The 57,671-nt window shown below is 60.6% G+C and carries 43 protein-coding genes, 3 tRNA genes, 2 pseudogenes and 1 CRISPR repeat array; of the genes and pseudogenes, 8 read left to right on the top strand and 40 right to left on the bottom strand.

Translation table 11 applies throughout. The features are described from left to right. Positions 1 to 17: 17 nt before the first annotated feature. From H3U89_RS05155 to H3U89_RS05100, 12 genes are all read right to left on the bottom strand, one after another. Positions 18 to 91, bottom strand: a tRNA-Met gene (locus H3U89_RS05155). 4 nt (positions 92 to 95) lie between these two features. Continuing rightward, positions 96 to 167: transfer RNA gene (locus H3U89_RS05150), tRNA-Thr, on the bottom strand. A gap of 1 nt (position 168) precedes the next feature. Further along, positions 169 to 250, bottom strand: a tRNA-Tyr gene (locus H3U89_RS05145). 116 nt (positions 251 to 366) lie between these two features. Then, positions 367 to 1,362 (bottom strand): class 1b ribonucleoside-diphosphate reductase subunit beta, encoded by a 996-nt coding sequence (gene nrdF, locus H3U89_RS05140; RefSeq protein WP_029678084.1) that lies wholly within the window; start codon positions 1,360 to 1,362, stop codon positions 367 to 369. Between the two features lie 170 nt (positions 1,363 to 1,532). Further along, entirely contained in the window at positions 1,533 to 3,728 is a 2,196-nt protein-coding gene (gene nrdE / locus H3U89_RS05135) for a class 1b ribonucleoside-diphosphate reductase subunit alpha (RefSeq protein WP_198180472.1), read from the bottom strand. 51 nt (positions 3,729 to 3,779) lie between these two features. Next, the gene (gene nrdI, locus H3U89_RS05130) at positions 3,780 to 4,277 is read right to left on the bottom strand and encodes a class Ib ribonucleoside-diphosphate reductase assembly flavoprotein NrdI (RefSeq protein ID WP_015022389.1); all 498 of its coding nucleotides are present in this window, start codon (positions 4,275 to 4,277) and stop codon (positions 3,780 to 3,782) included. Between the two features lie 175 nt (positions 4,278 to 4,452). Next, a complete protein-coding gene (gene nrdF / locus H3U89_RS05125; RefSeq protein ID WP_232342589.1) occupies positions 4,453 to 5,448 on the bottom strand; it encodes a class 1b ribonucleoside-diphosphate reductase subunit beta in 996 nt (331 codons plus the stop codon). A gap of 65 nt (positions 5,449 to 5,513) precedes the next feature. Beyond that, positions 5,514 to 6,002: a class Ib ribonucleoside-diphosphate reductase assembly flavoprotein NrdI gene (nrdI, locus tag H3U89_RS05120; protein ID WP_198180474.1), complete on the bottom strand. Its 489-nt coding sequence runs from the start codon at positions 6,000 to 6,002 to the stop codon at positions 5,514 to 5,516. Positions 6,003 to 6,179: 177 nt separating this feature from the next. Next, the gene (locus H3U89_RS05115; RefSeq protein WP_198180475.1) at positions 6,180 to 7,280 is read right to left on the bottom strand and encodes a histidinol-phosphate transaminase; all 1,101 of its coding nucleotides are present in this window, start codon (positions 7,278 to 7,280) and stop codon (positions 6,180 to 6,182) included. Positions 7,281 to 7,399: 119 nt separating this feature from the next. Then, positions 7,400 to 7,693, bottom strand: a complete 294-nt coding sequence (gene groES, locus H3U89_RS05110; RefSeq protein WP_015022393.1) for a co-chaperone GroES — start codon at positions 7,691 to 7,693, stop codon at positions 7,400 to 7,402. Positions 7,694 to 7,871: 178 nt separating this feature from the next. Continuing rightward, the gene (locus tag H3U89_RS05105; RefSeq protein WP_198202414.1) at positions 7,872 to 9,275 is read right to left on the bottom strand and encodes a hypothetical protein; all 1,404 of its coding nucleotides are present in this window, start codon (positions 9,273 to 9,275) and stop codon (positions 7,872 to 7,874) included. A gap of 76 nt (positions 9,276 to 9,351) precedes the next feature. After that, positions 9,352 to 10,005, bottom strand: coding sequence for a GNAT family N-acetyltransferase (locus tag H3U89_RS05100; RefSeq protein WP_198180479.1), 654 nt, complete (start codon positions 10,003 to 10,005; stop codon positions 9,352 to 9,354). A gap of 79 nt (positions 10,006 to 10,084) precedes the next feature. Between H3U89_RS05100 and H3U89_RS05095 the strand changes: the two genes are divergently transcribed. The 4 genes and pseudogenes from H3U89_RS05095 to H3U89_RS05080 all read left to right on the top strand — a co-directional run bounded on the left by H3U89_RS05095 (position 10,085) and on the right by H3U89_RS05080 (position 12,607). Beyond that, entirely contained in the window at positions 10,085 to 10,762 is a 678-nt protein-coding gene (locus H3U89_RS05095) for a 5-formyltetrahydrofolate cyclo-ligase (RefSeq protein WP_198180481.1), read from the top strand. A 101-nt stretch (positions 10,763 to 10,863) separates the two neighbouring features. Next, on the top strand, positions 10,864 to 11,073 hold the full coding sequence (locus H3U89_RS05090) for an FmdB family zinc ribbon protein (protein WP_198180483.1): 210 nt from the start codon (positions 10,864 to 10,866) through the stop codon (positions 11,071 to 11,073). Positions 11,074 to 11,145: 72 nt separating this feature from the next. Continuing rightward, positions 11,146 to 11,481: pseudogene (locus tag H3U89_RS08545) on the top strand (SAF domain-containing protein); the annotation flags it as partial. Positions 11,482 to 12,196: 715 nt separating this feature from the next. Continuing rightward, positions 12,197 to 12,607 carry an MscL family protein gene (locus tag H3U89_RS05080; protein WP_373564684.1) on the top strand — a complete coding sequence of 137 codons (411 nt, stop codon included), beginning with the start codon at positions 12,197 to 12,199 and terminating at the stop codon, positions 12,605 to 12,607. 9 nt (positions 12,608 to 12,616) lie between these two features. On the opposite strand, the gene H3U89_RS05075 is transcribed toward H3U89_RS05080, so the two are convergent. The 12 genes from H3U89_RS05075 to H3U89_RS05020 form a co-directional block, all read right to left on the bottom strand. Next, the gene (locus H3U89_RS05075; RefSeq protein ID WP_198180485.1) at positions 12,617 to 12,850 is read right to left on the bottom strand and encodes a hypothetical protein; all 234 of its coding nucleotides are present in this window, start codon (positions 12,848 to 12,850) and stop codon (positions 12,617 to 12,619) included. Beyond that, positions 12,850 to 16,560 (bottom strand): helicase, encoded by a 3,711-nt coding sequence (locus H3U89_RS05070; protein ID WP_232345543.1) that lies wholly within the window; start codon positions 16,558 to 16,560, stop codon positions 12,850 to 12,852. The genes H3U89_RS05075 and H3U89_RS05070 overlap by 1 nt, the downstream gene beginning before the upstream one ends. An 8-nt stretch (positions 16,561 to 16,568) precedes the next feature. Then, positions 16,569 to 18,158: a variant leucine-rich repeat-containing protein gene (locus H3U89_RS05065; RefSeq protein ID WP_332460549.1), complete on the bottom strand. Its 1,590-nt coding sequence runs from the start codon at positions 18,156 to 18,158 to the stop codon at positions 16,569 to 16,571. A gap of 259 nt (positions 18,159 to 18,417) precedes the next feature. Continuing rightward, positions 18,418 to 19,953, bottom strand: coding sequence for a glycoside hydrolase family 30 protein (locus tag H3U89_RS05060; RefSeq protein WP_198180487.1), 1,536 nt, complete (start codon positions 19,951 to 19,953; stop codon positions 18,418 to 18,420). A 52-nt stretch (positions 19,954 to 20,005) separates the two neighbouring features. Beyond that, positions 20,006 to 21,577, bottom strand: a complete 1,572-nt coding sequence (locus tag H3U89_RS05055; protein ID WP_232345541.1) for a glycoside hydrolase family 30 protein — start codon at positions 21,575 to 21,577, stop codon at positions 20,006 to 20,008. A 249-nt stretch (positions 21,578 to 21,826) separates the two neighbouring features. Further along, positions 21,827 to 22,207 carry a 50S ribosomal protein L7/L12 gene (rplL, locus tag H3U89_RS05050; RefSeq protein ID WP_045924837.1) on the bottom strand — a complete coding sequence of 127 codons (381 nt, stop codon included), beginning with the start codon at positions 22,205 to 22,207 and terminating at the stop codon, positions 21,827 to 21,829. 100 nt (positions 22,208 to 22,307) lie between these two features. Further along, a complete protein-coding gene (gene rplJ / locus H3U89_RS05045) occupies positions 22,308 to 22,829 on the bottom strand; it encodes a 50S ribosomal protein L10 (RefSeq protein ID WP_015022404.1) in 522 nt (173 codons plus the stop codon). 225 nt (positions 22,830 to 23,054) lie between these two features. Continuing rightward, on the bottom strand, positions 23,055 to 25,529 hold the full coding sequence (locus H3U89_RS05040; RefSeq protein WP_198180489.1) for an alpha-L-rhamnosidase-related protein: 2,475 nt from the start codon (positions 25,527 to 25,529) through the stop codon (positions 23,055 to 23,057). A 284-nt stretch (positions 25,530 to 25,813) separates the two neighbouring features. Continuing rightward, entirely contained in the window at positions 25,814 to 26,707 is an 894-nt protein-coding gene (locus H3U89_RS05035; protein ID WP_198180491.1) for a hypothetical protein, read from the bottom strand. 3 nt (positions 26,708 to 26,710) lie between these two features. Next, positions 26,711 to 27,586 carry a carbohydrate ABC transporter permease gene (locus tag H3U89_RS05030; protein WP_198180493.1) on the bottom strand — a complete coding sequence of 292 codons (876 nt, stop codon included), beginning with the start codon at positions 27,584 to 27,586 and terminating at the stop codon, positions 26,711 to 26,713. Between the two features lie 4 nt (positions 27,587 to 27,590). Then, on the bottom strand, positions 27,591 to 28,580 hold the full coding sequence (locus H3U89_RS05025; RefSeq protein WP_198180495.1) for a carbohydrate ABC transporter permease: 990 nt from the start codon (positions 28,578 to 28,580) through the stop codon (positions 27,591 to 27,593). A 130-nt stretch (positions 28,581 to 28,710) separates the two neighbouring features. After that, positions 28,711 to 30,063: an ABC transporter substrate-binding protein gene (locus H3U89_RS05020; RefSeq protein WP_198180502.1), complete on the bottom strand. Its 1,353-nt coding sequence runs from the start codon at positions 30,061 to 30,063 to the stop codon at positions 28,711 to 28,713. Between the two features lie 220 nt (positions 30,064 to 30,283). On the opposite strand from H3U89_RS05020, the pseudogene H3U89_RS08540 reads away from it, so the two are divergent. Next, positions 30,284 to 30,613, top strand: a pseudogene (locus tag H3U89_RS08540) (DeoR family transcriptional regulator); the annotation flags it as partial. A 330-nt stretch (positions 30,614 to 30,943) separates the two neighbouring features. Next, positions 30,944 to 31,699 (top strand): substrate-binding domain-containing protein, encoded by a 756-nt coding sequence (locus H3U89_RS08380; RefSeq protein ID WP_232345540.1) that lies wholly within the window; start codon positions 30,944 to 30,946, stop codon positions 31,697 to 31,699. A 198-nt stretch (positions 31,700 to 31,897) separates the two neighbouring features. Here the strand turns inward: H3U89_RS08380 and mtnN are convergent, their stop codons facing one another. From mtnN to rpsO, 14 genes are all read right to left on the bottom strand, one after another. Continuing rightward, positions 31,898 to 32,632, bottom strand: a complete 735-nt coding sequence (gene mtnN, locus H3U89_RS05010) for a 5'-methylthioadenosine/S-adenosylhomocysteine nucleosidase (RefSeq protein ID WP_198180506.1) — start codon at positions 32,630 to 32,632, stop codon at positions 31,898 to 31,900. A gap of 65 nt (positions 32,633 to 32,697) precedes the next feature. Then, complete coding sequence (locus tag H3U89_RS05005) at positions 32,698 to 33,837, bottom strand: 3-deoxy-7-phosphoheptulonate synthase (protein WP_415873568.1); 1,140 nt, start codon at positions 33,835 to 33,837, stop codon at positions 32,698 to 32,700. Positions 33,838 to 33,914: 77 nt separating this feature from the next. Further along, on the bottom strand, positions 33,915 to 35,060 hold the full coding sequence (locus H3U89_RS05000) for a 3-deoxy-7-phosphoheptulonate synthase (RefSeq protein ID WP_198180508.1): 1,146 nt from the start codon (positions 35,058 to 35,060) through the stop codon (positions 33,915 to 33,917). Positions 35,061 to 35,193: 133 nt separating this feature from the next. Continuing rightward, entirely contained in the window at positions 35,194 to 36,558 is a 1,365-nt protein-coding gene (locus H3U89_RS04995) for a C1 family peptidase (protein ID WP_198180509.1), read from the bottom strand. Positions 36,559 to 36,671: 113 nt separating this feature from the next. Next, on the bottom strand, positions 36,672 to 37,688 hold the full coding sequence (locus H3U89_RS04990; RefSeq protein WP_198180510.1) for a CPBP family intramembrane glutamic endopeptidase: 1,017 nt from the start codon (positions 37,686 to 37,688) through the stop codon (positions 36,672 to 36,674). Positions 37,689 to 37,880: 192 nt separating this feature from the next. Further along, complete coding sequence (locus H3U89_RS04985) at positions 37,881 to 39,605, bottom strand: cell division protein (RefSeq protein ID WP_198180511.1); 1,725 nt, start codon at positions 39,603 to 39,605, stop codon at positions 37,881 to 37,883. A gap of 144 nt (positions 39,606 to 39,749) precedes the next feature. Further along, the gene (locus tag H3U89_RS04980) at positions 39,750 to 40,469 is read right to left on the bottom strand and encodes a pyroglutamyl-peptidase I (protein ID WP_198180512.1); all 720 of its coding nucleotides are present in this window, start codon (positions 40,467 to 40,469) and stop codon (positions 39,750 to 39,752) included. 22 nt (positions 40,470 to 40,491) lie between these two features. Beyond that, entirely contained in the window at positions 40,492 to 41,283 is a 792-nt protein-coding gene (locus H3U89_RS04975; RefSeq protein WP_198180514.1) for an IspD/TarI family cytidylyltransferase, read from the bottom strand. Between the two features lie 119 nt (positions 41,284 to 41,402). After that, complete coding sequence (locus tag H3U89_RS04970; protein ID WP_198180516.1) at positions 41,403 to 42,383, bottom strand: polyphenol oxidase family protein; 981 nt, start codon at positions 42,381 to 42,383, stop codon at positions 41,403 to 41,405. Further along, positions 42,380 to 43,261: an aldo/keto reductase gene (locus H3U89_RS04965; protein WP_198180517.1), complete on the bottom strand. Its 882-nt coding sequence runs from the start codon at positions 43,259 to 43,261 to the stop codon at positions 42,380 to 42,382. The genes H3U89_RS04970 and H3U89_RS04965 overlap by 4 nt, the downstream gene beginning before the upstream one ends. A gap of 78 nt (positions 43,262 to 43,339) precedes the next feature. Beyond that, complete coding sequence (locus tag H3U89_RS04960) at positions 43,340 to 45,607, bottom strand: DUF2207 family protein (RefSeq protein WP_198180519.1); 2,268 nt, start codon at positions 45,605 to 45,607, stop codon at positions 43,340 to 43,342. Further along, a complete protein-coding gene (locus H3U89_RS04955) occupies positions 45,604 to 46,188 on the bottom strand; it encodes a LemA family protein (RefSeq protein ID WP_198180521.1) in 585 nt (194 codons plus the stop codon). The genes H3U89_RS04960 and H3U89_RS04955 overlap by 4 nt, the downstream gene beginning before the upstream one ends. A gap of 109 nt (positions 46,189 to 46,297) precedes the next feature. Then, positions 46,298 to 49,078 carry a polyribonucleotide nucleotidyltransferase gene (locus tag H3U89_RS04950; protein WP_198180523.1) on the bottom strand — a complete coding sequence of 927 codons (2,781 nt, stop codon included), beginning with the start codon at positions 49,076 to 49,078 and terminating at the stop codon, positions 46,298 to 46,300. A 250-nt stretch (positions 49,079 to 49,328) separates the two neighbouring features. Further along, the gene (rpsO, locus tag H3U89_RS04945; protein ID WP_024626835.1) at positions 49,329 to 49,598 is read right to left on the bottom strand and encodes a 30S ribosomal protein S15; all 270 of its coding nucleotides are present in this window, start codon (positions 49,596 to 49,598) and stop codon (positions 49,329 to 49,331) included. Positions 49,599 to 49,874: 276 nt separating this feature from the next. Between rpsO and H3U89_RS04940 the strand changes: the two genes are divergently transcribed. Further along, positions 49,875 to 50,222: a DUF4176 domain-containing protein gene (locus H3U89_RS04940; RefSeq protein WP_198180525.1), complete on the top strand. Its 348-nt coding sequence runs from the start codon at positions 49,875 to 49,877 to the stop codon at positions 50,220 to 50,222. 605 nt (positions 50,223 to 50,827) lie between these two features. Continuing rightward, a complete protein-coding gene (locus tag H3U89_RS04935) occupies positions 50,828 to 52,054 on the top strand; it encodes a hypothetical protein (RefSeq protein WP_198180527.1) in 1,227 nt (408 codons plus the stop codon). A 185-nt stretch (positions 52,055 to 52,239) separates the two neighbouring features. Here H3U89_RS04935 and H3U89_RS04930 read toward each other — a convergent pair whose 3' ends face one another. Together H3U89_RS04930 and H3U89_RS04925 are read right to left on the bottom strand one after the other, a co-directional pair. Continuing rightward, positions 52,240 to 52,956 carry a hypothetical protein gene (locus tag H3U89_RS04930; RefSeq protein ID WP_198180529.1) on the bottom strand — a complete coding sequence of 239 codons (717 nt, stop codon included), beginning with the start codon at positions 52,954 to 52,956 and terminating at the stop codon, positions 52,240 to 52,242. A 351-nt stretch (positions 52,957 to 53,307) separates the two neighbouring features. Then, complete coding sequence (locus H3U89_RS04925) at positions 53,308 to 53,586, bottom strand: hypothetical protein (RefSeq protein WP_198180531.1); 279 nt, start codon at positions 53,584 to 53,586, stop codon at positions 53,308 to 53,310. A gap of 405 nt (positions 53,587 to 53,991) precedes the next feature. After that, positions 53,992 to 57,533: a CRISPR direct-repeat array (repeat unit 32 nt; unit sequence ATTTCAATCCACGCTCCCGTAAAGGGAGCGAC). Between the last annotated feature and the right edge of the window lie 138 nt (positions 57,534 to 57,671).

The raw sequence follows: 57,671 nt of genomic DNA, 5'->3' as shown, positions 1-57,671 counted from the left end.
ACGTATGTCGGCCACAGTAGCGAGGAAGAGACTCGAACTCTTGACCTTACGATTATGAGTCGTACGCTCTAGCCAGCTGAGCTACCCCGCCAGAGAGCCTCGGGTGAGAATCGGACTCACGACCTCTTCCTTACCAAGGAAGTGCTCTGCCACTGAGCTACCGAGGCGTGGCGGATAGAGGATTCGAACCTCTGAAGCATTACGCGGCTGATTTACAGTCAGCTCCCTTTGACCGCTTGGGAAATCCGCCATGCCGCACTAGAACCGGAGCTCCGTACGGCAACTTGCCTATAATGACATGTTTTTCCGTTTTCCGCAAGTCCCGCTCCAACGTCGTGTCTTCCGTGTCAGAGCGGGACAGACAGGTCAGAAATCCCAGTCGTCGTCGTCCGTCTCCACAGCCTTGCCCATGACATAGGAGGAGCCCGAGCCGGAGAAGAAGTCGTGATTTTCGTCAGCATTGGGGCTCAGCGAGGCGATGATGGCAGGATTCACATCGGTGGTGTCCGATGGGAAGAGGGCGGGATAGCCCAGGTTCATCAGGGCCTTGTTGCCGTTGTAGCGCAGGAACTTGGTGACGTCCTCCACCAGGCCCACCCCGGAGTACAGGCTCTCGGTGTATTCCACCTCGTTGTCGTACAGGTCTCCCAGGAGCTCATAGGTGTAATCGCTCATGGCCTGACGCTCGGAGTCGGAAACCTTGGCCAGCCCCTTCTGGTACTTGTAGCCGATGTAGTAGCCGTGCACGGCCTCGTCCCGGATGATCAGGCGGATCAGGTCGGCCGTGTTGGTCAGCTTGGCATGGCTGGAGAAGTACATGGGCAGGTAGAAGCCCGAGTAGAAGAGGAAGGATTCCAGCAGGGTGGAGGCCACTTTGCGCTTCAGGGGGTTGTCGCCCTCGTAGTAGTCCAGGACGATCTGGGCCTTGCGCTGGAGGAACTCGTTGTGCTCGCTCCATTCGAAGGCGGCGTCGATCTGCGGCGTGGAGGCCAGGGTGGAGAAGATGGAGGAGTAGGACTTGGCATGGACCGACTCCATGAAGGCGATGTTGGTGTAGACCGCCTCCTCATGGGGGGTCAGCGCATCCGGGATCAGGCTGACGGCGCCCACGGTCCCCTGGATGGTGTCCAGAAGGGTCAGACCGGTGAAGACACGCATGGTCAGGGTGTGCTCCTCCTCGCTCATGGCCTGCCAGGAGGGCAGATCATTGCTGACGGGAACCTTCTCGGGCAGCCAGAAGTTGCCGGTCAGACGGTCCCAGACCTCCAGGTCCTTCTCGTCCTCCAGACGGTTCCAGTTGATGGCGGAGACCCGGTCGATCAGCTTCAGCGGCTGCCGGGGAATGGAAATGGGTGGGACCATGGTTGATTGCTCCTTGTTGGATAGGTGTTCGACAGTGCGAAGCGGATCATGACAGGACCGTCAGTCTACCGCATGGACGGGCCCGACCTGTGGATGTGGATACCAAAGGGCCGGCACCGCCCTCAAAGACGGCACCGACCAGTGATTGCACATGCCTTGGGACAGGTGCCTTAGAGCATGCAGCTGACGCAGCCCTCGACCTCGGTACCCTCCAGGGCCTGCTGGCGAATCCTGATGTAGTAGAGGGTCTTGATCCCCTTGCGCCAGGCGTAGATCTGGGCCTTGTTCAGGTCGCGGGTGGTGGCCGTGTCGGGGAAGAAGAGGGTCAGGGAGAGCCCCTGATCCACATGCTGGGTGGCCTCGGCGTAGGTATCCACGATCTTCTTCCAGCCGATCTCGTAGGCGTCCTCGAAGTAGTCCAGATTCTCGTTGGTCATGTAGGGGGCCGGGTAGTAGACGCGCCCGATCTTGCCCTCCTTGCGGATCTCAATCTTGGAAGCGATCGGGTGGATGGAGCTGGTGGAGTGGTTGATGTAGGAGATGGACCCGGTCGGCGGGACGGCCTGGAGGTTCTGGTTGTAGATGCCGTCCTTGAGGATGGCCGCCTGGAGTTGCTTCCAGTCATCCACCGTGGGGATGTGGACCTGGTACTGGTCGAAGAGGTCCTTGATCCGCTGGGTCCTGGGCTCCAGGGAACGGCTGCCCTCGGTGTACTTGTCGAAGTAGTTCCCCTGCCCTGCCGGCTTGGCGTAGTCGGACTTGGCGAAGGAGGCGAAGGCCTTCCCCCGCTCCACGGCCAGGGCATGGGAGGCCCTGTAGGCGTGGTAGGCCACGGTCATGAAGTACATGTCCGTGAAGTCCAGCCCCTCCTCGGACCCATAGTGGATGCCCTCGCGGGCCAGGAAGCCATGGAGGTTCATCTGGCCCAGGCCGATGGCATGGCCCTCGTCGTTGCCCCGCTTGATTGAGGGGACGGCCTCGATGTTGGTGTGGTCGGAGACGGAGGTCAGGGCCCGCACCGAGGTCTCGACCGTGTCGGCCAGGCCGCCGTCCATGGCCTTGGCGATGTTCAGAGACCCCAGGTTGCATGAGATGTCGCGGCCGATATGCTCGTAGTTCAGGTTCTCGGAGTAGGTGCTGGGCTCCTGGACCTGCAGGATCTCCGAGCAGAGGTTGGACATGGTGATCCGGCCGTCGATGGGGTTGGCCTTGTTGACCGTGTCCTCGAAGAGGATGTAGGGGTAGCCGGACTCGAACTGGATCTCGGCCAGGGTCATGAAGAAGTCACGGGCATCGATGTACTTCTTGTGGATTCGCTTGTCCTTGACCATCTCCTCATAGTGCTCGGTGATGGAGATGTCGGCGAAGGGCTTGCCATAGACCCGCTCCACGTCGTAGGGCGAGAAGAGGGCCATGGGCTCCTTGCGCTTGGCCAGCTCGAAGGTGATGTCGGGGATGACCACGCCCAGGGCCAGGGACTTGATGCGGATCTTCTCGTCCGCATTCTCCCGCTTGGTGTCCAGGAAGCGCATGATATCGGGGTGGTGGGCCGACAGGTAGACGGCGCCGGCACCCTGGCGGGCACCCAACTGGTTGGCGTAGGAGAAGGAATCCTCCAGGAGCTTCATGACCGGGACCACGCCGCTGGACTGGTTCTCGATGTGTTTGATGGGTGCGCCCATCTCGCGCAGGTTGCTGAGCAGCAGGGCCACGCCGCCGCCCCTCTTGGACAGCTGCAGGGCGGCGTTGACGCCGCGGGAGATGGACTCCATGTTGTCCTCGATGCGCACCAGGAAGCAGGAGACCGGCTCGCCGCGCTGGGCCTTGCCCAGGTTCAGGAAGGTCGGGGTGGCGGGCTGGAAGCGGCCGGAGATGATCTCATCCGTGTACTTCATAGCTGCCTGCTCATCCCCGTCGGCCAGCTCCAGGGCCACGGCCACGCAGCGCTGGGGGAAGTCCTCCAGGTAGCGCTTGCCGTCGAAGGTCTTCAGCGCGTAGGAGGTGTAGAACTTGAAGGCGCCCAGGAAGGTCTCGAATTCGAAGCCGCTCTCGGCTGCATGCCTGTAGATCCCGTCCAGGAACTCAGGGGTATAGCGCTCGAAGACCTTCCGGTCGTAGTACTCGTGGTCCACCAGGTAGGCGATCCGCTCGGCCGTGGAGGGGAAGGTCATGGTGTTGGGCCCCACGTGCCGGTCCATGTACTGGCGCTCGGCCTCGTGGTCCTTGTCGAACTGGATCCTGCCGTCCTTGTCGTACAGGTTCAGCATGGCGTTCAGGGCATGGTAGTCGTGAGCCGGGTCGAAGGTCTCCTCATCCTCGGATGCGGTCCTGTCCAGGGCCAGGGACGTGTCCTCGTTTGCTCCCATCGGGTGTCCTTTCATGAATATGGCAGTGATGATACGTGTAATGAAATCGGCTCAGGACTCGGGGTGGTTGCGGAAGAAATCCACCACCCCGCGGCGGACCTTCTCCTGGTCCTCCTTGGTGCCCATGAGCTCGAAATAGTAGAGGAAGGGCACATTGCACTTGCGGGAGATGATGTCCCCCGCCATGCAGAAGGCCTCCCCGAAGTTGGTGTTGCCCGAGGCGATGACCCCGCGGATGCCGGCCCGGTTGGCCGGGTCGTTCAGAAAGCGCTTGATCTGCGGCATGACCGCCTTCTTGGCCGATCCTCCCCCATAGGTGGGGACGATCAGGATGTAGGGCTGCCGAATGTTGAGCGGCGGATCCTTGGGCCTCAGAGGGATGCGGAAGACGTCAATCCCCTCGTCGTCCAAATGGCAGTTGGCGATGAACCGGGCGGTGTTGCGCGAGGCCGACGAGAAGTAGACCACGGCCCCCAGGCGCTGGCCCTGGGCGGCGAACTCGGGAGCGCTGAGCTCCGAATCAGTCCCGGCGGTCTGCTGTTGCTCCATGCTTCCTCCTGATCAGGCCATCCAGAGCCTGTCTTGACGGTGATGCCCGCCCTGAGGACGGACCGATCAGAACCCGCCCAGCGCGAGCCTGAACTACTATATGTGCTGTCGATATCAAAAACGGTGAGCATATATAGGGTTTTCTGTGCCCAATATCACACCGGTTCCAACTGGCCTAGAAGTCCCAGTCGTCATCGTCCGTGGACTCGGAGTGCCCCATGACGTAGGAGGAGCCCGAACCCGAGAAGAAATCATGGTTCTCGTTGGCCGATGGCGACAGGGCCGCCAGGATCTCCGAGCTGACATCGGTCTGGTCGGCTGCGAACCGGGCCGGGTAGCCCAGGTTCATCAGCGCCTTGTTGGCATTGTAGCGAACGAAGGCGAAGACATCCTCGACGAAGGGGAAGCCCTCATAGATCTGCCCGGAGTAGACCATCTCCAGATCGTAGAGCTTGTCCAGCAAATCATTGGTGAACTTCTCCAGCATGGCCTGGTCGGCCTGGGTCCTCTCCTCAAGACCCCGCTGATACTTGTAGCCCGAGTAGTAGCCGTGGATGGCCTTGTCGCGCAGGATCAGCCGAATCATGTCAGCCGTGTTCATCAGCTTGGCATGGCTGGAAAAGTAGAGGGGCAGGTAGAAGCCGGCATAGAGCATGAGGGAGGAGAGCATGGTGGAGGCCACCTTGCGCTTCAGGGGATCCTCGCTGACATACTCGTGCAGGACCGTGTGGACGCGCTCCTGGAGGACGTCGTTGGCCACAGCCCAGCGGTAGGCCTTGTCGATCTCCTCGCTGGAGCAGAGGGTGGAGAAGACCGAGGAGTAGGAGCGGGCGTGGACCGACTGCATGAAGGCGATATTGGTATAGATGGCCTGCTCCTGCTCGGTCCGGGCGTGATCGATCTGTACCAGCTCGCCGATGGTGGCCTGGGTGGTGTCCAGCATGGTCAGTCCGGTGAAGACGCGGACCGTGGTCTGGCGCTCGTGATCGGTCAGGGTGTTCCAGGAGGGTATGTCGTTGGACAGGGGCACCTTCTCGGGCAGCCAGAAGTTGGAGACCAGGCGGTTCCAGACCTCCAGATCCTTCTCGTCGGTGATCTTGTTCCAGTTGACCGGGCGGATCCTGGCATCAGGGGTGACTCGGTACTGGGGCGGGGTGATGGATTGGCGCATCATCTCGTCGTCGGCATAGACGCCGGCCTCTGACTTGGCGCTCTCTTTGGTGCTTTCCTGCTGGCTCATGACAAAACCGCCTTTCGTGAATCAGTCGACTGCTGCTGGAGCTGCACTCCCATTCCGGCCAGGATGGCCCTGACCGCTTGAACATCCTCCGAGGTGCCCAGCAGCTCGAAGCGATAGAGCTCAGGAACCCCGCACCGGCGGGCTATCAACGGGCCTGCTGCGCAATAGGCGCTGCCGAAGTTTCGGTTGCCCGAGGTGATGACCCCGCGAATCAGCCCGCGGTTGACCGGATTGTTCAGGAAGTGGATGACCTGCTTGGGCACGGCTCCCTTGGCTGACCCGCCGCCATAGGTGGGCACCAGCAGAAGGTAGGGCGTATCCATAACGGGCATGGGCTGGCGCCGCTCATACAGGGGGATACGGATGGGCCCCTCCACGCCCAGCCGCTGTACAAAGCGGTGGGTGTTGTTGGAGACGCTGGAGAAATACACCAGCCTGGAGGCGCCATCGGGAGGATCGCGCCGATCCACATCTGCTGAGGACATAGTGACTGCTGCTCCTTGGTAAACACTATATATTGGATTGGCTTGGCCAGCCAACCACAATATATAGGTTTATCCAGGACGACACAAGTTCACAGGAACAAAACCGCCCCCGCTGTGACATTCCATACAAGAACGGAGACGGCAAGCATTTACATTTACACTCGCGCTATTGCGGCCTTAGTCAGATATCGGGTCCTGCGGCAAACCCCGTCGACGCAGGTCTGCGCAAACCTCCAGGACGCGATCGTTGGCCTCCCGCTCCCCCACAGTGATGCGGATGCCCTCGCCAGGGAAGGTTCTGACCGACAGACCCGCGTCGCGGAACCGCTGATCAGCCTGCGCAGCCGCACGACCCAGTGGCAGCCAGTAGTAGTTGGCCCGAGGTTCAGGAATCTTCCACCCCTGCTCCTTCAAACCAGCCAGGATTCTGGCCCGTTCCTGCTTGAGAGCCCGGACCCGTTCGGCCAGGCGATCCTGTGCGTCCAGGCTGGCCATCGCCGCCGTTTGGGCCACATCGGTGACACCGAAGGGCAGGGCAACCTTGTTCATGCCGGCAATGATCGGCTCGGCGGCCACGGCGTATCCGATCCGCAGACCGGCCAGCCCGTAGGCCTTGGAAAAGGTCCGGGCCACTATCACATTGGGATGCTCACGCATGAGCGACAGCCCGTCGGCCCGATCAGGGTCGTCGTTGAACTGTATGTAAGCCTCGTCGAAGAGCACCGGCAGGTCTGCAGGCAGGGCTTGCAGCAGCCGTTCGGCCTGGCTGCGATCGACATTGGTCGCAGTCGGATTGTTGGGGTTATTGACAATGACCAATCTGGTATGCTCGTTGACCGCCGCAATCATGGCTTCGATGTCATGGCACCCCTGGTCATCCAGGGGCACGGGCACCCCGGTGGCGCCAGCCGAGGTGACGATGATGGGATAGGCCTCGAAACTGCGCCAGGGATAGACCACCTGATCTCCATGACCGGCCACCAGATCAACCAGCTGGGTGATGACCTCGGTGGACCCGCATCCCAGCTGAATACATCCAGGATCCACCCCATGCAGCTGGGCCAGCCGCTCCACCAGATGGGTGCCACGCATGTCCGGATAGCGGTTCAGATGGCCCAGGGCCTGTTCGGAGACGGTCTGGATCACGCCGGGCAGGGGCGGGTAGGGGTTCTCATTGCTGGAGATCTTGTAGCTGGTCAACCCGGGAACAGATGGTGCCGGGCTGCCCTGCTGGTAACCGGGCAGGGCATCAATGCTGGGACGATGACGATAGTACATGGGCACCATGCTAGCGGCCGCCGTATGTCTCCGCGGTGTCTGTTCCGCTGCACGGCCCTCCCGAAAAGCGAGTGGCCCCCGGTCCTTCCGCAGGACCAGGGGCCACTATCACCGCCTCTTTACTTGAGGATGGCCAGAACGTCGCGCGCGGACACGATCAGGTAGTCCTCGCCGCCGTAGTTGACCTCGGTGCCGCCGTACTTGGAGTACAGAACCTTGTCGCCAACCTTGACATCCATGGGGATACGCTCGCCCTTGTCGTCACGACGGCCGGGGCCTGCCGCCAGCACCTCGCCCTGCTGGGGCTTCTCCTTGGCGGTATCGGGGATGACCAGCCCGGAAGCGGTCTTGGTCTCCGCCTCAGCCTGCTTGATGACGATCTTGTCTTCCAACGGTGTGAGTGAAATCGACACTGTGGACCTCCTACATCTTGTGAGAACAGCCAATGAACCCACGCCGGAACGTCGATGAGAGGCTGACGAACACTCACCACGCATTCCTTTGCGCTACAAGTCATAGTAGCGCGAAATTAGCACTCTGCCAACTTGAGTGCTAACGCTGGTGGTGAAAGATAACTTGCCGATTGGCCCCTCAGGACTTGTCTGCCGGACGACGCCGGGCCAATATGGCCTCGACACCGATGGACAGGGAGTCCTTGCTGCGATCAGGCGCTTCGACCTGGGCCTGCATCTCCCGCTTGTGAAAGTCGTCGGGCTGCCCATCGGCCTTCTTCTTTTCGGGGGGACGGGCCACAGAGACCTGCCGGGTGGACTTGATCTCCAGGCTGTGAGGGCCCTCATCTTCGTTATGCTTGCCATCCTTGTCTGATCCCTCGCCACGGGCCGACCCTAGGGAGAAGGAGATCAGATCCTGGCCAGCCGCCATACCGAAGGCATCCAAGGCCGGAGAGGGGTTGATACATTCGAGCTCATTGGTGGCGTCCTCCTGAGCCTTAGCCGAAGCCGACGAATCCGGACGCTCCTTGCCAACAGACGCAGAGACCGAGCTGGGCTTGCCCGAATGGGCAGAGGCGGATTGGGCAGGCGTCGACTGCGGAGAAGTCGGCCGGGCTGCAGACTTGGAGGCGGCAGACTCGTTCACTGACGACTTGGGCGAAGCAGTTTTGGAAGATTTGGTAGTTGCTGGTTTTGAAGTCTTCGGCCCGGAAGCTGCTTGTTTGGTCGGGGTTCGTTCGGAGGCCTTCCTAGCGACGGACGGACTATTCGACGCATGTCCAGTCTGTGCAGCGGTCTTCTCGGTCGACTTGACGGACCCGGCCGAACCCTTGGCCTTACTGCTGTTGACTGTCGACTTCGCAGGCTTGGCCGAATTGTGTCGCCGAGCCTTGAGGGCTACCTGCTGATCAGCCTTGGCTTGCGCCAGCGTTCGACGGATCTCACCCTGGTCAAGCACATCCGTGGCAGTTTCCGCACGGGCCTCAACCTTGGCCTGCCCAGACTTGCCGGAGGTCTTGCTCTTAGTCAGACTGGCCGCCTGCTGACGACGCTGCCGGGCACGCCGCTGGGCTAAATTGCGCTCCCAGGCCCGAGCCTGCGCTGAAGCATGCGCGCCTGCGGCCAACACCACTATCACCAGGGCCAGAGGAATCAAAGTGAACCATGGGCTGTAGCCCAAAGGGAAAGAGAGCCCAGCCACCAGAAGGGTGATGACCAACAGGGTAACGACCAGGATGCGACGACGGCGTATGGCCGCGCGGCGCAACTGTCTGATCTGCTTGATGCGCTGGGCCTGACTGCGCCGGTTGCCATCCTGCTGCCCTTGCTGCATGACCAACCCTTTCACCGTCCTCGACTGCCTGTCGCAGAACCTCATGCCGTCTTCCCGCCCGACCATGTGCAGGGAGGTGGAAAGCCTGTCCTGGCGATGCTCCGAGGCCCGCTTCATGCCCTTGACGGTGCGAAACGGCAGCCAACCCAGCACCAGAATCACTGCAATCACCAAAACCACGATGCTGCTGAGTGATTCATAAACCATAGGTACTACGTTAGTTGACGGTATGCCCCAAGCGGCAAGTCAAACCCAGCGTGTCGACCATATCCGCCCCAGAGGTTCATAGACGATCCAGCAGATCGGGATCGAATTGGTCGCTGATCCAGGCAAAGGTCAGGTGGTCCCTCCACTGTCCGTTTACATACATGTAGCTGCGGCGCAGTCCCTCCGGCTCCATGCCAAGCTTTTGGACCACACGGAGGGAACGCTGGTTTTCAGGCAGAATCGCCACCTCCAGACGGTGCAGATGGGGCCCCCTCCTGTCCCTGAAAGCCCAATTCGCCAACATCGCCAAAGCCAGGGGTGCGAATCCGTGACCGACCCAATCCTGGTCCACCCAATAGCCCACTGTCGCCGTGCACATGGACCCGTAGCGGATGGCACCCAGGGAAATCTGCCCCACTATGCTCTGATGAAACTCCATCAGAAAGACCGCTGAGGTGCCCTCCTGCCGGGAATGCTCCAACTCCTGCATCCACTGGGCATAGGTCATGCCGGGTCCATGACGGGGATCCCCTGATTCCCATGGGGCCAGCCAATCACGATTCCTCCATCGGACCGCGTTCCAGGCTGCCTGGTCTCCCTCGCGGATGGGCCTAAGCAGGAAGTCCCCATGTCCTGGGGGCGGAGTCAGACGATCAGGCAGATCCAGGGCATTGTTCGAACGGGCTCGGGAGCCCTGCCAGACCTGGCGGAAGGTATGCAGAACCGACATGACTCCATATTCCCACCGAACGGCATCCGAGGCAGGCATACGTCCATTAGGGAGAGCCCCTGCTGGTAGAACTGAGTGCATGAACAAGCAGGAACGCATCGATATGGACAAACAGGATCGGCGCGGCCGGCTGCTGGAAGCTCGACGGCGCATCAATCGGGCCCAATGCCTGGACGCAGGCCGCAGGCTCGCCGATCTGCTGGCCGGCCAGGTGCTTGCCAAGCTCGGGCACTCACGAGGCGACCAGAGCCTGACTGTGGCTGCCTTTTCCTCCATTCGGGGGGAGATAGCCATGGACCCCAGCCTGGACCTTCTGGTGGGCCGGGGCTATCAGGTGCTCATCCCCATGCTGGGCACGGGCATCCAAGTAGGTTGGGGACGCCTGCAATCAGAGCAGGATCTGGAGGACATGAAGCGGATTCCCGGCTGGCGGCCGGATGAACCCGATGTGCCGGCCCTGCCACCGCAGACCTTGAATCAGGCCGATCTGATCCTGGTGCCCGCACTGGCCATCGACCACGCCGGCATCCGTCTGGGTCGGGGCGGCGGCTGGTATGACCGGGCTCTGGCCCTGCGGGCAGAACAGACTTCAGTGGTGGGCATCTGCTGGCCTGGCGAATTCGTGGAAGACCCTCTGCCCCATCTGGACCACGATCTTCCTGTGGATGCCGTCCTGACGCCTGAAGGTTTCACGCCCACAGCCGCAGGTCTGTCACGAAGGCCCGGAGCGGACCATAATGGTGATGAACAAGACTGACGAGAGGCCCGGTGCCGATTCTTCTGGTCGAAGCCACCACTAGGATATTGGGTGTTGAACCAATCGTCGCGCGAACCGACCATCAGCGGAGGGAAAGAACGGTGCCCACCTATCATTATCGTTGCAAGAACTGCGGATACGACTTTACCAAGGAGCAGTCTTTCAACGACGAGCCCATCACCATCTGCCCCAAGTGCGGGCAGCAGCAGGTCCGCAAGGTCTTCTCCGCAGTGCCCATCGAGTTCAAGGGCCATGGTTTCTACCGGACCGATGGAGCCTCATCCTCTTCAGGCTCCACAAGCAGCAAGTAGACCGAGAGGCACATTCGACCACATCGACCATGCAAACCCATATGCCTGCCAAATTCCTGACAGGCTGGGGGCATGGTCGATTTTTCCATCTTCAGCAACAAGGGCAAGCCTTCAGCAGCCGGATCCCTAATCCGCCGACGGCGGCTTTTTAAGCTGCGCCGTGCGGGAGCCGCCCTGGCATTGGGGCTGGCGGTTTTCTGCGCCCTGCAGATCCTGGTCCAGGCCCAGGGCCGCCTGTCCATACTGGTCGCCGCGCGACCTATTGCACGCGGATCAGCCATCGAACCTGGCATGGTCGAAACGCGAATCCTGCACGGCAGGGAACGGCTGCCTGGCCTGATCTCCTCATTTGGACAAGTACGTGGGCGGCGGCTGATGATCAGCCTGCACACAGGGCAACCGCTGACCACAGCCATGATCAGCAGCAGACCGGCACAGCCACCCGGGACCACCCCGGTGACCGTCCGCCTGGCCGACGATCCAGGAGACCTGCAGGCTGGTGACAAGGTGAATTTGCTGGCCTCGGGAGACTGCCCAGCCGGTGCCGACACGCATTCCGCCCAGCCGAGTTCCCTACCACCCTCCGCGAGAGACCAGCCAGGTTCTGACAGCAAACCAGGGTTTTCCCATGTCCAGCAAGTCAACGGCCTGCAGACACCGACGCCCGGACAGACCCAAGGCGTTGGACGCTGCACGTTAGCCGAGCAGGCACTGGCTCTACAACCGGCACAGACCATCGCCAAAGATCGATCCGATCTGGAAGGCCGGGAGGGCAACCGGGTCCGGCAAACATCCCAGGCGGTCTTCGCCCTGGATGCCAGTCAGGCTCTGCTCCTGTTATCGCTGGATCCATCCACCCCGGTCATTGCCATCCGACCTGACAGAGCGTCCGCATCGACACCCTCCAATCATGTCGGAAAACCGAAACAATCCTGGGCCCGCGATAATGGAGGAAGAAGCAGGCATGGGCACTCCATGTCTCTTGTCAGCTACGGAAGGATGCAGAATGGCCTCGATCAACCAGGTGGCGGCCAAGGATACCGCCGAAGCAGTCCACAAAATCTCACAAATCAGCAACAAGGGTGTGCTGGGCGAATTCAAGCAGTTCATCTCGCGTGGATCCATGGTGGACATGGCCGTGGGCGTGGTCATGGGTTCGGCGGTGACCAGCGTGGTCAACGCCATCGTCAACAATCTGATCAGCCCACTGATCGCCATGATCTTCGGCAAACCGGACCTGTCGGGACTCCTGACCATCAGCTACCGGAACGCCACCATCTCCTTCGGTGCCATTCTGACGGCTCTGCTCAACTTCCTCTTGATCGCCATCGCCGTCTACTTCTGCATCATCATGCCCATCAACAAGTTGCGGCAGCTGAGCCGGGCGGCCTCGGGCATCAAGGACCAGCCCAACGCTCCCAGCCCCCAGGACCAGAGCCTGCAGCTGCTACGGCAGATCGCCGACGACATCCATCAGTCAACGAGCGCAGACAGCCAACAGGCTGGGACCGGACTGCCCAAGGGCCAGGACTAGGACCGATAGTCAGTCGCCGCGCTCATTGGGGAAGAGCCCCCAATGGGGCGGCAGCTCGCCCAGGATCCGCCGGTCATCCCCGGCAAGACGATCCTGCTCACAGACCCGATCCTGGGGATCCTCCTCGGTGCCATCAACATCGAACCGTTCCCTGCCTGGACGAACCACCCGCCGATGCCGACGCCGACGCGGAGCCGCAGACTCACCGGTCTGGTTCCCCCGGTCCGGCTGATTATCCGCCATCAACGCGCCTGCTGGTAGATGTCGGCAAGGCGGGCAACGATCCTGTCGGCTTCCTTGTCGGGGTTGACAAAGGCCGAAACGCTCCAGACGGTCATGACCGACCAGCCAAGATACTGCAAATCCTCGGTGGTGAACCGGTGACGCTCCCGGGTGGACTGGGTGTGCATGAACTCGGCATCGTCGGTCAGCACAGCCAAAGCATAGGGCTTGTTCTTGAGCCCCACCACCAGCGGAATTCTGGGCGCCTGGTCGTACCCGTAATCCAGGGCTACATCCAGCCCCCGGGTCCGCAGTCTGTGGGCCAGATCCCTGAAGAGCACATTGGTGGACTGCTCGGCTTGCTCGGGCCGGGCAGGTTCGGCGTCGGGATGCTCAACCCAAGTCAACAGCTCCTTGAGCAGACGCGGCCCAGGCTGGTGGATGCGGTCAGCCTCAAGATCGTCGGCCGAGAATGCAGCGACGATGTCCAGATTCCGATCCGGCAGGACCAGAGCATCCAGCAACATACCCTTGCCCCCTTCGCCTTCCAGATCGCCGAACTGCTGGAGAAGACGGCCGTGGGTGGTCTTGGCAAAGCCCAGAGTAAGGATTACGTCCGTGGCCCGGGCGCCACAGACCTCGTCAATGCCGACGATGCGTACATGCCGCAGGAACTTGGCGAAGACCCTGTCCTTGGCCGCAGCCGACTTGAGTTCGGCCCCCAGCCTGGAGCGGTGGGTGGCCGACAGGGTGACCACAGTCAGCAGATAACTGTTCGGCACCAGGGAGAAGGATCCGGCCTTGCGTTTGAGCATCTCGACAACTGCGGCCACCTCCTGTTGGCTGGACTCTACCAGCCCAGTGGCCATGACAGGGACGCCGGCTCCCTCCACCCTGGTCAGGGTTACCCTGCCAGGCTCCCGGCAATCGGGGACAGGTGCCGACAGATCCCCATAACCATGATCCTTCAGGAAGGTGTCCAGCCGAATCGAGCGGCGCGAGGGCCGGGCTTTGACGGTGACCGGAACCAGATGGTCGACCAGCTGCAAGAGACCATCCGAGGTGATGGTAGGACGGTGCGCGATGACCGCCACCTGCCGGGCACGAGCCAGCACTGTCAGCACCTGGATGGAAGGCATATGGGCTCCCGCATCGATGATGACCGTGTCGGCCAGCTGTGTCGGATTGGTCCTGGTCGCCAGCGTGGCCGGAGTCGCGATGATGATGGGTTTGGCCGCCGACAGGATGCCGGGGTGGGCCTGCCGGAAGACCGCAAGGGAGGCGCCGGGGTTGCCGGCCAGCATGGTGTGCAGCTGATTGGCCTCCTGGGTGCGGGAGAAGAGCAGCTCGGACAGACGCTTTTCGCTCTCCTGGGCGACCATGGGCCCTACGCTGGCCACGTGCTGAGCATCCACCTGGCTGAAGCGGTCGGCTGCGTTGGACAGGGCGGAACCGTCCTGGTTGGAGATGATCTGCGAGGAGCGCATGATGTCGTCGAAGACCGTGGTCCACCAGGCCAGCTGCAGCTCGGCCCGTACCGCCTTGCCCTCAACCTGACGGTTGCGCAGGTCCTGGACAAGGTCCTGCAGCCCCGCCTTGCTGAATTCGTCCTCCAGGGCGCAGCGCTCAGGCAAGGTATCCAGGGCTGTATGGTCGTCAAAGAGCGCCTTGAGCCGCTCCTCCACCTTGTTCAAATCCATGGTCTCGAGATCGCCGCCGGCTGGAGTCGAGGCCAGAACGGTGTCCAGAGCCGTCATGTCGCGAATCAGGGATTCCTGGGTGTCGATGATGACGTCCAGCTTCGGCGGCAGGACCGGCCAGCCGCCGTGAGGGACGAAGGTCCGCCATTGCTCGGCCTGCTTGGAGACCACCACCAGCGACTCATGCAGATCCTCGACCTGCGCGCCGGGCCTGAGCAGGCTCTTGGCCTCCTTGACCAGACGTCGGCGTTCCCAGAATCCCAGATTGGTGCCATTGGCCTTGCGATCGGCCTTGGACTTGGTGGCCTCGATCATGGAGGGAATATCACGCTCGAAGATGGAAGGCTGGAAGACATCCAGGACCCGGCGCAGATTCTTGAGGACCACCACCTGCCGCCCCCAATCCTTGACGGTGGCCGGCACGGGGAATCCGCAGGTCTCCACAGTGGATTTGACCTGTTCACGGGTGTCCGGCAGAAGCCGCTGCAGGAGGCGAACCACACGGGAGTATGCGTCCACAGCCTCGTTCTCGTTGACCAGAGTGGCGCCGAACCAAGGCGTGTCCTGGGGGCCGATGACGAACTCGCCCAGCTCGGCAGCCCTTTCCAGCTTGTCCGCCCAGGCATCCAGCTCGGGCTGCAGGTTGTGGGCCGTCGCCGCACCCAGACGGACACGGGTGGCAGGATGCGTAGGCATGTTGGCGATGTTGGCCAGATTCTGAATGGTCTGGTAGGCCGAAACCCCCCAGCTGGAATCCACCCCATGCAGATCACCCAGGTAGCGGGTCAGCCGGGAGCGGACACCCACAAGCTCGTCAGCCACCTGATCGAAGTGTTCGCTGGCCTTGCCGGGTTTGAACCCCACTGCATCGATCAGCCGCTGGTCCACGACCCGGCCAAGCTGATCGTCTGTCAGGTCAAGAGCCATGTCCGCCATTCCGGCGGCATCCAGACGATGCTGGAAGCGTCGCTTCTCCTCCACCACGCAGGGCACATAGAGCACGGTCCTGCCGGCGGTGACGCAGCGCGAGGCGATGGCCAGAGCATCGTCGGCGCTGTGGCGGCCGGTCTGTTCATCGACAAGCACACTGTGTCCGGTCGCCACCAGCTGGGCGGCATAACGGACCTGGTTGTCCACGTCTCCGGCCTCGAACTCGCTGTGGGGGTCAGCATCAAAGGGGCTGTAGTCGGGCACTGGTCCGCCCTTGAGCCGCTCCGAGGCAGCCTGGTCGCCAGCCAAGGCATCCAGCAGATCGTTGCCGGTGGACCCGGCGGTCATCCGGTCCAGAATCCGAAGGCTCTCGCCCAGCAACTGGGCGGATGGCTCGATAAAGCACCCAAGAACGATTTTCCGTTCAATGGTGAAGTCGCTGATATGCGGCGTAATCAGGGCCGTCATGTCCTTGAACAGTGAAGAAGTTTCGGGGGTGCCGCCCTGATAGTGGGAGGCGGAAAACAGGCGGTCCGGATCCAGGGTGATGCCCCGCTCACGCATGGCCGAAATCAGGGCAGGGTTAAGGTCCACCTTGCCTGTGAACCTGATGGAGGACCTGGAGGCCCCCTGTGTGCTCTCGTCAATACGCACGGGATAGAGCAGTACAGGCATGTCGCGCCCCTGCCAGGCGGCCACTCCCACCACCATGGAAAGCTGGGCGAAACCACTGGCACGCTCCTTGGCGGCCTGATCGTCCAGAACCCGCTCCATGCGCCGGTGGGCTGCGCGCAGCATGCCACGGTCTCGGAATAGCGCGTCCAGATGGACCTGGCCACTGGCGAAGAGCTGGGCGATGCCTGAAGGATGCGCATGGGTCAGGTCCATCTGCGCCGCCAGCTGCGACACATTCTCCAAGGGGGTCAGGCCCACTTGGTTCTGGTAATCCTGGCGCCATCCCCGGATTCGCTCCAGTGGAGTCAACGGGGCCTTGACCTCTTCTGCGGCGCGGTCGGAGGAGGAGCCGGCCGTTGATGCCTGTGCATCTTCAGCCCGTTTGTCCTCTTCGGATCCCCCGGTGCTCATTACCGTCTCGCTCATCCGTCCACTCACTTCCGCACGGCGTTCAGATATTCGTGATACCCGTCATTGTTGCGCAGGGCCGCGTCGATGTCCTGGTCGCCCTGAGCCTCCAACCAGGCGTACAGATCATCATAGAGGGCAGGATTCATCGCCAGGAAAGGCAGCAGCTGCCGATGCTTGGCCATGGCGAACTGCAGGGCGAAGTCCCCGGTACGCTTGGCATCATCGGAGCTCATCCCGTCCACCACGATGGCCTCCTGGCCACGGTCATAGTCCCCCTTGGAGACCCGCTCGAAGACGGATCCGGGCTCGAAGGCCGGCTGATAAAGCTGGTCATCATCCCGCTTATCCGCTGGCTGGGGACGCCGGGCCTGATCTGATTCCTTCTTGGACAGGCGGGCCAGCTCCACGGCTCCCAGAGGGGTGAACCCCTGGGCCGAGTCCGGTTCGCCCCTCCGGCCTTGCCGTGACTGGCCGTCTGCATAGCCGCTGCGGCCGGAAGCCGCACGATCGTCACGATGACCACGATTGTCACGGACGTCATGGGCATCGCCAGCATCCTGGTTGTAGTGGTTCTGATCAGGAGCGGATTCGGGGGAACGTGATCGGCGAGCATCCGCGAAAAGGTCACGGTCGACAGGCCGGCTGTCCTCCTCCTGGGTGCCGACCAGAGGCAGGCCCTGCTCGGATTCATGCTCCTGCCATGGCAGAGGCCGACGAGCTTCGCCACGAGCGCCCTGGGCCTGGAAGTCACCTGCACGCCGGTCACCCTGTCGGTCTTCGAATGCACTGTCATCCGGCTGGTCGGCATAGACTCTGCGACGGTCAGATCCCTGACCATCCGCTGAGCCTGCATCGACCGGCCCCCTGTCAGCCTGGCCATGCTCGATTGGACCAGAATCGTCAGAATGCCGCGCTTGCGAGCCCCGCGAATCCACGGGCTGCGACGGATTGTCCCGCGAGTCGCGAGCGACTGGGACAGACCCGGGACGATTCTGAGAAGCGCCGTCGGCCTCTTGGGAAGAATCGGCTGTCTTGGCGGCACCCAGGGCCATATCGTGAAGGGCAGTGACCCTGTTGCGGACCCCGTCGGCCTTGAAGATGCCAGTGGGCTCGCCGGCGCGCATGTCCAGAATGTCGTCGACGGACATCTCAGCTGCATCGGGCTCCACCATGCCCCGGGGCTGTGTGGAGTATGAGAAGAGGTCGGGCACCCGGGTCGAAGGGTCGGTCTTATCTTCTTCAGGATTGCTGATGCGCACGAAGTCGACGGGGACATCACCGAATTGGAAACGAGCCGAGCTGCTGGACAGGGGGAAGTCGGCATCCACAGGCAACCTGACCAGGGATCCGTCGGACTGAATCAGATAGGACCCGTTGGTGGAACCCATGTCGCGCAGGGTGGCCAGACCGTCCTGGTCGACGGCGAAAATGGCATGTCGCTTGGACATGGATTTAGTCTGATCGGGCACCTCCAGACGACGCCGACCGTCATCGGCCAGCGGACGCAGGGGCTTGCGGCCGATCTCGACGGTCTCGCCAGGCTTGAGCCGGGTCTCTTCCGCCCCATTGAACTTGATTATCCACACCTGCCCCGGTCGCCGATCGTCACTCACGTTTTCGACCTCCCAAATCTGCAGCCGCCTTCACTCGGTACTATCGCCTATTCTGTCATGAAACCCAGAGATAGGATTGATTGCGTGCCGAATTAACCGATAAAGGACACATGAAAGACTGGCAGGCATGCCGGTGCAGCGAACCCTCCCCTCGGGCAAGGCTTTGGCAACGAAGCGATTGACTCGATCAACAAGAAACGGCGGCCGCCTTTGCTCTGGACACAACCATCAGAGTCAAGCAACGGCCGCCGTCATCGGATCAGTCCTGGCCGTCCTCTCCCTCGTCGTGGTCGTCGTCTGGGTGCGGAGTCATATGGACGACGAATTGGTCATCCTCGGGCACCGTGCTGCGGTTGAGACGATCGGAGTCTGACATGTGGCAAGAAACAGTCCCGAAAGCCGGCACGCTTACCGGTCGCCAGTTGGCGCCCCAGCCATTGACGGTCAGGGCCGCCTGGATAGGCTCTCCGGTCGGATTGTAGAGGATGACGCTGAGCTCGCCGTCGTCGCGAACGAAGGCGACCGAACCCAGACCGCCGGTCCGGCCATCTAGGGTGTGACTGGTGGAGGCCACCCTGCGAGCGCCGACCGGCACATCCTGTCCGAAATTACGAAGCATGAAGTATTCCAGATTGCGTTTGATCCCGCCGGTTCGGGAATCGACGGTGATGACCCCGCGCCGGCCCATGGTTCGCGCCCAACTGGGCAGACCCTGCTCATCCAGGGCCAGATTCCACAGGTCGATCATGCCCACGCCCTGGCGGACCAGTCCGATGCCGATCTCCCCGAACATGACATGGCTGGCCTCGTCCACCCGCTCGTCCAGCATACAGCGCCGCTCACTCATGACCGAGCGCCATCCGGGGAACTGCCTGGTGGCGTTCACGACCCACTTGGGCAGACCGGAGTATGTGTGCATGGCAGTCCCGGCGAAGCTCAGGGCCTCCACAGGGGTCATATAGTCGCTGACCGGGCGGCTGAAGAACCTCAATCCATCATCCCCGAAGAAGATCTCCACTTCGGGGAAGCTACGGTCCAGCGCCGGACGCAGGTAGTCCACGCCCCAGCGCACCAGCTGTTCAGGGGTCCAAATCGTCATGGGCCAGGGCGGATTGTTGGAAGGCTCGTTCTGCATGGTCACTGCCGAGATGGGAATCCCCAGCTTCTGGTAGGCCTCGATGAACCGCACGAAATAGCGGGCATAGGCGGCATCGACCGTGTCACGTGGACGGTAGCCATTGCCGCAGTATTGCCCCAGCCTCAGACGTCCAGCCCCGTCCAGCCGACCACTGTCCTTCATCCAAGCGGGTGCGCTCCAGGGCGAAGCCAGAATCCGCACGCCCGGGTTGATGGCCATGATCTCCTGAAGGACGGGGACCACATACTTCATGTCCTTGGTGGCCTCGGGCGTGCCCGGCTTCCCCTGCCCAATGGAGAAGTAGGTCATGCCCGAATCCGACATCACCCCATCGGGCAGATCATCATAGGAGTAGTAGCGCTGGCTGGAGAAGTCGCAGGACCCCATGGAGATCCTCAAGGTGGACAGGCCCGCCTGAGCCGGGTCGAAGAGCTCGGTCAGAATCCGATGACGTTGGTCGGCATCCATGGCCGTCATGAACAGGTACGCACTGGAGTCCGTCAGAGCAGCACCGGCCCCCTCCCAGTACTGGTAGCGTCTGGTCGGATCAATGACGATGGGAACGGCTGCACCGGGCCCATTCGTCGTCTCCGGGGTCGCTATCAGTTCTCGCCGCTGGGACAGATCCCCTGCCGTCGCGGTCCAAATCTCCTTCATGTTCGTATGTCTCCTTCCGCCGAGCCCTTTCCCGGCATCGCCATTCCGGTCCTTAGTCCTGTCCGGGAGCCTTGTCATCCACGGTGTACTCAGGCAGCTGCAGAGCAAAGTCCTCATCCTCGGGTACGGCCGAATCATTGATCCGCTCGCTCGTCGTCGCGTGCATGGTCACGGTCCCCCAGGCCGGCACGGTCACACTCTGCCAGCGGTCCCCCCAGCCGTTGACGGTAACAGCCGCCTTGATCGGCTCGCCCGTGGGGTTGTAGATATGGGCGGCGATGGATCCGTCCGGTGCCAGGAAAGCCACGGAGCCCAAAGAGCCGCTCCAGCCATCCGGGGTGTAGTTGCTGGAGTCGATTACCACTGAGCCCGGCTCCACATCCTGGCCGAAACTACGGAGCATGAAATACTCCAGATTCCTGCGAACCTTGCCGCTGCCATGATCGATGGTGACCACCCCGCGTCTACCGTCGGCACCGATCTGGTTGGGCAGCCCACGCTCGTCCAGGGCCATGTTCCATAGGGTGATAAAGGAAGAGCCATGGCGGACCAGCCAGTTGCCGATGACCCCGGACATGATGTGAGCGGCATCCTCGGGGGTCTGGTCCAGCATGCAGCGACGTTCGGTCATGCCATAGATCCACTGCGGATAGACCCGGTTGGCATAGTCCAGTTGCGGGTAGTCGTTGTCATAGGTGTGCAGAGTCAAGCCGTTGATGGAACGGGCCTGCTCGGCGGTGACATCCTTGTCGACCGGTCCTGTCAGGCAATGCGCCGAGTCGTCGTTGATGAAGATGCGCACCTGGGGGTGCCGACGGTCCAGCGCAGGACGCAGGAATCGGTGGGCGAAGTCGGCCTGCTGGGCCAGAGTCCAGGTCATGGCCGGCCAAGGGGCGGCGTTGGAGGGTTCGTTCTGCACAGTGACCGCCCAGATAGGGATGCCTATGGCTTCCATTTCGTCGATGTAGCGGGCGAAGTACCGGGCATAGACACCCTCTATGGAATCCTCAAGCGGATCATAGCCGTTGCCGGTCCACTCGTCGAAGCGCAGGTGGCCGCCCATGCACAGGTGGCCGGTGTTCTTCATCCAGGCCGGGGCGCTCCAAGGCGAGGCGATGATCTTTACCGCAGGATTGATGGACAGAATCTCCTGGACAACGGGGATGATGTACTTGTAGTCCTTGGTGGCGTCCGGAGCGCCCGGCTCGCCCTCGCCCAGGGAGAACCTTGTCAGATCCTTGTCATGCTCGCCGTAGGGAATGTCGTCGTAGGTGTAGTAGGGCTGTGAGGACGGCTCGCAGGAGCCCAGGGGGATGCGGATAACCGAAAAGCCGCCCTTGTCAGGGTTGAACATGTCATCCAGCAGGGCATGCCTTTGCTGTGCGGATTGACTGCCCCAGATCAATGAAGCAGCGGCATCGGTGATGGCGGCTCCGGCACCGAGCCAGGGCTGATGCCGTTGGCAGGGGTCGATGACGATGGGCTTGGCATCCTTGGGCCTCTCCCCCATCGGAGGGGCTTGCAGGGGCCGGCGGCGATCGGTCAGGTCTCCGGAGGTCACAGTCCAGAACTGGTTGGTGAAGGTGATGGTCATGATTGCTCTCTCGTTGTCATATCTGGGCATCGGCGTCACGGTCGATAGGACAGGGCCTTAGCTTAGCAGCGATTACAATCATGAACAAACTGTTTCGATCAACTTCGATCATCGCGACTGAAGGGTCATCCTACGCTCCGAAAGGACCTATGCAAATCGGCTCGGGCAAGCATAATCACCCCTGCGTGCACGGTAGGACAGGGTATAGGGAAAAGCCCCGCACCACATCAATTGCAGTGCGAGGCTTTTCAGCATACAAAGGCTCAGAAGAGCCGATGACTACTTGAGCTCGACGGTGGCGCCGGCCTCTTCCAGCTGGGCCTTGGCCTTGTCGGCGTCTTCCTTCTTGGCGCCTTCCAGGACGGCCTTGGGGGCACCGTCAACCAGAGCCTTGGCATCGGCCAGGCCCAGGTTGGTGATGGCCTTGACGGCCTTAATGACCTGGATCTTCTTGTCGCCGATGGCGGAGAGGACGACGTCGAACTCGGTCTTCTCCTCCTCAGCGGGAGCAGCAGCACCGGGGGCGGCAGCGGCCACGGCCACAGGGGCGGAGGCCTCGACGTCGAACTCGTCCTCGAACTTCTTGACGAAGTCGGACAGCTCGACCAGAGTCATTTCCTTGAACGCGTCGATGAGCTCGTCAGCGGAGAGCTTGGCCATAATGGCTTCCTTTCATTTGTGGCGACCGGCATTGACTGGTAGGCCGATCACCGAACATTTTTTGTGTTTGCCGTATGAATCCGGGCCGATGGCCGTGGACTCAGGCGGCCTTTTCCTGCTTCTCGCGCAGGGCGTCGAACGTGCGCACAGCCTTGGTAGGCACAGCGACGAACAGGTTGGCGGCCTTGGACATGGTGCCCTTGAGCGCGCCGGCCATCCGGGAGAGCAGAACATCGCGGGATTCCAGATCCGCGATCTTCTCCATGGCATCCGCGTCAGCAACAGCTCCATCGATGAAGCCGCCCTTGACGATCAGTGCCGGGTTGTCCTTGGCGAAATCACGCAGCGTCTTGGCGGCATTGACGTAATCACCCTTGACGAAGGTGATGGCGCAGGGGCCAGCAAGCATCTCATCGAGACCCTCGATTCCAGCCTCTTTGGCCGCAATCCGGGCTAGCGTGTTCTTCGCCACGTTGTAGGAAGTATCGCGGCCTAGCTTGTTTCGCAGATCGGCGACCTGCGGAACACTGAGCCCGCGGTACTCGGTGAGGATGATGGCATCGGCGTCACGGAACTTGTCCGTCAGCCTGGCGACAGCCTCTTCCTTTTCGGGCCTTTTCATGGCGTTCCTTCCTAGACAGACCTCTGGAGGGAGCCGGACGACCGAGCTTGACAGGCAAAAAGAAAGCCCTGCCGACAGGCAGAGCGGAAAACAGGTCGTAAGGACCGATTTGAAACTCAACCTGTGCTGGCTCGATCAACCGAACTTAGGAGACCCAAGGGTCCCGACCAACGGTCTTTGGTATGCAACGGCTAATAGTACACAGATAAACAAGGACCGTCAAGTCTATAGATGCGGCACCATCAGATGGTGATGGCCGCAGGGCAGCGCATCCGTAACCAGGGATCCTGCTCTGCAACGAACGCCGGCCACCCGGCTCTCGGCATCCAAGGCCTTCAGCATGATCGGCGACCCGTCCAGGAAGACCTCGACCTGACCCCCTGGTCCGACGCCGAGCACAGGAGGGAGGACCAAGTAACCCCGGCAGCCCTGGGGCACGGTCAATTCCAGATCGATATCCGGCAGGAGGACAAACCCTGGCCTGTTATCCACTCTTCCCGTGATCGTATAGGAGATATGGATGTCCCCCGTGGGCACGGGCATGGTCAGCTCGGCCCGGGCCAGGCCTCCGGGCTGGGGGGCGGCGACGAATTCACGATACCCAGGCTTCAAAGGCCGAAGCCCCATCAGCCCGCTGGAAATCAGCCAGACAGGCGAGGCCCCCCAAGGGTGCGAATAGGTGGTGTTGGATTTGATCGATGGGTCCCAGGCCTCCATGGTGCCTCCAGCACCCTGGTCCAACATGTGCTTCCAGGTGCGCATACCCTCCCCTGCTGAGAGCAGAGCCAGAGCATCAGCTCCTAGGCCTGATCGATACAGTCCATCCAGAAGCACGGCGGCCGCATAGGCGCTGCAGACCATCCCCCGACGACGCAGATAGGTACCAACCGCTTCCAGACGTGCGGGATCCGAAGGAGGCGCAAAAGCCAGCACAAAGGCCGAAGCATGCATGGCACAGTGATCGATGGCCGGGCCGTCGGGACCGTCTAGCAGACCATCCCGATAGGCGCCGACCGCTGGATCGTAGAGCCGCTCATCCAAGGCCTCTTGTATTTTTCGGGACACCTCTGCCAGACGGGCAGCTCGGCTACGACGTCCCAACGCCCGTGACAGACGAGCCATGGCTTTATAGGCGGCACTGGCCAGTGCGTTGATGACCGTGTTGACACGACCGAAGACATATCCATCACGTTCAACGGGCGGCCAGTCGACCAGGTCTCCATCCATTTGGCTGGAGACGCCGGGGTCCTTGACAATCAACCCGCTGTCCTGGTCCAGATACCTGTCTGGCAGCAGTCCCATCAGCCGGTCGTACTGGTCCGCCGCCTGGGTCAGATCTCCGGTGTGCATCCAGGCATCGTGAACAGACAAAATGCTGTAGAGGGGCCACTCGGTGGGCCAGGTTCTATTGGCGATCAGATAGTCCACGCTGTAACGGCCCAGGGCGGGTGCATCATCCAGCACCATATGAGCCCGCTGCTGGATCCAGGCATCAGCCTCATAGGGAGCCCGCTCCCTGGTCCAGGAATCGACGTAGATGTCAGCGTTGAGTCCCCTGATGGTGTTTCGCCCCAGCTGCCAGACCTCATCCAACAGAGGCCTGTCGCAATGAAACCTGGCGTGGTCGTCATATACGGGAGCCTCAAGGCACTCTGCCCACAGGCCCCCGTCAGACAGGCTCGCCAGCAGCCCTTCAGGTTCGGATTCCGCCGACCATATCAGCTCCAGATATCGGAAGACCCGGATCCCCCAAGTCTGTGCCCGGTTGCGGCCAGGCTGCAGCCGCCAGCGATCCTGATAGACGTTGGAGGTGGCCAGACGGTAGCGAACGCCGCCTTGGCCGTCCAGGACCTCCCCGTAACGGACGATCAAGTCCAAATGTTGCGACAGATCCACCCGCAGACCGATGCCGCCCAACCGTACGGAACCGAAATCCAGCAGAAGATGACCGGGCGCTGTCTTCAGAACCCGATGAACATCCACCCGGGTCAGTCTGGTGCCGTCTGCAGGAGCTGCCAGGCACTTGGAGAATGAGGACCGAATCCGGACCTTGGGCCAATCCGAGTCGTCAAAGCCCGGTTTGGAAAAACCCCAGGGGTATCGGGACAGATCAATGTCCTCAGCCGGAGCCTGATAGTAGGTTGTGCCGATAGAGGCGCTGTCAGGAAATGCCTTGGCCCCGCTAATAGCCTTCCATTCGGCATCCGTGCCATAGTGCTCCACCCTGCCATCAGGTCGACCAACATCCAACTGGGCCTGGAAACGGCGGCCCTCCATGGCATATGCCACCACGCCCAGAACGTTCTGAGCCCCCGGACGCAAGAGGTCGGTGACCTCGTAACCCCTGTAGCGATCCTCTCCATCCAGGGGGAATACTGGACCACAGCCCAGAAACCGCCCGTTGAGCCATAGTCGATAGACAAATTGACGCGCAGGCACAGTGCTGTCAGCGGTCGCATACAGGCTAGCCCAAAGGATCGGCCCCGGGGGCAGCCGGACCACACCACGCATCAGCGCCCAACCTTTGGCATTACCCTGAGAACCTGAGGGGTTCTTTTCGTCCTCTGCGGACCAAATGGCTTGAGCATGCCAGACCGGGCCAGGCCCCGTGCCAAAGGTGATGGGTTCAGACTCTATCAACCGACGGCCCTGTGCATCCAGCAGAAGAACGGTCAGCCAATACCGTCGCGAAGGACCCATATCCGGTCCAGGGAGCCGGCTGCCATTGAGCTCGTCCGCAGGTTGAATGCCGGTGTCTACAAGTATCCTTCCCTTAGGCTGTTCGTAGACTCGTACTCTGGCCAAACGGACCCTATCCGCCCAGAACGGCAAAGGGTCCAGCCTCCACCTGACCGTGGGCCTGAGTCCCGGTTCGATATCCACAGGACAATCCCGATCCTCGATCAACACCTGCAAAGGCTCACAGCCCATTCCAGTAAATCCTCCTTGAGCCTGCTCTCAAATGCAACTTTCTTCATGAACCGCTATTGCCGGTAGTCCTGCAACGCAGTGAAGGAGGAGCCCTTGGGTCCGGTAGCCGGCAGTCCATACATGACCTGGACGCCTGGGTCCTCGCTCTCACGGGCCATCTGCCGGAAGAAGGGGTCAGCCTGCCACCGCACAGCTGCCCAGACCAGATACCAGATCAGGCCAGTGGCCAGAAGAGCCACCAGGATGGGCGAGCGCATCAGCCCCCAGACATACCCAGCCAGGATCGCCAGCGACAGAACCAGCATGTACCAGCGGCGCACCGACAGGAGGAGGCCATTGACCAAGACCTTGTGGATGCGCGCCCGAGGATATTCCACCAGTAGCACCAGAGAGACCAAGGCGGTCTGCACCAGGAGCAGCAGGCATACCAGGATTGGGAAGAACATGATCTGGCCCCATGAGAGCTGTGACATGATCTGCAGATCATAAATCAGCGCGAAAGCAATGAACCCCAGAGGTAGCCAAGTCACCCATGATCTCAGGGCCAGAACCTTGTAGGCCCGCCAATATGCACGGAAGAACCCATAGACCGTTCCCGAGTCCACATAGGGCTTTGCTATCCACTCCGGCAGAGCATCCCCTCGCTCTGTCATGGAATCCAGGGCCTGCCGTCTGGCCCGGGCAGAGGCCGAGGACAGTCCAGGGTGATCGCGGTAGATGGCAAAGAGAGCAGCCAGACCAGGCGCTGACAGCACGGCCGCCAGCAGATAGGTCGGGAAGTACTGCGGATCTCTCAGAAAGATCAATACAGCAGCCAAGGGCAGCATCCCCAGCAGGGAGCAGCACCCAGCACCGAGCACCACAGCAATTGAGTTGGTGATCCCCAAGAGGGCATGCATGGCGTAGCCCTTGGCGGGACGCCCCTGGTCGCCTTCGCTTCCAGCCAAGACTCAGCCTTTCATTCCGGATGTCGCAATGCCGGCGATGAACTGTTTCTGCCCGATCAGGAAGACAATTAAAATGGGTAGAACCGAAAGGACCGAGCCGGTCATGATCATGGCAAAATCAGCATTGTACTGGGAAATAAAGAGCTTGAGGCCCAGCTGGATTGTGTAGAGCTTCTGGGAACGCAAGTAAATCAGCGGTCCCATGTAGTCGTTCCACGTATTAGTGAAAGTGATGATGGCCAAAGCTGCCAGGGACGGTCCCGACAGGGGAAGCATAATGCGCCAATAGATGCCGAACTCACTGAGTCCATCCAATCTGCCTGCCTCGGACAGATCCTCAGGTATGGTGTCGTAGAACTGTTTCATCATGAAAACACCGAAGGCTCCAAAGGCTTGCAGAAGGATGATGGACCATCGCGTATCGGAGAGACCGACGGCGGAAACCAGCTTGAACTGCGGGATCATGTAGGCCTGCCAAGGTACGGCCATGGTGGCGATGTAGATCAGGAAGAGGGTGGTACGCCCCCTGAAGGGGATCTTCGAGAAGCCATAGGCTGCAAAGGATCCAGTAAAGACCTGCAGGAGGGTCACAATAACAGCGAAGAAGATGGTGTTGAGCAACCAAGTCGTCATATCGGACTTGGTCCAGATGGCTACGTAGTTCTCCCAGTGCCAGACCGATGGGAACCACTTAATGGGGATGGCATAGACCTCATTGTTGGGTTTCAGAGAGGACAGGAACATCCAGAAGAAAGGCAGGAGCACGAAGGCGGAGACAGCAATCATGGCCAGATACCCGATGATTGTGCCGACGATCTTGGCCGGGGGGACCTGCTTCTTGTTCCAGGGAATGTCTGCGGAGACTGTATTGGTGGACATAATCTCAGTCCTCCTTCAGGTTGTTGTACCAGAACTGGAAGAGCGTGACTACCATGCATATGGCCAGAAGAACCAGGGAGACGGTCGAAGCATAGCCGAAGTCACCACGCTCGAAGGCCACACGGTAGATGTACTGCGCCAGAACCAGGGTGCTGGTGCCGGGTCCGCCATCGGTCATAACCAGTGTCAAATCAAGAATCTTGAAGGATCCGATGGTCAGGGTGACCATGACGAAGAAGAGCGTGGGGCGCATCATGGGAACGGTCACATGCCAGAAGCGCTGCCATCCGTTTGTGCCATCGAGCTCAGCAGCCTCATAGAGCTCGGAAGGGATGGTCTGCAGACCCGCCAGGAGCAGAATCATATAGTAGCCGACCTCACGCCAGGTGCCCACAACGATGACCGCAGGCATGGCCCAAGCCGTAGATCCCAACCATCCGGGAGGATTACTGATAAAAAGCCGCAGGAAAGAGTTTATAGGGCCGGACTTGGGGTCGAAGAGCATGCCCCAAACCTGGGCCGCAGCCACTATGGAGGTGATGTAGGGGAAGAAGGCCACCGTCCTGAAGAAAGCGCGTCCACGCAGCTTGGAATTGAGCAGGACGGCCAGGGCGAAGGCCAGAACCAGAGTTAAGGGGATGTGGACTATCGAGTAGTATATGGTGTTCCACACCGAGGTCATGAAAATCTTGTCGTGGGATAGCCTGACCCAGTTCTTCACACCGTTCAAAACGGGGTTGCCGAAAGCCGACCACTTGGTAAAAGCTATATAAAAGAGCGTCAGCGTGGGCAGGAGAGTCAGGCAGATAAAACCTATGAAATTTGGTGATATGAATATCAAACCATTGCGCAGGTTCCTTCGTGAAATCGCCTTGGCATTGAACTTGCCCTGCTTAGCACTCGGGGCTCGGCGCCGGCCGCCGGGCCCATGAGACCCCCTTTTGTAATCAGCGACCGCCTGTCGATCGTTGACCACGCCGATTTCTTCTGACATCTGTGCCTCTCCTTACTACCATCACGCGTCATAGGTTTGGGCAGTCCCCCGGCCGCCCTTACTCCAACTGGTTCAGTGGGAGGCTTCAGGACACATGTGCATCCTGAAGCCTCCCTTGCGTCACCAGGAACTATTCGTCCAACACGCCCTGGTCTTTGACGTTCTGAGTTGCTTCCTTGAGCCCATCGGACGGAGACTTGGCACCAGTCATGATTGAGGAGTGGGTGTCCTTGAGGAGGGAATTGATGGTGTCCGTGGCCGTGGCCACGGGGGCTTCCATCTTCATGTCGTGCTTGCTCCATGCATCCTTGGAGGCCTGGTCGGAGGCCATGCCCTCAGGGGAGAAGAAGGTCTCGGTCACCTTGTCGTCGATGTAGGCGGGGGTGGTGGAGAGCTTGGCCAACTCAAGAGCGCCGCCTTGGCCAGTGGCCCACTTCACGAACTCCTTGGCAGCGGCCAGTTTCTGGCCGGTGGCCTTGGAAGAGACTGCCAGACTGGTGGGGCTGCCAAAGGTAATCGGGGTCTTGGGCAGCTTCTTATCGGGGTTCTGGGGAGCCGGAGCCATGCCCCAGCTGAATTTCTCGGCTTCACCTGACTGCTGCTGGCTCACTAGGGTGGCAGCGTACCAAGTGCCCATAGGCATCATAGCTGCCTTCTGAGTGCCGAACTGCGCCTGATACTGAACCTTGTTGGTGAATGAGGTGTTCCAGTCAATCGTGTACTTATCTTTCTGCCATTCCAAGGCCCTCTTGTAGAAAGGCTCCATGTAGGAGAAGTCGGCCTTGAGGAAGGTGCTGTCTGCCGACTTGCCGCACTGTGCCAGAGCAAAGGACTGCACCACGGACTGCCAGTTGTGCATATACATGGGGTAGACGCTGTTAGCATCGTAACCTGCTGCCGGCAGCTTCTCCTTGAGTTCCTTGGCAGCCTTGGTGTAATCATCCCAAGTCCACTTCGCGTTCGGCTCTTCAACCCCGGTCTTCTTGAACATGTCCTTGTTATAGAAGAGGACCCAGGTATCACTGCGGTAGGGCAGGGCGAAGTACTTGCCATTGTGCTCATAGCCGTTAAGATCAATGTGCTTGTTGCCTTGGTAACCCTTGGCGATGTCGGAGATATCCGCCAGTCCCTGTGAATCTGAATAGGTGATGTACTTGAGCATGTTCTTGATGGGGAAGACATCCGGCTGGGCGCCAGAGGAGATGTCCGCCGTCAGCTGCTTGTCATAGTCATCAGCGGAGTACTGTTTGACGTTGACGGTTACGTTGGGGTGGGCTTTGTGGAAGGCGTTAGCCAGAGTCTTGAACTCAGGGGTCATATCCAACGACCATCCTGCAAAGGTGATGGTCGTTTTGGCCTTGCTGTCGAATCCGTCACTGCCTGAGGAGGCCTGCTTGCTTGAGCCACCACCGCCGCAGCCAGCCAGCAGCATGGCACCCGCAGCAGTCACCGCCAGAGCCTTTGTTACAGTTTTCACGTTCATGGTCATCCCTTTCCTTCGGCGACAATGCCGGGGAAGAGGCCGGATATGGCCGACCCCTCTCTCGCTCCAGATTCATCACAGTCCCAGGTGAACCCTTGTTGGCTTACCTGCCCACGATGATTCCGAACGAACAAATCCAGACTAATTGGTCGGAAAATGACCTGAAGAGTTTGTTGCAGTCTGTTTCCATCACCCTTAGGCCATAACTCTGGTATACACTATGAAAGCTAGAAAGCTAGAGATGTTGGCCGTCGTGACTGCCCTCATCAGCATCGTAGTAAAGCATCGAGGCCTGAGCATGGATCAAAGAACATCAGAGGCGGGAAGCAGAAGACAGTACTCCGCTGATGGGTTCTTCCCAAAGCCCCCGGCGGCAGGATGGCTCCCGGCTCAGAGACGAGAACTGATTCTCAACGCACTTCTTAGCGAGAGCGTAGTCAGAGTACCCTACCTGGCGCGGATGATGGGCACCACTGAAATAACCGTCAGAAGGGATTTGAATAATCTGGCCAGAGCCGGTCTCGTTAGACGAGTGCGTGGGGGTGCCCTAGCCGTCAAATCCCTGGATTCCCAAGGCCAATCTGTTGAATCGCTCACAGTCTCTTCACCCAACGACTCTGACCCAACCTTGGCTGAGATACCAAAGGCATCAGTTATAACGAATGCCGCTTCAAAAAAGAAAGCCGGAAAAAAGGGCAATCCAGATCGAGTTGGCAGCGGCGAAAGCACCGAAGGCAAAACCAGTGCTGGCGTGTCAAGCCTGACCGTGGGTAAAGTCTCCAGACAGGATAGAGCTGCTGTCGTTCGTAGAAGCCGAATCGGGGTAGCTCTGCCCGAGCCCAGCTTCATCTGGCCCTCAGTGACCGATGCCATCAGACGTATGGCGGCCGAACAATTCGGCCTGGAGATTGTGGCCAAGGAAACCTCCTATGAGACCTTTCCTGAGGTAGATATGCTAGAAGATCTGGCCACTGATCCACAGATGCTTGGACTGATCGTGGCCCCAAGCATCGAACCGGATGTCGCGCCGGAAACCTGGCAATGGCTGACCGAGTGCCAACTGCCAGTAACCATTCTGGAACGCCATCCGCCACAGTGGCTGCCCGGATTCTTCGACTCGGTTCATACCGACCATCCAGCCGGAGTCCGCCGGGGACTGCAGCACTTCCGTCAGCACGGCCACCACCGGGTGGGACTGGCTCTGGGCAGGACACCCACCGCAGGCGATATCGAGCTGGGCTGGCAGCTGATGATGCGAGAAGGAAACGGGCTTGAACAGACCTTCCTGCTCAAGGACAAGCAGCCATATGCAGCCGAGGATGTCGAGCAGATCGTCCAGACGATTCTCGACACACACACAACGGCTGTCCTGGTACATCCGGATTACCTGTCCATCGCTCTGGTCCAGGCACTGGAAAAACGGGGGTGCCGTATTCCCGACGATCTATCCATGATCACCATCGATGGCTACACCAAGCGCCTGACCGTCCTGCGATCCTCGGCCCAGGACCTGTCGTCCGCCGCCCTGCGCCTCCAGGTCAGGCGGATACAAGACCCGGACCAGCGCATCGAGCACGTCTACATAGAACCGGCACTCATCGACAGGGGATCAGTTGCCGACATGGCTGACAAGTAGATAGCGTCTCCCTAGGGCCTGCATGGAGCAACTGGCAACCAGCTGCCCCAAAAACCGGTCAAGGCCAGAGTGGCCGCAATAACCATGTAATTGATGAATAACCAGCCAATGAATGCGCAAGCAAAGTCCGTCAACCCACAGCCAACAGCCTCCAACAGGCAAAAGCCCCTCAAACAGGGAATCCCTGTTGGTCGGCAATTAAAGTTCGCGCACGATGCCCAGCACCAGTCTGGCGGCCGTGTCGGCATATTCAGAGATGTCGAACTCCCGGAAGACCTCGTAGTCGGTATCGGCGTTGTCACTGAGAGCACGGATAACAAGAGCCGGCACCTTGTTGCGGGCAGCCACGTGGCAGACGGCCGCCCCCTCCATCTCGACCGCATCGGCCCCGGTCTGCTCCTTGACCTGGGCAATCTTCTCCGGGTCGTCCACAAAGTAGTTGCCTGTGGCAATGGTGCCGACGATGTGCTTGATTCCCATGGCATCCAGAGTCCGGCTTGCCAGACCCAACAGGTGGGGGTCCGAGTGGAACTCCTCGGTGCCGGGAGCCGACTGGGCCACCAATCGCATATCCGTGTCCAGATAGCGCAGGGTACCTCCAAGAACCACGTCGTTGATGTGCAAGTCCTTGTTCAGGTTGCCGGCAATGCCGGAGAAGATCACGGCCCTGGGATGGAAGGCATCAATCAGATACTGCGTGGTGGCGGCGATGTTGACAGTACCCATGCCGCCCACGGTGGCAGCCAGTCGAACCGGGCCCTGCGACCCATCAAGGGTGCCACATATGACTTTCAGTCCAGCATCACTGGCGTGCGGATCCTGATCCGCCTGCTTCAGGCCTTGGCCAATCAGGGCCACCTCCTCGTCCATGGCTCCTATGACGACAACCGGCCGTCGATCTTCACCCTCCAGGGAACCGTCTGTTTCACTCATGCCTGACTCCTTATCCATGATTTCACCTGCGACTGCGGCCCGACCAGCCTACTGCAAGCCATGAGTCAACGAGCCGTGCTGCGACGACGGTCCACTGCCTCTGCCAGCTCCTCCAGCAGATCCTGGGTATCGGGCCAGGAGATGCAGCGGTCGGTGATCGAACACCCGTAGACCAGCTGGTCCAGCGGGGCCGGCTTCTGATTGCCGCCACGTATGAAACTCTCCATCATCAGCCCGGTAAAGCCCTCCTCGCCGTCGCCTATCCGCTGGGCCAACTCATGGACTACCTGGATCTGGCGCCGCTCGTCCTTGCCGGAATTGCCGTGGGAGGCATCGATGAGCAGTCCGTGGGCAGCCGCGCTGTCCTTGGGCATGCGCTGGCGAAGCACGGCGAGCGCCGCCCGCACCGAGTCCTGATCGTAGTTGGGACCGGACTTGGAGCCGCGAAGAACCAGATGGCAGTCGGGGTTGCCCATGGTCGCTACCGCTGCGGCCTGACCCTCGTGGTCTATTCCAAAGAAGGTGTGGCGCTGAGAGGCGGCATAGCAGGAGTCAATGGCCACATCCACGCTGCCGTCCGTGGCGTTCTTGAAGCCAATGGGCATGGACATGCCGCTGGCCAGCTGCCGATGGACCTGGCTCTCCGTGTTCCGAGCACCGATAGCCCCCCAGCTGACCGCATCAGAAATGTACTGGGGCGATGTGGGCTCAAGGAATTCCGTGGCCGCCGGAAGCCCGGTGTCCAGCACACCCAGCAGGATGCGCCGTGCCAGGACCAGGCCCTTCTGAATGTTGTGGCTGCCATCCAGGTCGGGGTCGTTGATCAGCCCCTTCCAGCCGACCGTGGTCCGGGGCTTCTCGAAGTAGACCCGCATGACGATCAGCAGCCGATCCTTCAACCGCTCATTGACGGCCGACAGACGACGGGCATAGTCCAACGCGGCATCGGGGTCATGGATGGAGCAGGGGCCCACAATGACCAGCAACCGATCGTCCCGCCCATGCAGACAGTCCACAATCTCCTGCCGGGAGCGGATGACCAGGTCCTTGGCCGGTCCATCCAAGGGGTATCGGGTCAGCATCTGCGCGGGCGAAGGCAGGCGGTCAAGCTCAAAGACCCGCCTGTTGACGATCCGGCCTATGCCTACCTCGTCCTCCCACCTGGGCACGTTCCCGGTCTGCAAGGGGTTGACGCCGGCCGCCAGCGCCTTGTGCACCAGTTCAACCTCGTAGGCCTTGCTGGGTCGGGGCAGAGGTTCCTGTGGCTCATCCTTCATCCCACTCATGCCTTCTTCCTTTCCCGACGGGCTTGCACGGCATCGGCCAGGATCTGCAGCAGTTCCTCGGTCCTATCCCAGGCAATGCAGGCATCGGTGACGGACCGGCCGAAGACCAGCTGATCCAGTGGAGCCGGTTTCTGGTGACCGCCCTCAAGAAAACTCTCCATCATGATGCCCGACAGGCCCTGCTCGCCCTTGGCGAGACGGTCTGCCAGCTCCTCGACCACCCGGGCCTCACGTACGGGGTCCTTGCCGCAGTTGCCATGGGCTGCGTCCACAATCAGACCTTGGCAGGCACCAGGACCCAACGGCGCCTGATGCATGAACTCCAGGGCGGACCGGACGGATTCCGGATCGTAATTGGGACCATGGCTGGAACCGCGCAGAATAATGTGGCAGTCGGGGTTGCCCCTGGTCTCGGCAGCGATGACATGCCCATCCAGGTTGATGGACAGGAAGTGATGCTCGGATGCCGCAGCCAGGCAGGAATCGACCGCAGCCTCTACGCTGCCCTCGGTCGAGTTCTTGAAGCCCATGGGCATGGACATGCCGCTGGCCAGCTCCCTGTGGACCTGACTCTCCGTGTTCCGAGCACCGATGGCCCCCCAGCTGACCGCATCGGAAAGATACTGTGGGGTGATGGGATCCAGCCATTCCGTGGCAGCCGGAATCCCCTGGCCCAGGACCTGCCAGAGCACCTGGCGGGCCAGGCGGATCCCCTTGCGAATGTTGAATGTTCCGTCCAGGTCGGGGTCGTTGATCAGGCCCTTCCAGCCGACCGTGGTCCGGGGCTTCTCGAAGTAGACCCGCATGACAATAAGGAGCCGATCCTTCAACCGCTCATTGACGGCCGACAGACGACGGGCGTACTCCAGAGCAGCCTCCGGGTCGTGGATGGAGCAGGGGCCGGTGATGACCAGCAACCTGTCGTCCCGCCCATGCAGAACATCGCGAATGGCTTGGCGGGAGTCCCGGACCAGTTCCATACGCTTCGAATCCAGGGGCCGCGAGCGCAGAAAGACCCTGGGTGCCGGGATGGGATCCAGCTGACGAATATTGACATCCACTGTCTCGGGAAAGACGGCCGTATCGGCAAAATACTGCCGCTCCTCTTCCGGGATGATATCCGGTTCCTTGACGAATGCCACGGTCGCTCTCCTCTCTGTCGCGCTACGACGATCATGCCCGAATTGCTTATGACCGCCCACATCCGGGCCAATGTGGACGGTCCGTTCCCGCGACCCTTATAGATCCCGGGAACGAACAGTTGGATGGGTAAGCTCAGGCCAAGGCACCCATGGGGTCCCAGGCGGGCAGCATGATGGCCTCCTGGTCGAAGGCCTGGCGATACTCCTCGGGCAGCATGGACTTGGGCACGGCCACCTCGTAGACATACTGGCTGAACCAGTCGTCGCTCATGGTGAAGTAGCCCTTGTTGGCGATGTCCCCGCCCCAGGAGTTCTCCACCCGCCAGCGGTTGGTGGTCCGGCCGTCATCGGCCACATCCACGCCCACGAATGCCATGGCGTGGTTCTGGGCCGAATCGCCGAAGCGCACCCGCTGCTCCTTGTCCATGTCGAAGTCCACACCGTAGACCCGGCCGTACTCGAACAGGTCGGTGGCCCACTGACCGGCCTTGCGGTCCATCATGGGGTGGCAGTCGGCACCGAACCAGACCGGCAGACCCTGCTCGCTCATCAGACGACGGGCACAGTCCTTCATGACCTCCACAGGGACGTTCAGGTACTCGGTGGGATCGCCGCCAGCCACGTTGCCCAGGTGCTCGATGCCGATCTTGCGGCCCTTGGGATGCTCGGGGCGTGGATCGTCGACCAGGCAGACATAGTCCTCAAGCCCGGCATTCACGTAGCGCTTCCAGAACTCCTGCGGGGTGATCCGCCCATCACGGTGGAAGACGCCGTCCTTGTCGGTCCACTCCCAGTCGAAGCTGGTGGGCGGAGTGCCCAGGTGAATGGTCAGAATACGGTGACCGGCCTCCAGGGTCCGGTCGATGATCTCGTCGATGCCGTCCGGGTTGGCCACCATGTGAGCCGTGGCCTGGTGAAGCAGACGACGCAGCTGATCGTTCATCTGGCTGGTGTTCTGAGAGGAGGCGGTCTCGGGATAGTACTGCTTGGGCACTGCGCCGTACTTCTTATAGATGTTCATGGCCATGATCCACTGGCCGCCATCGCCCATGACATCGCCCATCAGGAAGCGCATAAGCTGGGAGTCCACGGGCTCGCCGGCGCGCACCAGAGCCGCCACGTCACGCAGGAAGTAGTTGACGCGCTCAAGCTTGTCGTAGTACATGGCGTAGTTCTGCGACAGCTCGAAGTCGCCCATCGGATTGGCGGTGCTTTCGCCATCAATGTTCAGAGCCTTGCGGGCCACGAATCGGGCTACATTCAGCGAGCTGAAGAGCCAGCAACGGCCGGAGTGCGCCTGCGAGGTGACCGTGCCATTGTCGATGCTGACCGAAAATCGATGCTGGAGCAGGCGGGAGCGATTATAGTTGTGGGCCACTTCGTCAATGCCTACCTGAGTGACGGCGTTCATGGCGACGTGGTTGGCCTCGCGCTCGTCGAAGGCGGTGCGCAGGCCCTCCAAACGGGTCTGATCCAGTGGTGTCAGTGCTGATGTCATACGGTCTGTCCTTGTTTCCTTTCATGCGGATGTATCTGCATCCCTGCATCCAGCATAGCGGGAATCAGTCATCGAGGGTTCACCTGGAGGAGGATGTGGACAACTGTACCTTGTCAAGCCAGGGAGAAGCGCTGGGCTGCATTGACCACGGCCAGGACCACCAGGACAGCCAGCCCGAGGGAGATCCAGCCCTTATAGGTTCCGTGGCGTGAGCGATTGGCGCGCAGGTAGTCTGCCAGCTGTCCCCGAATCAGCCAGAGGACGACCAGTCCGCCAACCAGGCCCAGAAGGGTCATACCCTGGTTGATTACCATGCCGGTGCGGGCCGGCACCGTCTGGGTCAGCCACATCATGGCGTCAGCAAGGACCAGGTTGTTGAAGATATGCAGAGCCATGGACCAGAGGATGGAGTATTCCATGGCGATGAAGCCCAGGACCAGACCCAGCAGGAAGGTGAACACGCTCTGGGTGATGTCTCCGTGCAGGCAGGCGAAGATAAAGGAGGATGTGACGATGGCGAAGGTCCGGCCGTAGGGTCTGAGCCTGCCCATGACCACGCCGCGCAGCAGGAACTCCTCGACGACGGGGACCAGGATGGCCGTGTCCAGGGGCGACAGGAACCCGTGCTGGCCCGCGGCGATCTGGGAGGTGGTGGAATGGTAGACCAGCCCCAGGGCCTGGGATCCCTGGTTGACCACCCAGGTGAAGCCCGTCTCGATGCTGCTGGCCAGCATGATCAGCAGGATGGCCCCGATCAGCACGGCCGGGCCTGGATTGGTCTGAGCCTTGTACTGTACAGGGTTGGATCCGCGGCCGAGCAAGTCCTGGCCACGGGTGCCGAAGAGGAAGACCAGCATGACCAGATCACCCAGCAGATCGGCCAGCCCTGGCTGACGGGCAATTCCCAGGGCTGCGGCCACCGAGGGCAGATTCAGAACTCCCGCAATCAGGTTGGCCACCACCAGATACACCAGGGCATAGAGGGATTGCAGATCCACCCCACGACGAACCTGGGCGCTCCATGAGCGTGCGGGTCCTGGAGATGCGCCCGATCCTCCCCGTCTGCCCGCATCCGCCTCGATCGAATCTGTGGCGGACGAATCTGATGATGAGTGATTTGGCTGCTTCATGATGCTCTCCCAACCCTGTGACCCTTGGTCTGCACCTCTTCACTATCGACTCTAGGCCAAAGCAAGGGTTGGAATCGAGATTGACGCCCGCGCCCGTTTCGACATGCGGCCAGGCAACTTCCAGGTGAAACAGAGGCCAGGTCGCAGACCATGCCTGCAACCCGGCCCTGTTGAATTACCGATGTTCCCTAATCAGTCCCGATCTGTTGGGTGCACGTCATCGTTGATGGGCGGAATGACCGTAGTCTCCTGGTCGGTGACCGCCTTCTCCACCTGTCCATCCTTGGCCTGGACCGGCGCATCATCGGCCTGGCCGGATGCATCGGGCAGGACGCTCGGGGCCGGGGAGGGCAGAACCTGAGTGGGCATATTGGCCGAGGACCGAACAGTCACGGCCGCGTTGGCCTTATCTTCTGAATTGCTGGTGGAATCAGTTGCCGCGTCATCAGCTGCCAGGTCATCGGCCGGTTGGCCCGCTGCGACCTGATCGATCGAAGTCCGAGTGGCTTCCTCCTGGGTGTCGGTGACGGGCTGGCCGACACCTTCATCCTCGCTTTCGGCATTTGGGTCTGGAGCCGGCAACGGATCCGCGGCAGGTACAGCGTTGACCACGGGTACGCTGGGCGCCTGCCCCTCGTCCTGGTCATTGACCACAGCCTCATCGTGGAAGCCGTCGAAGTTGCCAAAGGACTTGGAGAAGATGTTCCGCAGCTCGTCGACCCGGGAGGTGATGGTGGCTTCCCGATGCTGCAGCTTGGTGATGTGGTCCTTGAGCCCGTCCAGCTCAGCCTGTGCGGCCTTGCGATGGGCCTCGACCTCGTCCTGGGCGCGCTGCTTGGCCTCCTCCAGCAGCTGGCTGGCCTTGCGTTCGGACTCCTCGCGCTTGAAGGAGGCGAACGAATCGGCATCCTTGCGGGTGGCCTTGGCCTGTTCAATCAGCTCCTGGGACTCCTTCTCGGTCTTGACCCGCCGTTCCTCAAGGCTCTTGAGCAGCTCGCCCACCTTCTTGGTGGCATCCTCCTGCTGGGCGGCGATGTCGGAGCGGACCTGCTCGGCCTCGGCGTTCACCTTGGCCATGGTCTCGGCGCTGGTGACCTTGGACTCGTCCACGATCTGCTGGGCCTCGGACTTGGCCTTGTCGGTGATCTCCGAGGCCTGCCTGCGGGCATCATTCAAGCTCTTGGAGACCTGCTCGCGCACGTCGGCCAGCTTTTTGTTGGCCTCGGCCAGGGCCTTCTGAATCTGATCGTTGGCATCCTTCTTGAGCTTGGCGATCTCCTCGTCGCTCTTGCGCCGCTTGTCGGCGATCTCCTTGGCGGCCTTGGCCTTCTGCTCGGACAGTTCCTTGTCCTGGGTGGCCTTGCTGGTGGCCAGTCGCTTCTCATGCTCCTCGCGGGAGTTCTGCAGCTCCAGATCCAGGGCCTGACGGCGTTCCGCCACGACCTTGTCTGCTGCGGACTTGCTCTGCTCGCTCTGCTGCTTGGCGGTGGTGGTGACGGTCCTGGCTTCGTCATTGGCGGCTTCGACGATGGATTTGGCCTTGGCATTGGCCTCGTCCACGATGTGCTTGGCTTCAAGCTGGGCCTCGTTGACCAGGGTCGTCGCCTTCTCCTGGGCGGAGGTCTTAGTGGATGCCGCATCCTGCTTGGCGCGGTTGAGCAGCTCGGTGCTGGTCTGCTCGGCCGAGGCCAGCAGCTGCTGGGCGTTGGCCCCAAGGGAGGCGAAGGAATTGCGCGGCTGTTCGACCTTGCGTGACTTGGCCTCCTGGAGTTCCGCCTCCAGCTTCAGAATGCGATCATCGTCAGCCTTGATCTGCTGACGCAACCGGGCCAGATTGCTCCGCGAGGCCGCCAGGGTCTGGTCGACCCGCTCCTTGTCATAGCCTCGCAGGACAACGGGAAACTGATCTTCGGCCATGGAAACACTCCTCTTCGCCACCAGGACATGCCGGCCCGTGACAAGAATGTCTTCGGTCCGGTGGATTTACCTCGACTCTACCCCATGACAGGCCGGAATTCGCCGTCTGACCTGCCGCCGACACATTGGCCTTACATACGGGTCTCAGGCAATAAGAATAGGGCTGGAGGAGGGCCTGCGGTAGTAGCGAATGGTCTCATTGACCACCTCGCGCACAGCCTGTATCTGCTGATCCAGGGGCAGGCCGCACTCCTGACCGCCGTCTTCATTGACCAGGGGAAGGCTGACGAACCCGGCCAGGACATCCTTGTGTCCTGCAGCCCATGCCAGCAGATTGTAGAAGAGTGCGTTGCAGACGTAGGTGCCCGCGTCCGAGCTCAGCGTGGCGGGGATACCGCAGGTGCCGAAGTCGTGCAGGATGGCCCTCAGCGGTAGTCGGGTCCAGTAGGCGGCCGGACCCTGGGGGTCGATGAGCTGGCGGCTGGTCTGGCGGACGGTATCCTGAGGCTCCTGCTCCCCTAAGTTCTCACGGTCGTCAGCGTCGTCCTCCTTGAGGTTGACGGCGCAGCGCTCCATGGCGATGCCGCGAGCCCGACGCTTGAGCCCTGTGGCAATGATGATATCGGGATGCACACGCTCTATGGCCTCATGCAGTATGGGCCAGGCCTTGGCGAAGCTGACAGGCATGGTGACGGAGGAAATAGCCAGGTTCACACCCTCCAAGGGGTCCTCCTCGGTGGGGCCGACAGGGCGCATGCCCTCCATGCCATGCTCGGCCAGAGCCTGTGAGACCTGGTAGGAGGGGTTGACGTCAACACCCTGGTAATGGTCGTATCCGGCGACGATGACCTTGATCTGCTCCATGTGCTCCATGGTACACAGGGCTTCACCCCGCCAGGGAGCGCGCTATCCATTCAGCCATGGGCACGTCCGAGGGCAGGGTGATCTTCATGTTGGTCACACTGCCGGTCACGATGGCCACCGGCTCCTCGGGCAGGTGGTCCACCACGACCCGGGTGTCATCGGTGGGGTGGAAGTCGGGATCCGCGGCGGCCAGGTCGTAGGCCTTGCGGAGGGTGCTGAAACGGAAGGCCTGTGGGGTCTGAGCCCTGAACATGTTGTCGCGGTCGGGCACCTGGCGCACCACCTTGCGTTCGCCCAGGTCGCCGGCCATCAGCATGGTGTCGGTCGAGGCCACGGCCACGGTTGCGGCGTTGAAGGCATCCAATGCATCGATGCAGCCATTGATGGACTCCTGGCTGACGAAGGGACGCACAGCATCGTGGATGAGCAGCTTGGCATCCTGGGGGATCTCCGCATCAGCCAGGGTCTGCAGGGCCGCCTCGGTGCTGTCCATGCGCTCGATGCCACCCTGGATGACCGTGCGGACCTTGTCGTAGGCATCATCTGCCACAATGGCCTCGACAGCCTCCCGCACCCGATCGTTGACCACAACCAGGATGTCGGTGACCCGGTCATTGGACTGGAAGGCGTCAATTGACCAAGTGATGATGGGTTTGCCGCCCACCTGCACCAGCTGCTTGGGGTTGTTCTCGTCGAATCGAACGCCCAGCCCGGCCGCCAGAATCACCGCCACAACTGGCTGAATCTGCTCTTCCGACTCTGCGTCATCATGACTGACATCGGACGGGGCTGCTGATGCTCTGCTCTCACTCATAGACTCAACGGTACTCATACGAGAACAGAGAAAGGTGCAGACCCGGCGCTATCTGCACCGAACATCTGCACCCGAGGCCTGCCCCGGCTGCCAGGAGCAGGGTTAATCAACCCACAGTGTCAGTCGTCGGCCAGAATAAGGGCCAGCATGCGTCCCTCCCCCGCTTTGCTGGCCAGCGAGGCCCGGCGGTGGGAGTACCAGAGCGGATTCTCCAGGGTGCACAAGGGCCGACGCAAATCCTCGAGACGCTTGGACAGGTCGGGACCCTCACCGTCCTGTCTGCACAGCACTGCCAGGTCCGGGTCCTGACGCAGATAGCTGGTGGCGGCACCGACCCGGGGGGCGGAGTCTACGATCTTGGTCACTCCTGCCGCCTCCAGTTCCATCCTGGCTGCAGCGGCGATGTCAATGGCGATTCCGCCGAACCGACATGGTCCGGATGCGCCGGGGAAGCGCTTCTCGAAGTCATCGGCCAGGTCCGGGCCCACTTGATAGCAATCCACGCAGATCCGAGGCCCCAGGGTTGCCACAATCCTGGACGGGTCAGCACCCTTGTCGGCCATGGCCTGGACTGTGGCCGGAATGACTCCGGCAACCAGACCACGACGGCCGCAGTGGGCCGCCCCCATCACGCCAGCCTGGGGGTCGGTCAGCAGCACGGGAAGGCAATCGGCCGCGAAGATGCCCAGGGCCAGGTCACGACGGGTGGTCACCTGCGCATCAGCCTCGCAACGCCCCTGGGGCTGACCCTGGTCGGCATCCCAGACCTGGGCTGAGTGAACCTGGTCCACCAGGACCACAGGACGGTTCAGCTGGCGACCCAGAGCCTGACGGTTGGCAGCAACTGCCTGCGGGTCATCGCCTCCCTTGCCGCCCATATTCAGCTGGGCATAATCGCCTGAGGAGACCCCGCCCAGCCTGGTGGTGTAGACCACCTTGATCCGTGGCGCTAAGGCTATGGGAATGGTGACTGGGATCGGCCGGCCCTGATCGTCCAGTGACGGCAGGGAACTGCTGTCCAGTAAGGTCCGTTCCCGATCCCAGGCTTGGCCCTGAGCGCTCTGGGTGCCCTGCTCTCTTGGTTCAGGCTTGGGACTCATGCAGTCGCCGCCCGGTTCAGGCGGTCCATCTCGTCCTCGCTCAGTTCCATGTCGGCCGCCTGCAGGGAATCCAGAATGGTGGCCGCCCTGTGAGCCCCGGGAACCACAAAGACGTTGCTGTTCTGGGACAGTTCCCAGGCCAGGACCACACGCTGGTGGGAGACGCCGCGCTCCTGGGCCACCTGCCGGAAGGCATCATAACGGGTTTCGTCCTTGGGTGCTCGGAAGCCTCCCAGGGGGCTCCAGCAGACGAAGGCCAGACCCAGTTCGGCCGCATGGTCCAGCTCCTGGCGGGAGCTGGTGAAGGTAGGCGAGAACTGGTTCTGCACGGCCACAAGGTCATCGCCCAGAATCTTGCGAGCCAGGTCCATCCGCTCAATATCTACGTTGGAGACACCCAGGGTCCGGGCCACGCCCTGCTTGGCCAGCTCGGCCATGGCCTCCAGGGACTCCTGGTAGGGCACCTGCGGGTCAGGCCGGTGCATGTAGAGCAGATCGATGGTGTCCACGCCCAGGGCCTGAGCGGACTCCTTGGCGTGTGTGATCAGGCTCTCCGGTCGACCGTCCACAGCCCAGGTTGGCCGACCATCGGTGAAGTTGCGGTAGTGTCCCACCTTGGTGGCCACCAGCACATCCTGACGAGGTCCCTTCCAGGAGTCCAAAGCCTGACGAACCAGTCGCTCGTTGGTCTGTTCGGGGCCGCCCGATTCGTAGTATGACCAGGCGGTATCCAGATGTCGGCAGCCAGCATCCAGGGCCTGGTGGATGATGTCGATGGCCGTTGTCTGGTCCGGTTTGCCCTCAATGGACAATCCCATGCAGCCCAGTCCGACCGCTGTCGTGGTAAAGGGCCCCAAGGCCCGCATCGCCGATGTCATGAATGCACTCCCGTCTTGTAGATTGATGCCAGCTTCAATGCCGCCGGCTTCCTATCGAGCTTAGCTTGTGGCCCAGTATCAACGACCGCCGAAGGAACCACCACCGGAGCCGCCACCGGAGCCGCCGAAGGAACCACCACCGGAGCCAAACCCACCAATACCACTGCCGGAACTGTTGCCGCTGGCCTGGCCGATCAGGCCGCCGATCTGTTCGAGTCCCTGGGTCAACTGAGTACCCAAATCAACCACCCCGCCTTGGCCAAGCATTGAATTTGCAGCCAATGTTTCAGGGCCACTCACGGAGGAAGCCACCGGAACATTCTGGCTGTAAGGCAGGAAGGTACAGTAGAGCAGGCTCCCGCGCGCATTATTATTCAGCCAGTCGAAGTCGGTCAGTTCAGGGCTGGCCTGTGCCAGCTGAGCGACAACCCGGTCACTTATACCGAAGGCCGCAGCGTAAACCAGGTAGCGGTCCCAGAGCACCAGATCCTCCACGCCCCGGTGGCTAAAATCGCTGAAGTCCAGCAGATAGCGCCGAAGCCCCGACACCTGACCAGCCATGAGCTGTCCATTCCTGCTGAGCACTTGCGAACTACCATAACGAATGGAGAATGCTGCAACAGCCACCAGAAGCACGGCCAATGGCGCACGTACCAGCACGGTGCCCGGCAGGAATCCAGCCAGCAGGATGAAAGCGGCCAAGAACACGGCCAGGAAGGGCAAGACCTCTATACCATGACGATAGGCACGCAGGTCAGCATTGTTGGTCTCATACTTGACGGCCTTGTCGAAAGCCTCCAGATAGACCTTGCCATGATTAGCTTCGGTGCTGGAGAAGAGAGCAATCATCTCGTACAGGTCGAAACGTTCATCCTTGGAGCCCATCAGAGCGGAAGCACCTTCCAGCATGGTCAGGCAGGCTTCCTCGCTTAAGGACAGGGCCAGGGAGGCTCGATCCTGACTGCAGACCGGATTAATGACCACCTCCATGGACTGCCGTTTGCCTTTGTGGAGCAGCGAGCGCATCACCTTAGTCAGGGAACCTCCGCCGGAATTCGCCCGGTCCTCATACTTGGCCGGAACCAGAGCGATGGCCCGCTTGGAGGCCAGGGAGAGAATGGTGGCTGACAATTGCCTGCCAATAGGGGATTCTCGGGTCAGCATCAAATCGTTGATAACAGCGGCTACGGCCGCTGACAGATCAGGAGGCTGACGGTAGTAGATAATATCGCCTCGGTACTGGGAGTCCCCATAGGTGCGGAAGGCCTGCCAGAGCATCACTACAATCAGCGCGATAGCAGCTAAGACGGTCAGTACACCAGCCAAAAGTCCGATCCGCGCCCGTCTGGTCTGCTCAGCATGCCAGCGTTCATACTGCTGGCGCTCCTGCTGGACGATGCGGTCACGCGCCGGTTGAGAGTCGGTCCTGACCACCGAAGAAGTCCTCCCCGCATCGAAGAGCACCACCAAATCCAGATGCTGGCCAGGCTCGATGTGGTCTGCGGAGAATTGGATACGGCTGTCATCCTCTACCTGGTAGGAGCCTCTGCCAGCGAAGTGCAGCCAGGCCTTGGCATCCTTGTCCTTCTCTGTTCCTATCTGCTTGGGCAGCTTGACATCGGCACTCATATGCTCAACAGGAATCTGGTTGGTGTCGCCCACGGGCTCCCATTGGAATTCGGCCACATCGGGATGGGCAGTGGTGACCCCATGGAAGGTCATGTCGATGCGGAAGCGCCGTCCCGAATCCTTGGCAGTCTGCGGAATGTTCCAGCCCAACTCCACCTGGCACTGGTTTCCTTGATCGCCACAGGCGGAACCCTGACCCGCATCGCCTAGATTGTAGGATTCCAGCCCCGAATCCGAGACCGTGCCCATATACCAGGTGCCAGCCATGGTCTTGTCCCAGTCGGGAACTTGATCGAGGTTATCAGGATCCTTCGGCGGGTCGGCCTGCCTATATGTGGAGCCATTAGTCAGGTCAGTCACGCTTATGTCGCTTATACCGGTCAGCCGGTCAGGCTTGATCTGATAGCGCTGGTAGAGCTCCCGCCAAGGACGTTCGTCGCCGTTGTCATCCTCGCGGGAATTCATGGTGACGGTCAGGTTCTGACTGATATGCAAATCGCCGTTATCCAGGACCTGGACATCGTAATCGACTGAATCGTATACCAGGTCGGGCCGATTCCTATTGAAGACCAGCAGGGCAGCAACCAAGCACGTCACCAAGCCTGCCACCAGAGCCAGGACCAGGGCTCGGAAGAAACGGGAGGTGCTCCAGGAGGGATGACCCGAGGAGGGGTGTTTCGAGCCCGTCTTCCCGGAGGAGGCCGCTGGGGCGTTCACTGTCCGAAGTCCACTACGGGCGCCTGGCGGCTGCCCTCGTCGGCCTGGAAGTACTGGGCCTGACGGAAGTGGAAGAGGGATGCGATGATGTTGGAGGGGACTGTCTCGATGCGGGTGTTGAACTTCTGGACCACGTCATTGTAGAACTGCCTGGCGTAGGCGATCTTGTCCTCCAGGTCCTTGAGCTGACGCTGCAGATCCAGGAAGTTCTGGTTGGCCTTGAGCTCAGGGTAGGCCTCCGCCCGGGCCATCAGGGTGACCAGGGATTGACCCAGCCGCTGCTCGGCATCGGCACGGGCCTGCATCTGGTCCCCGCCAGCCGTCTGGGCCTGGGCCACGTCTGCGCGGGCTTTGGTCACCTCCTCCAGGACGGTGGACTCGTGTGAGGCGTAGCCCTTGACCGTCTGGACCAGGTTGGGCACCAGGTCGGCACGCTGCTTGAGCTGGACATCAATCTGGGCCCAGCCATTGGCCACCCGGTTGCGCAGGTTGACCAGACCGTTGTAGATACCGATTCCCCAGATGACCAGCAGCACGACCAGCAGGACAATGACGATAAGCACAATCAGTGATACGGACATGTTCCCAATTCTCTCACGGAAGGGTCTGCATACAAAACAGGACCCCGCCCATTTGAACGGGGTCCTGTCGGAAAATACCGAATCAATCAACATCCGGCATCAGTGGGGGTCAGTCCTCACTGTCGAAGGGATCGAAGTCCCTGCGCACGCGGCGACGGGGACGCTCGGAGCGCTCCTCCCGGTCGGCCCGGTACTCGTCGTAGTGCTCGTCGGCTGCATAGCGCGGGTTCTCCCTGCGACCACGGTAACCGCCACGTCCGGAAGAGCGACGCTCATGACGACCGCCACGATCACTGCGGTCATCACGGTCGGCACGGCTGCTACGGCCACGACGCTCGCCACGACCACGGCCGCCACGATCCTCGTCATCGTCACGGGAAACCCGACGCCGATCACGACGGGAGCCACGGTCCTCGTCCTCGAACCAGTCTCCGCCATCCTCATAGTCGCGGTCGCAGCTCTGACGACGGTGCCGGGGACGGTCCTCCTGATCCTCGTCGTCGTAGTAGCGATCATCATGCTCGGAACGGGAACGGCGCGGGGCCTCATACCGGTCCTCGCGTTCGGAGGAACGGCTGCGGCGATCACGACGGTCACGGTCACCACGACCGCTGCGCTCACGACGGTCGCCGCCACGGTCCCGGCGATCACCACGGCCTCCGCGATCGCGGCCGCCTGCGGACTCCTGGTCCTCGAAGCCGGGGATGGCCAGGGAGATCTTGCCGCGGTCGTCCACACCCTGGACGATGACCTCGACGGTGTCACCCTCCTTGAGGACGTCCTCCACGGAGTCGATGCGCTCGCCGTTGGCCAGGTTGCGGATCTGCGAGATGTGCAGAAGTCCGTCGGTGCCGGGGGTCAGGTTGACGAAGGCGCCGAAGCTGGTGATCTTGACCACCTTGCCATTGAAGGTCTCCCCCGCCTCTGGCACGTGCGGGTTGGCGATCTGGTCGATGACCTCCTTGGCCTTGGCCGCGGCCTCGCCGCCCTCGGAGGCGATGTAGACCGTGCCGTCGTCCTCGATGGAGACATCGGCGCCGGTGTCCTCCTGGATCTGGTTGATCATCTTGCCCTTGGGGCCGATGACCTCGCCGATCTTGTCGACAGGGACCTTGGTGGTGATGATGCGCGGCGCATAGGGGCTCATCTCGGCAGGTCCGTCGATGCACTCGTTGATGACGTCCAGGATGGTGGCCCGAGCTTCCTTGGCCTGCTGCAGGGCGGCGGCCAGGATGTCGGCGGGAATGCCGTCAAGCTTGGTGTCCAGCTGCAGGGAGGTGATGAACTCGGAGGTGCCGGCCACCTTGAAGTCCATGTCGCCGAAGGCATCCTCGGCGCCCAGAATATCGGTCAGGGTCTTGTAGGTGGGCCGACCGTCGACCTCGCCTGTGACCAGACCCATGGCAATGCCCGCCACAGGTGCCTTCAGGGGCACGCCGGCAGCCAGCAGGGACAGGGTGGAGGCGCAGACGGAGCCCATGGAGGTGGACCCGTTGGAACCGATGGCCTCGGAGACCTGACGGATGGCGTAGGGGAACTCCTCACGGCTGGGCAGAACCGGGATCAGAGCACGCTCGGCCAGGTTGCCATGGCCCACCTCACGGCGCTTGGGCGAACCCACGCGGCCGGTCTCGCCGGTCGAATAGGGCGGCATCTCGTAGTTGTGCATGTAGCGCTTGGTGGTGGGTCCGGACAGGGCGTCGATGGTCTGCTCCATCTTCAGCATGTTCAGAGTGGTGACACCCAGCACCTGGGTCTCGCCGCGCTGGAAGAGGGCGGAGCCGTGCACGCGGGGCACCACGTCCACCTCGGCGGACAGGGTGCGGATGTCGCGCAGGCCACGGCCGTCTATGCGGTAGTCCTGGGTCAGGATGCGGCGGCGGACGATCTGGCGCTGGAGCTCCTTGAAGGCGTTGCCCAGCTCCTTGTCCTTCTCGGCCTCGTCCATGTCGGTGAACTCGTCGGCCAGAGCCTCGCGGACCTTCTCCTTGATCTCGTGGATGCGATCCTGGCGGGGCAGCTTCTCCGCGATGGAGAGGGCCTGGTCCAGGTCGGCGTGGGCCACCTGGTCGATGCGCGCGTAGAGCTCGTCGGTGTACTCGGGGAAGAGCTGGAAGTCCTTGGTGGGCTTGGCGGCCTTGGCCTTGAGCTCGCTCTGGGCCTCACACAGAACCTTGATGAAGGGCTTGGCAGCCTCGAGACCCTGGGCGACCACCTCTTCGTCGGGCTTGATCTGGCCCTCGTCATAGATCAGGCTCCAGGCGTTCTTGCCGGCGCCTGCCTCGATCATGGCGATGGCGACGTCACCGCCCTCGACCACACGACCGGCCACGACCAGCTCGAAGACGGCGCGTTCGCGCTCGCTCCAGCGGGGGAAGGCCACCCACTGGCCATCGATCAGGGCCAAACGCAGACCCGAGACCGGACCCTCGAAGGGCAGGCCGGAGATCAGGGTGGAGGCGGAGGCCGCGTTCAGGGCCAGCACGTCGTAGGCATCCTCAGGATTGACAGCCAAGATGGTCTCCACAACCTGGACCTCGTTGCGCAGGGTGTGCGGGAAGAGGGGACGCAGGGGGCGGTCAATCAACCGGCAGGCCAGGATGGCTTCGTTGGAGGGCCTACCCTCGCGACGGAAGAAGGAGCCGGGGATCTTGCCCGCGGCGTACATCTTCTCTTCCACATCGACGGTCAGCGGGAAGAAGTCGTAGTTCTCCTTGGGGCTGGACCCGGCGGTGGTGGTGGACAGCACCATGGAATCGTCATCAAGATAGGCGGCTACTGCCCCATCCGCCTGCTGGGCGAGACGACCCGTCTCGAAGCGCACCGTGCGCTTGCCATATGATCCGTTATCGATCGTGGCTTCTACAGCCGTGATTTCGGGACCCTCCATAGGGTTCCTCCTTTGTTTACTGCTTGTTTACTACCTGATGTCAGGATGCTCGGCATCAATTGACTGCCGGATATCCTTCTACTTCGGTCTGGTCCTGCCGAACCCCGTGTCCGGCTATCTTCATTCCTTGCGGGCCAGCCTTGCATTCTCAGTTCGGCACCATCTTCTGCAACCCCATCCCGGGGTTAACGGTGCCTGGTTCAGTCATGCAAAAGCGCCCGAGCGCTAGGCCCGGGCGAAAGCATGCATATCAGTGGCGCAGTCCAAGACGCTCCACCAGGGAACGGTAGCGGTTGATATCCACCTTCTTGAGGTAATCCAGCAACCGGCGACGATGGCCGACCATGAGCAGCAGGCCACGACGCGAATGGTGGTCGTGCTGGTGCTGCTTGAGGTGCTCGGTCAGGTCGGAGATGCGCTTGCTCAGCAGAGCCACCTGGACCTCGGGGGAACCGGTGTCACCCTCGTGGGTCGCGTATTCCTTGACGATTGCCTGCTTCTGCTCACTCGTAAGAGCCACGGCTCCTCCTCTTGCATTCTTCCGTTACGCGGTGCACCAGCCCTATGCTGAAGCGCTCTCGATCCGCGGGCGAAACACGCCAAAAGTCCATTATACACATTTTGCGGACCAAACGAACAATGACGGAATCAACAAAATGAAGGAGAGCACAGCGAAAATTGGATTAGCGCCAATGAGGAATGAGCCATTTCACTCCGATGTAGCGAAGATGTCGCACTGTTTTGCATGAACCGACCGTGATTTACCGTGTAGTCCTACCATAGGTTGTTAGAGAAGTTGAAGGAAGGCAACTTCATTCATCCACCGAAGAGGGCACCTAATGAAACAATCCGAGCAGAACGCCATCAAATCAGAAAATACCATTCTTCCTTTGGGATCCGTGGTGAAAACCAGAAGAGACCCGGGTACCCTGCTGGTTACATGCATGGAACAACGGGTTACTTCGACTATGGTGCCGTACAATTCCCGTATGGCATGACTGATCCGGCCAAGATCATTTTCTTCAACCGCCAAGACGTGACGGAAAAAGTGTTCATGGGATATATCAACGCCGAGGAACGATCCTATGAACAAAGGTTTGATGAAGTCACCAAATCAACCTCCTACCCCCACCTTCATCTTTGATTCAGTTACCGGTCACATAGGACATACTCGATAAAAGGGATAGAGGGGAGAAGACCAAAAACGACCTTGACGGATGCGTTGATGAAGCAACCGCCTAGGCCATGCAACTCAACACATTGAACCGCTCTCTCATGGTCGGCGATTTTCTTCGGTTTTGAATCATTGAGCGGCATCAAAAGGCAGCTACCCAAGATGCTATGGCTCATGGCCTGATCACTGCCTCTGGTGGTGTTATCGGTGCTGCAGTAGGAGCCGCCGCTGGAGCATTTGTGGGATTGATCGTCCCTGGACTAGGTACGATTGTAGGAGCTGGAATTGGTTTAGTCGTAGGTTACCTCGGTACAGTAGCCGGCAACACTTTTACGACAATTCCGTCAATCGCAGGAACGGAGATGACATGTGGGGCCACATGAAGGACAATCGATGGTAGCTTTCCCGCTGTCTCCTGCATTGCCATGTGCACGGCTTGGATTGAAACCAGGGATGATATTAGGGAGTGCGTACTGATGGTGTACCTATTGGTAGATGTCGTATTAGGCTCTCCGGCGATGCTGGTCTGGTTGTTTGTGTTGATGTCGTTCAATGCGTGGAGGTCGAGGCGGCTGATGGACCGCGTCCTGGCGCCCTACCTCCTGGCGCGGGGCCTGTGCCTGCAGACCTTCCAGGGGCATGTGTGGCGGCGGCGCGGCAGGATCGGCCGGCCCCGGCCCGGACAGGTCCTGCCCCTGGGCTCGCTGGTCGTCCTGGCCGACGGGCCCGCCACCGTATCCGGGGCCTACAGAGGCACCGGATGGTTTGACGGGCTGGGAAAGGACGGGCTGGTGGTTCGTCTGGTCGGCCAGTACGTGCAGCCACCCGAACAGGCCGCCGGGTCATCCGGTCCATGGTACGCAGGCAGGATCTGCTCCGTGGGCGGCCTTGCCTGCAGACCCGGCGTGGTCCCCGGCGACGACGCCCCCCTGCCCGAGGTCGGCGTCGGCCACACCCCCGACCCTGACCTGGTCACCTTCACCCAGGACCAGGTCAGCCTTCTGGCCTGGAAGGGACCCGACAACCCCGTCACCAGGCTCCTGCGCGCCCGCCAGGTCCGCGCCCTCGCACGCGATCACCGGCGGGAGGACCCGGTCCGCCGCCGGACACGGCCGATGCCGAACTGGCACGCCAGCCGCCCCGCATGGTGGCGCTACGAAGCCATCGGCTTCCTGCCCGACCGGTTCACCCGTGTCTACTGGGACCGCGTCCGCAATCAGCCCGTTAAGGCCCCCATGCGCTACCGGACCCCGGAAGCCAGGGAATACAACAGAAGACACTACTCCGTCCCCTTATCCATCATCGCACTGATCGTCATCATCTTCATATCTGCCTTGAAAATAGCCCGCGCATGGCACCGCTCCAGACCGCACCGTCCCCTTCAGGGAGGCGATGTCCTCCTGGGCATGCCCCCACGGACCTCGGCGATCGTCAGCTGCGTCCTGGGGCTCGCCATCGGCATCGGCACATGGGTCTGGGCCACCCACCGGCAGTTCCCCCAACGCCATATGACCCCGGCCAGCAGCCGCGAACTCCAAACCGCCCTTGACAACTACTGGATCGGCATGCGATACATCACCGGAACCACTATCCCCTACACCATCCACGTCCTCGGCTACACCGCATTCGTTCTGCTGCCGCTCATGTTCATCATTGATTTCTTCACCCTTCCCGAATGGGTCCATACCTACCTGAGCTGGCCATTCTTAGCTCTGCTTATAACCTGCATGGACCTACCCCTCATAGACATCTTCTACGGTGGTTCGATAGCCAAGCGCCTAAATCGGGAATTAGCGGAGTAAAGCCTATATCCATCGGCCCCATCCCCACGGTCAATTGCGCTACAGCAATCCATGGAAGGCAGCATCCTGGTCTTATGCTCGCACCACTTGACAGCATGCGGACAGAAATCAACGTAAAACCACAACTGGCCAGTTACTGAGACCCATCGCGCAGCATATTCTAGTAAATTCAGCAATCCTATGATTCAAACAGCGGTGATGAGGCCTCCGAAGAGGATGATGGCGATGGCCGCCAGCTCGATAATGAAGAATAAGGAGAGAGCCGACCAGCTGTGGGTCAGCGTGTTCCAGGGGGAATCCTTGCGTACGCAGACCAGGATGGCCACAAAAATAACGGCGAAGACCGCCACCCCCAGCCCGGCCGCGATGATGCCCAGATTGGCCGCGTTGGCCAGGATGGCCTGATGCTGGTAGACGACGAAGGTGCTGTACCAGAAGTTCATCTTGAGCAGGCAGAGTCCGGCGATCAGCTGTTCGGCGGCCAGGCCCAGCACGAAGACCACCCGCCAGAACCAGGAGGAAGACTCGATGATGGACATGCCAATGCCCATAAAGGTCAGCACGGTCACCGTCCATGCAATCAGGGCTATGCCGCGCGGGTCCAGGACCGATGCATAGTGGAGCACGCCCTGAGTGTGGTTGATGGCCAGCGAGCGCCCATATCCATAAGGAATGACGATGGCCAGGAGGACCGCCAGCGCGAAGACGACCCAGCGGACCGGGCGGGCACGGCGCTGCTCGATCTCAGCCAGAGAGTATTCAGAGTCAGGAATGGTCGCCTCAGGATGGGCGGAAACCTTGTTCACCGCAGTCGCTTCATCCGGGTGCGATGGTGCGACTGTGGAACCAGCTGAATCGCTTCTGCCGAATTCCGCGTCATCCGCATCGTCGAATTGTTCCATCGGCGACCACACCTCCAAGTCCGCTACTCGTGGACACATCGCCTACAAGCTTATACCGGGCGGCACACCCGTGCCCAGGAACACCCAGGCCGCGTCTTCTGACCAACCGATCATGCGCATCTGAAAACCACGACAATCCGCGTTCAAACACCCTGCTAGGCATTTGCTAAGCGGCAATGGATGCCTTGAAGGCAGAAGCAACCTTCAATCAGGGCGCACCAATGCGATTGCTGGGACTGAAGGAGAATCAAACACTCATGTTCGAACTATGAAGCGGTCATGGATTCTCCCCGGCGCTCCTATAGCGCTCCATTTACTGATTGCAACAACATATAGGAGCCCCGGAATGAGTCAGTCGAACTGCCTGATACCGAGAACATCGTAAAAACTCACCTTGCTATTGCCGCCGAAGCCAGCACCATAGTTCGTCCCATAGTATGTACGATCAGACTGGATCATTTTCCTGTCCTCATCATCCAGCGAATCCCAGACACGGCGTTCGGTTTCATCCATATCATCAGTGATGGGATACCATGACGCGTAACTATAGATCCGGTCATCAGGAATATGGTCATGAGTGGTGCAGGCCTTATCCTTGGATGCCATTTTTCTCATGAAATCCTCATCCATAACCATTCATCTCCTCTCATATTTGTGTTCCTGAAGGGCATCATCCGATGGCCCGTAGAACCATTCCTGCAGATGCAGGGGAGCACGGCACTTTCGGGGGCTAGTAACAAGCAAATGGCATAAAAACGACTGACACAATACCGAAGCAACAACTCGTAATCCTGCTTAGTAGGAGTACAATTTATGACGGAGTTCTGGTGAAAGAACTGATTTGATACGTGTTACCGATAGAAAACAGTGCTGTCTGGATAATTCAAAGTAACGCAATCAGTTTTCCAATTTAGGCTTCCATGAAAGGGGCTACGCATTTACCGCAGGTAGAGAACCATCGTAGTGGTATTCCCGACCCACGCTCCCGAGAAAGAAGCGACCTCTTAAACAGGGCGAGGTTTTGACCGACCTGATACTTCAATCCTCGCTCCCGTGAAGGGAGCGACACCACGGCGAGGGTGTCGCCGTCGAAGTCCCCGTCATTTCAATCCACGCTCCCGTGAAGGGAGCGACGAGGCGAAGAGGGAGGCCGAGCGGAAGCTGAGCCTATTTCAATCCACGCTCCCGTAAAGGGAGCGACAAAACAATCAAACAAACGCACCATGCCACAACAAAATTTCAATCCACGCTCCCGTAAAGGGAGCGACTCAGCCTCGCTGTACCAGAGCACTTCAGGACACGATTTCAATCCACGCTCCCGTAAAGGGAGCGACATGTCAGGGTCGCTTCAGCGCCGCCCACCTCGGCATTTCAATCCACGCTCCCGTAAAGGGAGCGACCGTTCACCGCTCATATTGTTGCCGATCACCCCTATTTCAATCCACGCTCCCGTAAAGGGAGCGACGTTGTACCCGGCACCGTCTCCTATGTTGCGAAGGTATTTCAATCCACGCTCCCGTGAAGGGAGCGACACGTTGTGCGTGGCGAAGAGCCGACGGGCGGTTTCGATTTCAATCCACGCTCCCGTGAAGGGAGCGACTGGTTGCACATGACTTCCTTGGCGGTCCTGTTCGATTTCAATCCACGCTCCCGTGAAGGGAGCGACTTTCCTTGGCTGACGGTGCTGAAACCGGGCATTTATTTCAATCCACGCTCCCGTGAAGGGAGCGACGGTAGTATTGGGCAGCGTTACCGGCATATCGCTCATTTCAATCCACGCTCCCGTGAAGGGAGCGACCCGCCTCGGTCGTCCCCGTCGACAGGAGGCCCGCATTTCAATCCACGCTCCCGTGAAGGGAGCGACCCTGTGCAGGTCTTGGTTGGTGAGGCACATCCCATTTCAATCCACGCTCCCGTGAAGGGAGCGACAAGACGATGGGCAATGAGAGGGAAGCGGCATTGATTTCAATCCACGCTCCCGTGAAGGGAGCGACTCAAAAGCTGATCGTCAAGGGCAAAGGTCGCTTTATTTCAATCCACGCTCCCGTGAAGGGAGCGACGTGAGTGAGACGAGTATCCATGACGATCCTCCTATTTCAATCCACGCTCCCGTGAAGGGAGCGACAGCCGAGATAGGCCCCCAGCACTTCCGCGTCCTCATTTCAATCCACGCTCCCGTGAAGGGAGCGACATGCTGAGCCTGGCGGTTGTATATGCGGTCGTCGTATTTCAATCCACGCTCCCGTGAAGGGAGCGACATCCGACCGTCCGCAGGACTTTGCATGCGCTGTTTATTTCAATCCACGCTCCCGTGAAGGGAGCGACCCAAGCCCATGATCTACATGCAGCTTTCCACGGAATTTCAATCCACGCTCCCGTGAAGGGAGCGACCGTGGCCACGCTGGAGGAGTATCAGGGCACGAGATTTCAATCCACGCTCCCGTGAAGGGAGCGACGAGCAAAGGCGAGCGATTCAGCGCCATGGGGCAATTTCAATCCACGCTCCCGTGAAGAGAGCGACGACCCTGCCCATCGACTGGCCCTACCAAGGCGAATTTCAATCCACGCTCCCGTGAAGGGAGCGACCTGGCAGGTAAGGGCGTGGTCGTGGTGACGGACCGATTTCAATCCACGCTCCCGTGAAGGGAGCGACCCGGCGACCCAGAGCCCGTAGTCGGCTCCGGCCACAATTTCAATCCACGCTCCCGTGAAGGGAGCGACGGCAAGACGGCGCGCCTTCCGTGCCGGCTTATATTTCAATCCGCGCTCCCGTGAAGGGGGCGACATTGGCTAGAACGTGCAAAGGCTGAATACCAAGAATTTCAATCCACGCTCCCGTAAAGGGAGCGACGAGGGTGATGCGGGCAGTGTTCAGGGTCTGGTTATTTCAATCCACGCTCCCGTAAAGGGAGCGACCGCTGTAGGGATCAGGTTCTCAAAAGTCATGACGCATTTCAATCCACGCTCCCGTAAAGGGAGCGACGTGATGATACCGATGATGAGCTGAGAGCCACCATTATTTCAATCCACGCTCCCGTAAAGGGAGCGACGAGCAACGCGAGTCTGTATGCCATGTATGTTATAGATTTCAATCCACGCTCCCGTAAAGGGAGCGACAGGCACAGGCTGACGCTAAGGCGGCAGAGTCCAAGATTTCAATCCACGCTCCCGTAAAGGGACCGACGCTTGTGGACTGGCCCACCCATGGCGTGCTGGTGATTTCAATCCACGCTCCCGTAAAGGGAGCGACGCGTGCTGGGCTTTGAGTCTGCGTAGCTGGGCGCGATTTCAATCCACGCTCCCGTAAAGGGAGCGACTCGCCCCTATGGCTTGCTGGCGGCTCCCAGTCGAGATTTCAATCCACGCTCCCGTAAAGGGAGCGACTTATGGAACTCACAACCCGTGAGTGGTCCATCAATATTTCAATCCACGCTCCCGTAAAGGGAGCGACTCCACGCCTACAAAGAGTCGCTAGCGTACCAGAAAATTTCAATCCACGCTCCCGTAAAGGGAGCGACGCCTGAGCACCGGCTGAGCGTGATTGGGCGGGTATTTCAATCCACGCTCCCGTAAAGGGAGCGACTTGATCTTGATGACCCGGTCCCCCATGGCCAGGTCATTTCAATCCACGCTCCCGTAAAGGGAGCGACATATACAAGATTCATATGATGACCATAATCGTCACCATTTCAATCCACGCTCCCGTAAAGGGAGCGACTTCCTCTCATGGCTCACCTCCTTCCGGGTATGCAATTTCAATCCACGCTCCCGTAAAGGGAGCGACCATGGAGGGCCTGGACGCGCAGCAGCGCCGGCACATTTCAATCCACGCTCCCGTAAAGGGAGCGACAGGAGACCTCCTACAACACGACCACCATCAGCGAATTTCAATCCACGCTCCCATAAAGGGAGCGACTCCAATATTCGATCATCAAAGTAACTTGACTCGCATTTCAATCCACGCTCCCGTAAAGGGAGCGACGGGCGGGATGGTCTTGCCGTCCTTGGTCATCACCATTTCAATCCACGCTCCCGTAAAGGGAGCGACCAGCAATGAGGGGATTTTGCGTGTCGGGCTTGATATTTCAATCCACGCTCCCGTAAAGGGAGCGACACGCAACGTAGCGCAAGGATTGTCAAGAGATTTTATTTCAATCCACGCTCCCGTAAAGGGAGCGACTCGCGACACGCTCACCACATTGCGTGAGATTGAGATTTCAATCCACGCTCCCGTAAAGGGAGCGACGGATCAATTTCATAAAAATTGCGGCCCGCACGGATTTCAATCCACGCTCCCGTAAAGGGAGCGACGGCGGAGGTTTCGAGTAGGCGGACTTTGCGACGGTATTTCAATCCACGCTCCCGTAAAGGGAGCGACTGGTAAAAATGAGTGATGAAGTAGCAACCGTACAATTTCAATCCACGCTCCCGTAAAGGGAGCGACTGTTACGCCCCCATGGCATACAAGTAGCGACCACATTTCAATCCACGCTCCCGTAAAGGGAGCGACCTCTGGGCTTCTACCGCCTTGTTAAGGCTTGCTTCATTTCAATCCACGCTCCCGTAAAGGGAGCGACAGCACAATGATACATCCAATGACCAATATATGATTGGCCTTTAATGGCTGGCGACGTGGGGGGGGGGGGGGGGGGGGGGGGGGGGGGGGGGGGGGGGGGGGGGGGGGGGGGGGGGGGGGGGGGGGGGGGGGGGGCTGT

The organism is Bifidobacterium sp. W8104 (assembly GCF_016100735.1).
Taxonomy (GTDB): Bacteria; Actinomycetota; Actinomycetes; order Actinomycetales; family Bifidobacteriaceae; genus Bombiscardovia; species Bombiscardovia choladohabitans.
Note: the sequence above shows the minus strand (reverse complement) of the source record. Positions and strands in the feature narration are given on the sequence as shown.

Bases quoted from the DNA above. Each gene is read 5' to 3' on its own strand.
- nrdF (WP_029678084.1), bottom strand. From the start codon at position 1,362: ATGGTCCCACCCATTTCCATTCCCCGGCAGCCGCTGAAGCTGATCGAC.
- nrdE (WP_198180472.1), bottom strand. From the start codon at position 3,728: ATGGGAGCAAACGAGGACACGTCCCTGGCCCTGGACAGGACCGCATCC.
- nrdI (WP_015022389.1), bottom strand. From the start codon at position 4,277: ATGGAGCAACAGCAGACCGCCGGGACTGATTCGGAGCTCAGCGCTCCC.
- nrdF (WP_232342589.1), bottom strand. From the start codon at position 5,448: ATGCGCCAATCCATCACCCCGCCCCAGTACCGAGTCACCCCTGATGCC.
- nrdI (WP_198180474.1), bottom strand. From the start codon at position 6,002: ATGTCCTCAGCAGATGTGGATCGGCGCGATCCTCCCGATGGCGCCTCC.
- H3U89_RS05115 (WP_198180475.1), bottom strand. From the start codon at position 7,280: ATGTACTATCGTCATCGTCCCAGCATTGATGCCCTGCCCGGTTACCAG.
- H3U89_RS05105 (WP_198202414.1), bottom strand. From the start codon at position 9,275: ATGGTTTATGAATCACTCAGCAGCATCGTGGTTTTGGTGATTGCAGTG.
- H3U89_RS05100 (WP_198180479.1), bottom strand. From the start codon at position 10,005: ATGTCGGTTCTGCATACCTTCCGCCAGGTCTGGCAGGGCTCCCGAGCC.
- H3U89_RS05095 (WP_198180481.1), top strand. From the start codon at position 10,085: ATGAACAAGCAGGAACGCATCGATATGGACAAACAGGATCGGCGCGGC.
- H3U89_RS05080 (WP_373564684.1), top strand. From the start codon at position 12,197: ATGGTGGACATGGCCGTGGGCGTGGTCATGGGTTCGGCGGTGACCAGC.
- H3U89_RS05075 (WP_198180485.1), bottom strand. From the start codon at position 12,850: ATGGCGGATAATCAGCCGGACCGGGGGAACCAGACCGGTGAGTCTGCG.
- H3U89_RS05070 (WP_232345543.1), bottom strand. From the start codon at position 16,560: ATGAGCGAGACGGTAATGAGCACCGGGGGATCCGAAGAGGACAAACGG.
- H3U89_RS05060 (WP_198180487.1), bottom strand. From the start codon at position 19,953: ATGAAGGAGATTTGGACCGCGACGGCAGGGGATCTGTCCCAGCGGCGA.
- H3U89_RS05055 (WP_232345541.1), bottom strand. From the start codon at position 21,577: ATGCCCAGATATGACAACGAGAGAGCAATCATGACCATCACCTTCACC.
- rplL (WP_045924837.1), bottom strand. From the start codon at position 22,207: ATGGCCAAGCTCTCCGCTGACGAGCTCATCGACGCGTTCAAGGAAATG.
- rplJ (WP_015022404.1), bottom strand. From the start codon at position 22,829: ATGAAAAGGCCCGAAAAGGAAGAGGCTGTCGCCAGGCTGACGGACAAG.
- H3U89_RS05040 (WP_198180489.1), bottom strand. From the start codon at position 25,529: ATGGGTCCTTCGCGACGGTATTGGCTGACCGTTCTTCTGCTGGATGCA.
- H3U89_RS05030 (WP_198180493.1), bottom strand. From the start codon at position 27,586: ATGTCCACCAATACAGTCTCCGCAGACATTCCCTGGAACAAGAAGCAG.
- H3U89_RS05025 (WP_198180495.1), bottom strand. From the start codon at position 28,580: ATGTCAGAAGAAATCGGCGTGGTCAACGATCGACAGGCGGTCGCTGAT.
- H3U89_RS05020 (WP_198180502.1), bottom strand. From the start codon at position 30,063: ATGAACGTGAAAACTGTAACAAAGGCTCTGGCGGTGACTGCTGCGGGT.
- H3U89_RS08380 (WP_232345540.1), top strand. From the start codon at position 30,944: ATGGCGGCCGAACAATTCGGCCTGGAGATTGTGGCCAAGGAAACCTCC.
- mtnN (WP_198180506.1), bottom strand. From the start codon at position 32,632: ATGAGTGAAACAGACGGTTCCCTGGAGGGTGAAGATCGACGGCCGGTT.
- H3U89_RS04995 (WP_198180509.1), bottom strand. From the start codon at position 36,558: ATGACATCAGCACTGACACCACTGGATCAGACCCGTTTGGAGGGCCTG.
- H3U89_RS04990 (WP_198180510.1), bottom strand. From the start codon at position 37,688: ATGAAGCAGCCAAATCACTCATCATCAGATTCGTCCGCCACAGATTCG.
- H3U89_RS04985 (WP_198180511.1), bottom strand. From the start codon at position 39,605: ATGGCCGAAGATCAGTTTCCCGTTGTCCTGCGAGGCTATGACAAGGAG.
- H3U89_RS04980 (WP_198180512.1), bottom strand. From the start codon at position 40,469: ATGGAGCAGATCAAGGTCATCGTCGCCGGATACGACCATTACCAGGGT.
- H3U89_RS04975 (WP_198180514.1), bottom strand. From the start codon at position 41,283: ATGAGTGAGAGCAGAGCATCAGCAGCCCCGTCCGATGTCAGTCATGAT.
- H3U89_RS04970 (WP_198180516.1), bottom strand. From the start codon at position 42,383: ATGAGTCCCAAGCCTGAACCAAGAGAGCAGGGCACCCAGAGCGCTCAG.
- H3U89_RS04965 (WP_198180517.1), bottom strand. From the start codon at position 43,261: ATGACATCGGCGATGCGGGCCTTGGGGCCCTTTACCACGACAGCGGTC.
- H3U89_RS04955 (WP_198180521.1), bottom strand. From the start codon at position 46,188: ATGTCCGTATCACTGATTGTGCTTATCGTCATTGTCCTGCTGGTCGTG.
- H3U89_RS04950 (WP_198180523.1), bottom strand. From the start codon at position 49,078: ATGGAGGGTCCCGAAATCACGGCTGTAGAAGCCACGATCGATAACGGA.
- H3U89_RS04935 (WP_198180527.1), top strand. From the start codon at position 50,828: ATGGACCGCGTCCTGGCGCCCTACCTCCTGGCGCGGGGCCTGTGCCTG.
- H3U89_RS04930 (WP_198180529.1), bottom strand. From the start codon at position 52,956: ATGGAACAATTCGACGATGCGGATGACGCGGAATTCGGCAGAAGCGAT.
- H3U89_RS04925 (WP_198180531.1), bottom strand. From the start codon at position 53,586: ATGGATGAGGATTTCATGAGAAAAATGGCATCCAAGGATAAGGCCTGC.